Annotated in this window: 42 protein-coding genes (1 of these 42 only partly in view); 20 read left to right on the top strand and 22 right to left on the bottom strand. The window is 70.7% G+C overall.

Translation table 11 applies throughout. The annotated features are described in order from the left end of the window. Positions 1-70: 70 nt before the first annotated feature. The 3 genes from ACIA8K_RS35675 to ACIA8K_RS35665 all read right to left on the bottom strand — a co-directional run bounded on the left by ACIA8K_RS35675 (position 71) and on the right by ACIA8K_RS35665 (position 3,211). The gene (locus tag ACIA8K_RS35675) at positions 71-322 is read right to left on the bottom strand and encodes a hypothetical protein (protein WP_396067545.1); all 252 of its coding nucleotides are present in this window, start codon (positions 320-322) and stop codon (positions 71-73) included. A 10-nt stretch (positions 323-332) separates the two neighbouring features. Next, entirely contained in the window at positions 333-1,769 is a 1,437-nt protein-coding gene (locus tag ACIA8K_RS35670) for a non-reducing end alpha-L-arabinofuranosidase family hydrolase (RefSeq protein ID WP_396067544.1), read from the bottom strand. 320 nt (positions 1,770-2,089) lie between these two features. Next, on the bottom strand, positions 2,090-3,211 hold the full coding sequence (locus ACIA8K_RS35665) for a 5-methyltetrahydropteroyltriglutamate--homocysteine S-methyltransferase (protein ID WP_396067542.1): 1,122 nt from the start codon (positions 3,209-3,211) through the stop codon (positions 2,090-2,092). 388 nt (positions 3,212-3,599) lie between these two features. Here ACIA8K_RS35665 and ACIA8K_RS35660 point away from each other — a divergent pair, with 388 nt between their 5' ends. From ACIA8K_RS35660 to ACIA8K_RS35640, 5 genes are all read left to right on the top strand, one after another. Beyond that, positions 3,600-4,592 carry a LacI family DNA-binding transcriptional regulator gene (locus ACIA8K_RS35660; RefSeq protein WP_396067540.1) on the top strand — a complete coding sequence of 331 codons (993 nt, stop codon included), beginning with the start codon at positions 3,600-3,602 and terminating at the stop codon, positions 4,590-4,592. Positions 4,593-4,820: 228 nt separating this feature from the next. Then, positions 4,821-6,176, top strand: coding sequence for an ABC transporter substrate-binding protein (locus ACIA8K_RS35655; RefSeq protein WP_396067538.1), 1,356 nt, complete (start codon positions 4,821-4,823; stop codon positions 6,174-6,176). Then, positions 6,176-7,087 carry a carbohydrate ABC transporter permease gene (locus tag ACIA8K_RS35650; protein WP_396067536.1) on the top strand — a complete coding sequence of 304 codons (912 nt, stop codon included), beginning with the start codon at positions 6,176-6,178 and terminating at the stop codon, positions 7,085-7,087. Before ACIA8K_RS35655 ends, ACIA8K_RS35650 begins: the two co-directional genes overlap by 1 nt. Beyond that, on the top strand, positions 7,084-7,908 hold the full coding sequence (locus ACIA8K_RS35645) for a carbohydrate ABC transporter permease (protein WP_396067534.1): 825 nt from the start codon (positions 7,084-7,086) through the stop codon (positions 7,906-7,908). The genes ACIA8K_RS35650 and ACIA8K_RS35645 overlap by 4 nt, the downstream gene beginning before the upstream one ends. Before the next feature lie 125 nt (positions 7,909-8,033). Then, complete coding sequence (locus ACIA8K_RS35640) at positions 8,034-8,882, top strand: SGNH/GDSL hydrolase family protein (protein WP_396067532.1); 849 nt, start codon at positions 8,034-8,036, stop codon at positions 8,880-8,882. Positions 8,883-9,009: 127 nt separating this feature from the next. Here the strand turns inward: ACIA8K_RS35640 and ACIA8K_RS35635 are convergent, their stop codons facing one another. Continuing rightward, on the bottom strand, positions 9,010-11,130 hold the full coding sequence (locus ACIA8K_RS35635; RefSeq protein ID WP_396067530.1) for an MMPL family transporter: 2,121 nt from the start codon (positions 11,128-11,130) through the stop codon (positions 9,010-9,012). A 163-nt stretch (positions 11,131-11,293) separates the two neighbouring features. On the opposite strand from ACIA8K_RS35635, the gene ACIA8K_RS35630 reads away from it, so the two are divergent. From ACIA8K_RS35630 to ACIA8K_RS35615, 4 genes are read left to right on the top strand one after another with little or no spacing between them, the layout of a single operon-like run. Further along, positions 11,294-12,769 carry an alpha/beta hydrolase gene (locus tag ACIA8K_RS35630; protein ID WP_396067528.1) on the top strand — a complete coding sequence of 492 codons (1,476 nt, stop codon included), beginning with the start codon at positions 11,294-11,296 and terminating at the stop codon, positions 12,767-12,769. 7 nt (positions 12,770-12,776) lie between these two features. Then, entirely contained in the window at positions 12,777-13,943 is a 1,167-nt protein-coding gene (locus ACIA8K_RS35625; protein ID WP_396067526.1) for a sensor histidine kinase, read from the top strand. After that, positions 13,940-14,593: a response regulator gene (locus ACIA8K_RS35620; protein ID WP_396067524.1), complete on the top strand. Its 654-nt coding sequence runs from the start codon at positions 13,940-13,942 to the stop codon at positions 14,591-14,593. The genes ACIA8K_RS35625 and ACIA8K_RS35620 overlap by 4 nt, the downstream gene beginning before the upstream one ends. Beyond that, entirely contained in the window at positions 14,590-16,131 is a 1,542-nt protein-coding gene (locus ACIA8K_RS35615) for an MFS transporter (RefSeq protein WP_396067522.1), read from the top strand. Before ACIA8K_RS35620 ends, ACIA8K_RS35615 begins: the two co-directional genes overlap by 4 nt. Before the next feature lie 13 nt (positions 16,132-16,144). On the opposite strand, the gene ACIA8K_RS35610 is transcribed toward ACIA8K_RS35615, so the two are convergent. After that, a complete protein-coding gene (locus tag ACIA8K_RS35610; protein WP_396067520.1) occupies positions 16,145-16,792 on the bottom strand; it encodes an NAD(P)-dependent oxidoreductase in 648 nt (215 codons plus the stop codon). 95 nt (positions 16,793-16,887) lie between these two features. Between ACIA8K_RS35610 and ACIA8K_RS35605 the strand changes: the two genes are divergently transcribed. After that, positions 16,888-17,271: a winged helix-turn-helix transcriptional regulator gene (locus ACIA8K_RS35605; protein WP_396067518.1), complete on the top strand. Its 384-nt coding sequence runs from the start codon at positions 16,888-16,890 to the stop codon at positions 17,269-17,271. 314 nt (positions 17,272-17,585) lie between these two features. Here ACIA8K_RS35605 and ACIA8K_RS35600 read toward each other — a convergent pair whose 3' ends face one another. Beyond that, on the bottom strand, positions 17,586-18,407 hold the full coding sequence (locus ACIA8K_RS35600) for an ergot alkaloid biosynthesis protein (protein WP_396067516.1): 822 nt from the start codon (positions 18,405-18,407) through the stop codon (positions 17,586-17,588). After that, positions 18,404-18,802: a nuclear transport factor 2 family protein gene (locus ACIA8K_RS35595; protein WP_396067514.1), complete on the bottom strand. Its 399-nt coding sequence runs from the start codon at positions 18,800-18,802 to the stop codon at positions 18,404-18,406. Before ACIA8K_RS35595 ends, ACIA8K_RS35600 begins: the two co-directional genes overlap by 4 nt. Before the next feature lie 81 nt (positions 18,803-18,883). Here ACIA8K_RS35595 and ACIA8K_RS35590 point away from each other — a divergent pair, with 81 nt between their 5' ends. Further along, on the top strand, positions 18,884-19,420 hold the full coding sequence (locus ACIA8K_RS35590; RefSeq protein WP_396067512.1) for a TetR/AcrR family transcriptional regulator: 537 nt from the start codon (positions 18,884-18,886) through the stop codon (positions 19,418-19,420). A 59-nt stretch (positions 19,421-19,479) separates the two neighbouring features. Here ACIA8K_RS35590 and ACIA8K_RS35585 read toward each other — a convergent pair whose 3' ends face one another. Both ACIA8K_RS35585 and ACIA8K_RS35580 read right to left on the bottom strand, forming a co-directional pair. Next, positions 19,480-20,199, bottom strand: a complete 720-nt coding sequence (locus tag ACIA8K_RS35585; protein WP_396067510.1) for a hypothetical protein — start codon at positions 20,197-20,199, stop codon at positions 19,480-19,482. A 147-nt stretch (positions 20,200-20,346) separates the two neighbouring features. Beyond that, positions 20,347-20,811 (bottom strand): SRPBCC family protein, encoded by a 465-nt coding sequence (locus ACIA8K_RS35580; protein WP_396067508.1) that lies wholly within the window; start codon positions 20,809-20,811, stop codon positions 20,347-20,349. A gap of 105 nt (positions 20,812-20,916) precedes the next feature. Between ACIA8K_RS35580 and ACIA8K_RS35575 the strand changes: the two genes are divergently transcribed. After that, the gene (locus tag ACIA8K_RS35575; protein WP_396067506.1) at positions 20,917-21,507 is read left to right on the top strand and encodes a TetR/AcrR family transcriptional regulator C-terminal ligand-binding domain-containing protein; all 591 of its coding nucleotides are present in this window, start codon (positions 20,917-20,919) and stop codon (positions 21,505-21,507) included. Between the two features lie 106 nt (positions 21,508-21,613). Here the strand turns inward: ACIA8K_RS35575 and ACIA8K_RS35570 are convergent, their stop codons facing one another. The 6 genes from ACIA8K_RS35570 to ACIA8K_RS35545 form a co-directional block, all read right to left on the bottom strand. Further along, complete coding sequence (locus tag ACIA8K_RS35570; RefSeq protein WP_396067504.1) at positions 21,614-22,663, bottom strand: ABC transporter ATP-binding protein; 1,050 nt, start codon at positions 22,661-22,663, stop codon at positions 21,614-21,616. Then, entirely contained in the window at positions 22,660-23,628 is a 969-nt protein-coding gene (locus ACIA8K_RS35565) for an ABC transporter ATP-binding protein (protein WP_396067547.1), read from the bottom strand. The genes ACIA8K_RS35570 and ACIA8K_RS35565 overlap by 4 nt, the downstream gene beginning before the upstream one ends. Before the next feature lie 2 nt (positions 23,629-23,630). Further along, positions 23,631-24,572, bottom strand: coding sequence for an ABC transporter permease (locus ACIA8K_RS35560; RefSeq protein ID WP_396067502.1), 942 nt, complete (start codon positions 24,570-24,572; stop codon positions 23,631-23,633). Next, a complete protein-coding gene (locus ACIA8K_RS35555) occupies positions 24,569-25,573 on the bottom strand; it encodes an ABC transporter permease (protein WP_396067500.1) in 1,005 nt (334 codons plus the stop codon). Before ACIA8K_RS35555 ends, ACIA8K_RS35560 begins: the two co-directional genes overlap by 4 nt. Further along, entirely contained in the window at positions 25,574-27,235 is a 1,662-nt protein-coding gene (locus ACIA8K_RS35550) for an ABC transporter substrate-binding protein (RefSeq protein WP_396067498.1), read from the bottom strand. Between the two features lie 126 nt (positions 27,236-27,361). Further along, positions 27,362-28,114 carry an alpha/beta fold hydrolase gene (locus tag ACIA8K_RS35545; RefSeq protein ID WP_396067496.1) on the bottom strand — a complete coding sequence of 251 codons (753 nt, stop codon included), beginning with the start codon at positions 28,112-28,114 and terminating at the stop codon, positions 27,362-27,364. Between the two features lie 153 nt (positions 28,115-28,267). Here ACIA8K_RS35545 and ACIA8K_RS35540 point away from each other — a divergent pair, with 153 nt between their 5' ends. Continuing rightward, positions 28,268-30,199 (top strand): serine/threonine-protein kinase, encoded by a 1,932-nt coding sequence (locus ACIA8K_RS35540; protein WP_396067494.1) that lies wholly within the window; start codon positions 28,268-28,270, stop codon positions 30,197-30,199. A 271-nt stretch (positions 30,200-30,470) separates the two neighbouring features. Then, positions 30,471-31,274 carry a hypothetical protein gene (locus ACIA8K_RS35535; RefSeq protein ID WP_396067492.1) on the top strand — a complete coding sequence of 268 codons (804 nt, stop codon included), beginning with the start codon at positions 30,471-30,473 and terminating at the stop codon, positions 31,272-31,274. Between the two features lie 34 nt (positions 31,275-31,308). Here ACIA8K_RS35535 and ACIA8K_RS35530 read toward each other — a convergent pair whose 3' ends face one another. Together ACIA8K_RS35530 and ACIA8K_RS35525 are read right to left on the bottom strand one after the other, a co-directional pair. After that, positions 31,309-31,905 carry a YdeI family protein gene (locus tag ACIA8K_RS35530; protein WP_396067490.1) on the bottom strand — a complete coding sequence of 199 codons (597 nt, stop codon included), beginning with the start codon at positions 31,903-31,905 and terminating at the stop codon, positions 31,309-31,311. 9 nt (positions 31,906-31,914) lie between these two features. Beyond that, complete coding sequence (locus ACIA8K_RS35525) at positions 31,915-32,937, bottom strand: helix-turn-helix transcriptional regulator (RefSeq protein ID WP_396067488.1); 1,023 nt, start codon at positions 32,935-32,937, stop codon at positions 31,915-31,917. 229 nt (positions 32,938-33,166) lie between these two features. On the opposite strand from ACIA8K_RS35525, the gene ACIA8K_RS35520 reads away from it, so the two are divergent. Next, entirely contained in the window at positions 33,167-33,628 is a 462-nt protein-coding gene (locus ACIA8K_RS35520) for a VOC family protein (protein ID WP_396067486.1), read from the top strand. 76 nt (positions 33,629-33,704) lie between these two features. Beyond that, positions 33,705-34,739, top strand: a complete 1,035-nt coding sequence (locus ACIA8K_RS35515; protein ID WP_396067484.1) for an aldo/keto reductase — start codon at positions 33,705-33,707, stop codon at positions 34,737-34,739. A 115-nt stretch (positions 34,740-34,854) separates the two neighbouring features. Here the strand turns inward: ACIA8K_RS35515 and ACIA8K_RS35510 are convergent, their stop codons facing one another. Continuing rightward, positions 34,855-35,919: an aldo/keto reductase gene (locus ACIA8K_RS35510; protein WP_396067482.1), complete on the bottom strand. Its 1,065-nt coding sequence runs from the start codon at positions 35,917-35,919 to the stop codon at positions 34,855-34,857. A 117-nt stretch (positions 35,920-36,036) separates the two neighbouring features. On the opposite strand from ACIA8K_RS35510, the gene ACIA8K_RS35505 reads away from it, so the two are divergent. The 4 genes from ACIA8K_RS35505 to ACIA8K_RS35490 all read left to right on the top strand — a co-directional run bounded on the left by ACIA8K_RS35505 (position 36,037) and on the right by ACIA8K_RS35490 (position 40,683). Further along, positions 36,037-36,600, top strand: coding sequence for a TetR/AcrR family transcriptional regulator (locus ACIA8K_RS35505; RefSeq protein WP_396067480.1), 564 nt, complete (start codon positions 36,037-36,039; stop codon positions 36,598-36,600). A 53-nt stretch (positions 36,601-36,653) separates the two neighbouring features. Then, complete coding sequence (locus tag ACIA8K_RS35500; protein WP_396067477.1) at positions 36,654-38,117, top strand: YdiU family protein; 1,464 nt, start codon at positions 36,654-36,656, stop codon at positions 38,115-38,117. 274 nt (positions 38,118-38,391) lie between these two features. Continuing rightward, positions 38,392-39,666, top strand: coding sequence for an ArgE/DapE family deacylase (locus ACIA8K_RS35495; RefSeq protein WP_396067475.1), 1,275 nt, complete (start codon positions 38,392-38,394; stop codon positions 39,664-39,666). A gap of 405 nt (positions 39,667-40,071) precedes the next feature. Then, the gene (locus ACIA8K_RS35490; RefSeq protein ID WP_396067473.1) at positions 40,072-40,683 is read left to right on the top strand and encodes an SDR family NAD(P)-dependent oxidoreductase; all 612 of its coding nucleotides are present in this window, start codon (positions 40,072-40,074) and stop codon (positions 40,681-40,683) included. Positions 40,684-40,855: 172 nt separating this feature from the next. Here ACIA8K_RS35490 and ACIA8K_RS35485 read toward each other — a convergent pair whose 3' ends face one another. The 4 genes from ACIA8K_RS35485 to ACIA8K_RS35470 all read right to left on the bottom strand — a co-directional run. Continuing rightward, a complete protein-coding gene (locus ACIA8K_RS35485) occupies positions 40,856-42,283 on the bottom strand; it encodes a hypothetical protein (protein WP_396067471.1) in 1,428 nt (475 codons plus the stop codon). A gap of 71 nt (positions 42,284-42,354) precedes the next feature. After that, positions 42,355-45,789 carry a hypothetical protein gene (locus ACIA8K_RS35480; protein ID WP_396067468.1) on the bottom strand — a complete coding sequence of 1,145 codons (3,435 nt, stop codon included), beginning with the start codon at positions 45,787-45,789 and terminating at the stop codon, positions 42,355-42,357. Then, a complete protein-coding gene (locus tag ACIA8K_RS35475; protein ID WP_396067465.1) occupies positions 45,786-47,912 on the bottom strand; it encodes a hypothetical protein in 2,127 nt (708 codons plus the stop codon). The genes ACIA8K_RS35480 and ACIA8K_RS35475 overlap by 4 nt, the downstream gene beginning before the upstream one ends. Before the next feature lie 10 nt (positions 47,913-47,922). Then, positions 47,923-48,141 carry the final stretch of a DUF6603 domain-containing protein gene (locus ACIA8K_RS35470; RefSeq protein ID WP_396067462.1) on the bottom strand. Its footprint extends 4,038 nt past the window's final position, so only the last 219 of its 4,257 coding nucleotides appear in the window; the start codon falls outside the window, past its right edge; it ends in the stop codon at positions 47,923-47,925.

Below are 48,141 nucleotides of genomic sequence, written 5' to 3'. Positions count from 1 at the left end.
CACCGACCACACGACAATCACCGAGATCGCCGCCTAACATCATGACCAGCGGAAACGCGATGATCGCCTCTTACACCACGCCGCTGGACGTGACCTTGCCGCGAATCAGACCGTCACTGACGGACTCCTCGCAGGCGAAACACGATCGTTCCCGCTGCTGCACCACTGGCGGGTACTGCCCGGCCGCCCGCCAGTGGCGGTAGAGCACCGCGACCTCGATGCCGTCGTCGCCCAGTTCGGTGCCAGCGCCTGCTGCCGCCGGGCCGGCCGGTGGGCGAAAGGCGGGCCCGATGGAAACCGGGCCCGCCTTTCGTTGTCTCACCTGGTCGGGATCAACGGAGGAGGGTCAACAGACCCGGCCGGTACGGCAGGAGGCCGTAGTCGCCGCCCGAGTTCGTGGCGCGGCCCTGGTACAGCAGTTGCAGGTTGCACGGGTCGATCGTGTTCGTCTGATCCGCGCTGGTGCGTAGCAGCTCGCCGTGGCTGATGTCGTTGGTCCAGGTGGCACCGCTGTTGACCTTGCCCGCGAACGGGTTGTTGTAGGTGGCCGCGTTCGGCGTCCAGGTGCCGCCCAGGCTGGTCGCCGTGAACGAGCGGAAGTAGCGCTCCCAGGAGCTGGTCCTGGCCTCGACGATCATCAGGTACTGCTCACGGCCCTGCACCTTGTAGACCTGCGGCGCCTCGAACAGGTTCTCCGAGGTGTCGCTCATGATGGTCGTGTAGCTGGAGCCGAAGCTGCCCGGGAAGTTCCCGATCGGCATGATCTGGCGGTAAATCTTGCCGTTGTCGCCGGCGAAGAACAGGTACATGTTCTGGCTGTCACCGATGATCGTCTGGTCGATGACGCCGGTGCTGGAGCCGGTGATCGACGCGGTCGACAGCGTCTGCGCGGCCGACCAGCCGTTGGCGTTGGCCGGGTTGGTCGACGTGCGGTACGAGAATGCCGTCGGACCCCACTGGTGGGCGAGGACCCAGATGTTCTTCGGTGCGAAGTAGAACAGTGACGGCGCGACAGTGCCCTGGTTCATGGTGTTCTGGCTGGCCGAGCCGAGCTGGTTGAGGTTGTCGACGAGACTGAAGTTCATCGAGCCCCAGCCGCCGGTGGCGCTGCTGCTGTGCGTGGTGGCGTACACCAGCTGCTTGCCCTGGTAGGGGGCGATGGTGAAGTCCTTGAGCGACGCCCAGCCGGACTTCGGCTGCGCCAGCGGGCCGGTCGACGACCAGCGGTAGGTGGTGGGCAGCGCGCAGGAGGCCGGCGGACTCGACGGCGGCGGCGAGGTCGGAGGCTGCGAAGTCGGAGGCGGTGAGGTCGGGGGCTGCGAAGTCGGCGGCTGCGAAGTCGGGGTGACCGGCGGGGTGGGGGTGGTCGGCTGCCCGGTGCACGCCACGCCGTTGAGGGCGAAGTCGGACGGGATCGGGTTGCTGTCGTTCGACGAGCCGTTGAAGCCGAACGAGACCTCGCCGTTCGTGTCGATGGAGCCGTTGTAGCTGACGTTCTTGGCCGTCACGGAGGAACCGTTCTGGGTCAGCGAGGTGTTCCACGACTGGGTCACAGTCTGCCCGGCACTGTATGTCCAGGTCAGCGTCCAGCTGCTCAGCGCGTCGCCGAGGTTCCTGATGGATACGTTGGCGCCGAATCCACCCTGCCACTGCGAGGCGATGGTGTAGTTGACCGAACAGCCCGCCGCGGCGGCACTGGCCGGCATCGTCACCACGAGCGCAGCCGATCCGAGCAGCGCAGTACCGGCCGAGGCCAGAGCGGCATTCATTCGTCTTGATCTGTTCACGAGTTCTCTCCTCAGCGGAGGTGGGGCTCTCAGAGCCGAGTAGACCGCGTGTTAGCGCTCACATCGCGTTACTCGCATGTTACGTTAGATTTAGATGTATCGATAGATGGGCTCGCGAACACCCGACGTGACGCCGGCGCTGAGCTTCGCGCCCGGCCGTCGACAGATGAGTGCGATCCGGTCGCATGGTGCCGGCTGTGTCGCCGAGCCGAACGTGGGCCGGAGGCCTGCCGCCCATCGCCACTACGGCCCGGCGGAAAGTCCCGTCGACGCCGGCACTTCCCGGCCGGAGATCCGAGGGGTCAGCCCCAGATCTCCGCCGCGGTTTCGGCGATCAGCCGGAGTTTGGCGACCTCCTGGTCGTAGCTGAGCACGTTGCCCTCGACCGTTGAGGAGAAGCCGCACTGCGGGGAGAGGCACATCTGGTCGAGCGGGACGTACGTGGCGGCCTCGTCGATGCGGCGCTTGAGGGTGTCCTTGGATTCGAGGACGCCCTTCTTCGTGGTGACCAGGCCGAGGACGACCATCTTGCCGGGCGGGACGAAACGAAGCGGGGCGAAACTGCCCGAGCGCTCGTCGTCGAACTCCAGGAAGAAGCCGTCCACGGCCAGCTCGCTGAAGAGCGCTTCGGCGACGAAGTCGTAGCCGCCCTCGGCAGCCCAGGAGGAGCGGAAGTTGCCGCGGCACATGTGGGTGGTGACGGCCAGGCCGGCGGGACGGTCGGCGATCGCGGCGTTGATCTGGCGGATGTAGCGCAGGTGCTGGTGCTCGGCGTCGTCGCCGCGTTCGTTGAGCAGCTGCCGCTGAGCGGGGTCGTTCAGGTAGGCGAGGCTGGTGTCGTCGAGCTGCAGGTAACGGCAGCCCAGGCCGGCGACGCGGCGGACCTGTTCGGCGTAGGCGGCACTGAGGTCGGCCCAGAACCGCTCCTCGTCGGGGTAGACCTTCGGGTCGATGGCCGCGCGGCCGCCCCGGTAGTGGACCATGCTTGGCGACGGGATGGTCAGCTTGGCGGTGACGTCGTCATCCACCTCGTTCGCCAGGAAGGTGAAGTCGTCGCCGAAGATCGTCTCGGTGAGCCGGACCGGGGCGTCGATCGCCAGCGCCGCCGACTCGAAATCGAGCTCGCCCTGCTCGTTGCGGAAATGCACCTCGATCTTCTCATCGGTCTGACGAATGCCCCCTAGACGATAGATAAAGTCCATGTGCCACGAGGTCCGCCGGAACTCTCCGTCGGTGGCCGAGCGCAGACCCACGTCGCGCTGCATGCGGATCACGTCGCGGATGGCCTCGTCCTCGATCGCGCGCAGCTCCTCGGCGCTGATCTCGCCGGCGGCCTTCTGCCCGCGCGCTTCGCGCAGACGGGCTGGGCGGAGCAGGCTGCCGACGTGGTCGGCACGGAACGGCGGGGTGTCACGCAGCGTCATCGTTAATCCCTTCCACGGAATTTATCGTGCTCGATACGCTACCGCTCGCGGGCGGATCAGGCGATGAGCGCCCGCGCCGGCCCGGGTGGTGGGCTCACCGCCGCGGGCGCTGAGCGCAACGCAGCTCTTCGCGCACGCTCCTACGTGGACGGGCGCCGGGTGGGTCAATTGCCGACCCGGTGGGCGGTCCTCGATGTGTGGCCCCGCCTCCCTTCCGCAAAGCCCGTCGAAGCTGGGCAAGATCCACAGGAAATGACCGGCGGTACGCGACAGCGCGGCCCGTTCCGTGGCGGACTGCGGAATCCGGCCTGGAACACCGATACAGTGCTTCTCGTAAAGCGCTTCAAGGGAGTGCGGAGCGCCGGATGAGCATGAAGCGAGGCGGGTCGTGGCGGCCGATCATCGAGTCACCATCTATGAGGTCGCCGACCGCGCCCGGGTGAGCATCTCCACGGTGTCGAACGTGATGAACAAGCCGGACAGGGTCAGTCCGGCCACTCGCCAGCGGGTCCTTGCGGCCGCCGATGAGCTGGGGTTCGTGCCGAAGATACAGGCGGTCAGTCTGGCGCGGCGGGGCACCGGCCGGATCGGGGTGATGGCTCCGTTCTCCTCCTACGGGTCGTACCTGCGCCGGTTGTCGGGTGTGTTGACCGCGGCGAGCGAGCTTGAACTCGATGTGATGGTCTTCGACCACGAGTCGGCCGCGCTGGCGTCCTCGCCGGTCCTTGCCAGTATGCCGATCCACGGCCGGCTGGACGGGCTGATCGTGATGGGTCTGCCGATCGAGGATGCCATCGCCGAGCGGTTGCGGGAGCGGAGTCTGCCGACGGTGGCGGTCGATGCCGACAGTGAGTTGTTCAGCCGGGTGGTGATCGACGACCACGCGGGGGGACGGCTGGCCGCCTCACTGCTGCGGGACCGGGGCCATCGCCGGATCGGGTACCTGCTGGAGCGGCAGGTCTCGGAGTACGAGTCGCAGGCGATCAAGCGGCTGTCCGGGTTCCGGGAGGTCATCGAGGCGGCCGGTGGTGAGGTGGTCGTGGCGACAAGCGACAACTCGGTGCCCGATGCGCGGCGAACGGCGGGGCCGCTGCTCGATGCGGTGGATCGGCCGACGGCTGTCATGGCGCACCATGACGCGCTCGCCGTCGGGGTCCTGCTGGCGGTGCGTGACCGTGGCCTGCGTACGCCGGAGGACGTGGCGGTGATGGGGTTCGACGACGGGGACATGGCGACGGCCGCCGATCTGACGACCGTGCGCCAGCCCTTCGAGGAGTCCGGCAGTGCCGCGCTCGGTGTGCTGCTCGGGCACATGGACGGGTCGGATCTGCGCTCGACGACGGTGTTGGACGTGCGTCTGGTGGAGCGTTCCACCACCTGATCCCGGATTGTCGGGCCCGCTCGCCTGAGCTGCGGTGGAGCGTAATAAAAGTGCTTTAATGGAAACACTTGACTTGCTTCTGGCGATGAGGTTTCGTGCTTGTAACGCGACCTCCGGCGATGCCCACGCGAAGCGTCTTCAGGTCGCCCGCTCCACACGATCTCCGCCACTCCGCTGCCGGTGGTGCGTCTCGCTGCCGGACATTCTTCGCAATTCTGGAGGCCTCAGATGGCTCACGGACTCGACAGGCGGCCGCTTCGTGCCGCTCTCACCATCGCCGCGCTCACCGCGACCGCCGCGTGCAGCGCGCCCGGCAGCAACACCGGCACGACCGGCCCGGACGCCGGCGCGGCACCCGCCACCGCCGCGACCTGCGGCACCGGGCCGGTGACCCTGAAGGCCTATTTCGAGACCGGCTTCCCGCTGCCCAGGAGCCTCTCCGACGAGTTCACCAAGCAGTACCCGAACGTCACCTGGGACATCCGGGAGGACCAGTTCGCGGTGATCACCCAGAACGCGCCGCGGGTGCTGGCCGACGACCCGCCGGACCTGATGCGGCTGCCCCAGGTGTCCGAGCTGGTCAAGGACGGGCTGCTGAAGAACCTCGACGGGTACGCCCAGACGTCCGGCTGGGACACGTGGCCGGCCTCGCAGCTGCAGCAGATGCGGGTCGGTGCGAACGGGGAGCGCGGCGAGGGCCCGCTCTACGCCATGGGCCTCAACTTCAGCATGACCGGCCTGTTCTACAACAAGAAGCTGGCCGCGCAGATCGGCATGACGCAGCCGCCGGCCACGCTCGCGGAGCTCGACACCGTGCTGCAGAAGGCGAAGGACGCCGGGATCATGCCGATCAACCAGTTCAACGGCGGCGCCACCGGCGGACTCGCGTTCCCGCTGCAGAACCTGATGGCCGCGTACGGCGAGGCCGGCCCGATCAACGACTGGATCTTCCAGAAGTCCGGCGCCACCATCAACACGCCGGCAAACCTGCAGGCCACCCAGCACCTGGAGCGGTGGATCAAGGCCGGCTACTTCGCCGACGACATCAACTCCCAGGACTACGCGGCGATGATGAGCCGGTTCATCGGGGGCCAGAGCCTGTTCATCTTCAACGGGGACTGGGAGTCCGGCAATCTCGACAAGCAGATGGCGGGCAACGCCGGCTTCCTGCTGATGCCGCCGGCGCAGGCGGGTGGCAAGCGGGCCGCGATGTCGGCGCCGCTGACGTTCGGCATCGGCAGCAAGGCGAAGAACGCCGACTGTGCCGCGTTCTTCCTCAACTGGACCGCCACCAACGAGAAGGCGCGGGACATCTCGGTGACTGTCGGTGGTTCGCACCCGATGGGTCCCGCGGACGCCTACATGCCCGCCGTCCAGGAGGGCACAGTCACCGCGAGCACGCTCGCCGCCGGCGCGACGATCGGCACGGACAACGGGGCGATGGACTTCATCGCCAACGCAACGGGCGCCATCTACGCCAAGAGCTGGACACCGGAGCTGCAGAAGCTCGTCGCCGGTCAGCAGAACCCGGACGGGCTGCTCTCGACGGTGCAGAAGGACTACGAGAGCCAGGTCAAGAACTGATGTCCGCACCGACCACGGGGCGGCGTGTGCACCGCGCGCGCCGCCCCCGGACGGCCTGGCTCGGCTGGCTGTTCGCGTTACCGGCGCTCCTGATGTACGGCACGTTCGTCCTCCGCCCGCTGGCGCTGACCGTGCAGTACTCGCTGTACGACTGGAACGGCATCGGCGCGTCGACCTGGGTGGGGCTCGACAACTACCGGCGGCTGGTGACCGACTCGGAGCTGTTCGCCACGATCCTGCACGCCTTCGAACTCATTCTGTTCTTCAGCGGGATCCCGGTGCTGCTGGGCCTGTTCGTGGCAGCCGCCATCCGCAACATCGCGGCGAGCCGGCTGGCCGCGGTGGCCCGCACCGTGCTGTTCCTGCCCCAGGTGATCCCGCTTGTCGCGGCCGGCATCATGTGGAGCTGGCTGCTCTCCACAAACGGCCTGGTCAACGAGCTACTGACCGCCGTCGGGCTGGACAGCCTCACCCGCGCCTGGCTCGGTGACTTCGACACCGCGTTGCCCGCGGTCGGCGTGATCGGCGCGTGGGTCCTCGTCGGCCTGTGCACGCTGCTGCTGCTCGCCGGGATGAGCAAGATCGATCCGGCGCTCTACGAGGCCGCCCGGCTGGACGGCGCCGGCCCGGTCAGGGAGTTCGTCTCGATCACGCTTCCCAGCCTGCGCCAGGAGATCGGCGTGTGCGTCACGGTCACCGTGATCGCCGCGCTCGCCAGCTTCGACATCGTCTACATCTCCACCCAGGGCGGGCCCGGCAACTCCACGATGGTCCCCGGCCTGGAGATCTACTATCTCGCCTTCTCCGAGCGCGAGGTCGGGATGGCGTCCGCGCTGGCCGTCGCGCTTGTGCTCCTCGTCCTCGCCGTCGTCCTGCCCCTTCAGCGCCTCACCCGGGACGGAACCCGATGATCGTCAACCGTCGCGAAACAGTGATCGGGCGGATCCTGCTCGTCCTCCTGATGGCGATCACCGTCGTCCCGTTCATCAGTCTCTTCGTCACCGCGCTGCACCCGGCCGGCACCTACCCCTCCGGGCTCTCCTGGCCGGAGGAGCCGCAGTGGGGGAACTTCGCCGACGCGTTCGCGTCCGCGAACATGGGCCGGCTGCTGCTGTCCAGCGGCCTCATCGTGCTCGGCGTCGTACCGGCCTCGCTGCTGTTCGGCACCATGGCCGGTTTCGCCTTCGGGCATCTGCGGATGCCCGGCCACCGCCTCGGCTTCCTGCTCTTCCTGCTCGGCCTGACCCTTCCGTTCGAGGGGATCATCACGCCGCTGTACTACCAGATCCGCGACATGGGCCTGCTCAACACCCGCTGGGCGATCATCCTGCCGCTCATCGGGCTGTTCATGCCCTTCTCGGTGATCTGGATGCGCGCCCACTTCATCACCATGCCGGCCGATCTGTCCGAGGCCGCCCGGATGGACGGCGCCGGCACCTGGCAGCTGTTCCGGCGCATCCACGTACCGCTTGCCATGCCCGCGTTGTCATCGCTGGCCATCCTGCTGTTCCTCTGGACCTGGAACCAGTTCCTGCTGGCCATCGTGCTGGTCGACGACCCCGCCAAGCGGACCATGGCTGGCGCGCTCGGCGCCTTCCAGGGGCAGTGGGGCACCGACATCCCGCTGCTGTGTGCCGGGGCGCTGCTGATCCTCGTACCCACACTCGTCATCTTCGTCATCTTCCAGCGCCGGTTCGTCACGGCGCTGCTGCAGGGTTCGATCAAGGGCTGAGACATGACCACACCACCGCCCGGGTACGCCGCCCGGCGCAACACATCCCCCGCAGTGGCAGCGACGGCGCGCCCGGCCCGGCCTGCCCGCCGCCTCGCCGCCGGAATCACCGTGCGGTGGCAGGCATGACCGCAGATCTGAGCACCGACGAGGAACGCCGCCGGTTCCTGCGCTACACCCGAACCCGCTCGTGGCCGATGCTCGGGCGCTTCCCGGTCAGCGACGACCTGCACGACGCGCTGCTCGCCCAGATGCTGGCCGGCGCGCCGGAGACCGTCCGGTCCCTGCTCGACTCCCTGCGCGCGCAGACCCGGGCCACCGCCGCGCGGATGCTCACCGACGAGCGGTACCGGCACGCCGTCGCCACTCTGCCGTTCCGGGCCGGGGACCGGATCGTCGCCGTCGGAGACTCGATCACCGCCGACCGGCTCGGCTGGTTCGACCTGCTCGCCGCCTCGGTCGAGCTCGCGGGCGCGCCGCAGGCCGGCCTGGTCAACCTCAGCGTCAGCGGCAACACCACGGCCGACGCGCTGGAACGATTCGATCTGCTTGAAGCGGCACAGCCGACCCGGGTGCTGCTGATGCTCGGTACCAACGACGCGCGGGCGCACGGCCGTACCCGCCACCACCGGATGGTCACGCCACCGGAGACCGAGCGCAACGTGCGCGCGCTCATCGACCTGATCACCCACGACCTGCACGCCCCGGTCACTGTCATCACGCCCCCGGCGGTCGACCAGGACCGGATAGACGCCTTCTTCACCGGCGCACCGCTGCACTGGCGCGCCGACGCCGTGGCCGAGGTGGCTGCGGCCGTCCGGAAGGCGGCGCCGGACGCCATCGACCTGCACGAGAGCCTCGACGTCCGGGGCGGGCACGATCTACTCGAGGACGACGGCGTCCATCCGACCCCGGCCGGGCAGCGGATCATTCTCACCCACGTGGTCGACCAGCTGAGGTCGGCGCCGGAGTAGAGAACCCACGATCGCTATTGCACCCCGTCGATCAGGGCGCGCGCCCACACCGGCCACCGCAGGTCAGGAACATCAATGCCGCCGCCGGCACCGGCCGGTGTGGTGAGGCCGGTGCCAACGAGCGTTGTTACCCGTGCGCGGCCGCCAGGACCGGTGCCGGGGCCGGGGCGGTCGTCGGGCGGGACGGCCACCACGTCCACCGGCCGAGCAGGGTGAGCAGCGCGGGCAGCACGAACGCCCGGATGATCAGCGCGTCGATCAGGACCGCGGTGGAGAGGCCCACGCCGAGCTGCTTGAACTCGATGCCGTGACCGAGCACGAAGACGCTGAAGACCGAGACCATGATGACGGCCGCGCTTGTCACGGTGCCTGCTGAGCCGGTGATGCCGCGGGCCACGGCCTCCCGGGTGGGTACGCCGTCCGCGACCAGTTCGCGGATGCGGGTGAGCACGAAGACGTGGTAGTCCATGGACAGGCCGGAGAGCACGGCGAACGCGAAGAGCGGCACGAACGTCACGATGGCGCCGCCGCCGACGGTCTGGAAGACGAGCGTGATCACGCCGAACGCGGCGCCGACCGAGATCAGGTTGCTGACCGCTGTGACGAGTGCCAGCACGAGTGAGCGGAACGCGACCACGATGACCGCGGCGGTGGCCAGCACGATGAACGCCATCACCCAGGGCAGCGCGCGGGACAGGTTGTCGCCGTAATCGGCGGAGAGCGCGGTGTCGCCGCCGACCGCCCACTCGGCGTCCAGGCCACGAAGCGTGTCCGGGAGTCGTTTACGCAGGTCGGAGAGTTCCTGGCGGGCCTGGGTGGATTCGGAGTCGACGTCGGAGGAGACGATCAGTTCGTGCACGCGCCGGTCGTCGGAGGTGCGCAGTTCGCCGCCGATCGTGCGCAGCCGGTCCGCGACCTCGGGGGCGGACGCGGCGGGGGCGGACACGACGACGATGTGGCTGGACTGGTCGTCCGGGAAGGCGTCGATCATGCGGTGCAGCGCGGCCACGGCGGGGATGCCGCGTGGGAGGTCGTCGACGTCGGGGTTGCGCAGGGTCATGCCGAGCGCGGGGGTGGCGAGGGCGAGCATGGCCAGCACGGAGGCGGCAAGCGTCCAGCCGGGGCGGCGGAGCGCGGGGCGCAGCAGGGCGGGCCAGAGGCGGGGCGGCCGTCCCGATCCGGACGGGTCGAAGCCGGCAGAGTCGGCGCCTCCGGACGAGACCACAGGGCGTGACCTACCGAAGAGGACAGACCGCCGCTCCATCCGCCGTCCCAGGACCATGAGCAGTGCCGGGAGCACCGTCAGCGACCCGAGCATCGCCACCGCCACGACAAGCGCTGAACACGCCGCGAGCGAGGAGAACGTCACGTCACCCACCAGGAACAGCCCGAGCATCGCGATGATCACCGCGATACCGGAGATCAGCACCGAGTGCCCTGACGTCTCCACAGCGATCCGCACCGCCTCGGCGTGCCCGGCAGCTCGCGACTCCCGGTACCGCTTGACGTAGAACAGCGAGTAGTCGACCCCGACGGCCATCCCCATCAGCAGCACCATCGCCGACGTCGTCCCGGTGCTCGGGATCAGCTGCGACACCAGCGCGGACAGGCCGAACGCCGCCGCGACCGCGGACAGGCCGAGCAGCACCGGCACCCCGGCCGCGAGCAGCGCGCCGAACACCACGAGCAGGATGACGAGCGTCATCGGCAGGCTTACCAGCGCCGCCACGTCGAGGTCCGATGCGCTCTGCTCGGCCAGCCCGGCGCTCACCGACACACTGCCGGTCTGTTCCACGCGCAGCCCGGGGAAGTCCGCCGCGACCGCGTCCGTGGCCGCCCGCAACGGCTCCAGCCGCAGGTCGGCGGTGTCCGGATCACCGCTCATCACGACCGGAAGCAGGACGGCGTCCTGTCCGTCCGCCGTGGCCGCGACCCCGACCTGCGCCACCTCGGCCAGCCCGCCGAGCCGCCACGCCGCGTCGGCCGCGGCCGCCCGGGCCGCGTCCAGGTCGAGCGTGCCGTTCCGGGCGGTGATCAGGACGCTCTCGGTCGCGGCGCCGGCGAGCCCGGCGTCGCGAAGCATGACCGCGGCGCGTCCGGCCTCGCCGACCGCGGTCTCCGCGCCTGTCGCGACGCGGGTGGGCACTGTGGCGCCGATGGCGAGGCAGGCGGCGACGAAGGCGAGCCACAGCGCGACGGCGGTCCAGGGACGGCGCGTGCTCCACTGTGCGATCTGTTGTGTTCTCACGGGTTCCAGCCTCGCGGCCGTACCGTGGCGGGTCCTCACTCCGCAAGGCCTTTCCCCTCCCCCGGCGGAGGGAGATCCGTCTCCCGCAGCGGCGTGACGATTCGGGCGAACCGGGCTGCCTATCGTCTGTCATCCCCATTCGCCGAGTTCGAAGGAACACGCCATGAAGAGGTACGTCATCCTCGCCGCCGCACTTGCCCTCGCCGGATGCGCCGGGCCGCCCGCGGCCGAGAAGGCCGAGAACCGGCCGGTGAACGCGGTCTCCGCCGAGACGCTCGCCGCGCTGGCCGACTGCCCGGAGTTGACCCAGCTGCCGACCGCACGCTGTGGCCTGATCACCGTGCCGCGGGACCGGACGCGTCCCGGGGCCGGCACGCTCGACGTCGGGTTCGCGCTGGTCCCGCACACGGACACGTCGCAGCCGGGCCTGGGCACGATCGTGCCGAACCCGGGCGGGCCCGGCTCGTCGACGATCGACGCGACCGGCGACCGTTTCGCGGCCGCGCTGACGCCGCTGCTTGACCGGCACGACCTGCTGCTGATCGACGCGCGTGGGGTGGGCAGGTCGACCGCGCTGTCCTGCCCGGCGCTTGACGGGCCGGAGCGCGCGTTCGCACCGCTCGCCCGGCAGCGGGAGATGATCGGCGAGTGCGGCGCGCAGCTCGGTGACCGGGTGGCCGACTACGCGACGAACGCGGTCGCCGACGACATCGACGCGGTCCGCGCCACGCTCGGCCTGGACCGGCTCGACCTGCTCGGTGTCTCCTACGGCACCTACCTGATGCCGGCCTACGCGCACCGGTTCCCGCAGCACACCAGGACCGTGACGATGGCCGGCGCCTATGCGGTCAACGAGGACCCGACCGGCGCGGTCGGAGCCGCCGCGTTCCGCCGGGCCGTGGGGCTGGTCTGTGAGCGGTCCGGCGAGTGCGACGGCGCCACAGTGCTTGACGATCTGGCCGCGCTCGCGCAGCGGCTGCGGACCCGGCCGGAGACGCTCGAGGTCGACGGGCACCGGGTGGCGCTCGACGAGTGGCAGTTCACCTCGGTGGCGGGCCGGCTCTACTCAAGCGCCCCGGACACGGCGAAGCAGTTGTCGCTCGCGGCCGCGGCCGCGGCGGCCGGCGACGGCGATCTGGGCCCGGTCCGGGAGCTGGTCACGGCGAGCCTGCGTGCGGAGGCGGAGATCTACTCGTACGGTCCGTTCGTGCTGTCCGACGCGCAGAGCTGGGCCACCACCTGCCACGACTATCTGCGCGACTTCGACTATGCGGACCCGGTCGCGACGCGCACCGCGGATTACCAGGCGATGGTGGCCGCGCTGCCGGACGCGGACTTCGCGCCGTTCTCCGCGGAGTCCTGGGTGACCAGGTCGAACTATGACACCGGCGCGTGCCTGAACTGGCCGGCGGACCCCACGGCCGGGTCGCCGTTCGCCCCGGGCGCGGCGCTGCCTGACGTACCCGTGCTGGTGCTCAGTGGTGATCTTGATGCGAACACCCCGAGTGACTCCGGCCGGGCCGCTGCGGCACAATTCCCGCAGGCGACATTCGCCGAGATCGCCGGGGCCGGGCACACGCCCGCAAGCACGCCGGAAGGCGCCGACGCGATCGTCCGGTTCATCGCCGAGCACCGCTGAGGCCGCCATGCGTGACGACACACCCGCCCTGCGCCGCCAGTCGCTGCTGATCGCGCTCGGCTGCGTGATCGGCGACGGCGCGCCGTTCCTGCTGCACGCCGCGAACGCGCCCCAGCATCCGGGTGTCTGGGTGGCCGGCGCGCTGATAGTCGCGGCCGATCTGACGCTGGCGCTGCCGGCGCGCACGGCCGGGCCGGTCGCGGTGCTGCACGCGGCGGTCCGGGTCGGCGTGATGCTGCTGCTTGCCGCGGCGACCGGCGAGCGGGACAACGGCATCGGCAACGCGACCGGGCTGGTCGTGGCCGGTTACCGGGCCGGTGCGTGGCTGCGCGGCCCGCGCTCCTACGCCACGCTCGCGGTGCTCGTCGTAGGCCTGTTCGTCACGCAAGGGCTGCAGGGATTCGCCGCGACCGCGCCGAACATCCTGCTCACGTTCACCAACACGGTCATGCCCTGGCTTCTCGGCCGGCACACCACAGGGCTCGCCGGGCACATCGACGAGGTCCGGCGCCGTGCCGGGGAGCAGCGGCGGTCCGCCGAGGCCGCGATGGAGGCGGAACGGACCGCGATCGCCCGGGACCTGCACGACACGATCTCGCACCACGTGAGCGCGGTCGGCATGCACGCGTCCGCGGCCCGGCTGGCGATCGGCGCGGGCACGGCGACGCGCGAGAAGGGGTCGCTGGACGGGCGGATCGCCGGCTCGCTGGAGCAGGTCGAGACGTCAAGCCGGGCCGCGCTGTCCGACCTGCGGCGGGTGCTCGACCTGCTGCACGGCAACGAGTCCGACGGCGTGGCGCAGCCGGGCCTCGGCGCGCTCGACGAACTCGTGGAGCGCGCCGGCCTGGACGTGCGCCTGCGCCAGACCGGCCTGGCGCCGCAACGCCTGCCGGACTCGCTCAACCTCGCCGCGTACCGGATCATCCAGGAGATCGTGACAAATGCGCTGCGGCACGGCGACGGCGGCCTGGACCTTGAGGTGGTCCAGACCGCGTCCGAACTGCGCATCACGGGCGTCAATGCGATAAACCAACGATCAAGCGTGGGTACGGGACGAGGGCTGGACGGCATCCGCCACCGGGCCGGCATGTTCGGCGGTACCGTGCACACCGGCCCGGACCCCTCCGGCGCCTGGCGGATCGCGCTCACCCTCCCGCTCCAGGAGACCCGATGACCATCCGCGTACTGCTCGCCGACGACCACGAGTTCTACCGCTCCGGGTTCCGCAGCGCGCTGGAGACCCAGCCGGACCTGGAGTGCGTGGCAGACGTCGGCGACGGTGTGGAGGCCGTCCGCGAGATCGAGCGGCTGCGCCCGGACGTGGCAGTCCTCGACGTGCGCATGCCGCGGATGGACGGGCTGGCCGCGGCCGAGGCCGTCCTGTCCGGCGGTGGCGGGTGCAAGATCGTGCTGCTGACCACGTACGACGAGGACGGCTACGTCTACCGGGCGCTGCAGGCCGGCGCCAGCGGCTTCTGCCTCAAGAGCATGCCCACCGACGAGCTGCTCGGCGCGATCCGGGTCGCGGCCCGCGGCGACGCGCTGATCGACCCGTCAGTCACCCGCCGCCTGGTGTCCCGTTTCAGCGCCGGCCTGGCGCCGCCCACGTCGTCGGCGCCGCCCGCCGACCTCGCCCGGCTCACCGTGCGCGAGCGGGAGATCCTGCTCGAGATCGCGCGCGGCCGCTCCAACGCGGAGATCGCCGGCCGCCTGTACGTCGGCGAGCAGACCGTCAAGACGCACGTCTCCCACGTGCTGACCAAGCTCGGGCTGCGCGACCGGATCCAGGCCGTGATCTACGCGTACGAGCACGGGTTGCTGTGACGCCGCAGGTGCGGTGGTTGTGGGCGGCGTACGCGGTCAGCGCCTACGGGTCCGCGCTCGGGTTCGGCGCGTTCCCGCTGATCGCTCTGCTGGTGCTTGACGCCGGCCCGGCCCAGGTGTCCGCGCTTGCGGCGGTGGGCCCGGCCGTGGGCGCGCTGATCGCGGTGCCGCTCGGCCCGTGGGTGGAGTTCCGCCGCAAGCGCCCGGTGATGATCGCGATGGACCTGGTGCGTTTCGCCGCGATGATGACGGTCCCGGTGGCGTACGCGCTCGGCCTGCTCGGCTTCACCCAGCTACTGATCGTCTCGGTGGTGGTGGCGGCCGCGAAGATCGCCTTCAACGCTGCCAGCGGCGCGCATCTCAAGGCGCTTGTCGCGCCGGCCGGCCTACTTGCCGCGAACGCACGCTTCGAGTCGACCACGTGGAGCGCGATCGCGGTCGGCCCACCGCTTGGCGGCGCCGCGATCGGCCTGTTCGGGCCGGTCGTCACAGTGATCGCGGACGCGTGCAGCTATCTGCTCTCCGCGCTCGGCATCGCCGCCATCCGCGGCCACGAGCAACCCCCACAACGCACGCAGCGGGTACGGGCCGGCGAACTGCTCGACGGCTGGCGGCACATCCTCGGCCATCGCGGGCTCCGGTCGCTCTACCTCAACCAGCTGCTCGTCAACGGCCTGATCATGTGCACCGAGCCGTTGCTGGCCGTGCTCATGCTCCGCGACCTCGGCTTCGCGCCCTGGCAGTACGGGCTCGCGTTCGCGCTCCCCTGCCTCGGCGGGCTGATCGGCTCACGGCTCGCCCGCCGGGTGGTCACCCGCTACGGGCAGCACCGGGTTCTGCGCGTGGTCGGCACGCTGCGGGCGGTCTGGCTGATCGGCCTCGCGTTCGTGCAGCCGGGCGTGGCCGGGCTGGTCACGGTCATCGCCATCGAATTCGCGATCATCGTCAGCATGAGCCTGTACAACCCGGTCTTGGCCACGTACCGGCTGGAGAACACGCCGGACCACCGCGTCACGCGTACGCTGACCGCCTGGTCGATCAGCAGCGGCCTGTCGATCGCGGTGCTGAGCGGGCTCGCGGGCCTGCTCGCCGCCGCGGTCGGCGCCCGCCCGGCGATCATTGTCGCCGGCCTGCTGATCCTCGCGACCCCGCTGCTGCTGCCCCGCCGTGCCACGCCACGCGCGCCGGGCGGGGACCGGACTCAGGACGGGGACCGGACCCAGAACGGGGACCAGACTCAGGGCGGGGACCAGACTCAGGGCGGGGACCAGACTCAGGGCGGGGACCAGACTCAGGGCGTCGCCCGGCAGCGGGCCGCGTCACCCGCACCCGGCGGCGGCGACCCGTCCCGGACCGTAGACCAGGATCAGGCCACGGGCCGGGACGAAGCAGCAGGCCGCGACGAAGCGGCGGGCCCGGACAAAGCAGCAGGCCCGGACAAAGCAGCAGGCCCGGATCAGGCCGCTGCCGCAGGAGGGCCGGCGCACCGCGAACCTGCTGGCGGCGCTGCCGCGCCGGCGGGAGCCGGCACGGCGTAGCGGGCGGCGACGGTCAGTACGCCAGGTTCACGTGTGCCCGGTGACGGTCGCCCTTCTCGATCAGGTCGACGACGCCGAGCGCGTAGTCCGCGCCGGAGATCGCACCGCCGCCGTCCGGCTGGACGGCCACGTCGTCGCCGATCCGGTACTCGCCCCGGCGCTCTCCGGGCGAGTGTGAGCCGAACTGCCCGGCCGGGCTGACGAACACCCAGTCGAGCGTCTCCGGCGTGGCCGGGAGGTCGTCGACCACGAGTGCGGCCACCGTGATCATCTCCTGGTGGTACTCCGCGGGCGCGTGGCTGAGGTCCGTCACGAAGCGCGGGGCTCCGGCCGCCGGTCGCAGCGACGAGAAACCGCCGACGATGAACAGCGGCGCCTTCTGTGCCGCCGCGAGACTGCCGATCGTACGGTACACGTCGCGGTACGAGCCGGTCAGCGGGCCGCGCGGTGCGAGCGCGCCCACCACGACGTCCGCGCCGGCCACGACCTCGGACAGCGCGGTCTCGTCGGCGGCGTCGCCCTGGACGTAGGTCACGCCCTGCACCGGCGCGTCCGGGGCCGAGCGGCTGAACGCGGTGACCTGGTGCCCACGGGCGGCGGCCTCGGCGACGATTGCCGATCCGGCGTATCCGGTGCCGCCGATGACGGTGATGCGGGACATGGTGATGCCTTTCTCCGACGATGTGTCCGGGGCCCACGATCGGGCCTCCTCAGTTACCGTAAGAGAGCAGATCTCCATCGGGAAGAAGGCACTTCGTGGTAACCACTCAGGCGGTCCCGGCTCTCTGTGGCAATCCGTATGCCGCTGACTGCTCCACCCGCCGCATCCTGGACCGGATCGGCGACCGCTGGACCGTCCTGATCGTCGGCATCCTCGGCGACGGCGAGGCCCGCTTCTCCGAGTTGCGGCGCCGCATCGACGGCGTCTCCCCGAAGATGCTCACCCAGACGCTGCGCGGCCTGGAACGCGACGGCCTGGTGAGCCGCACCGTCCACCCCGAGGTCCCGGTCCGCGTCGTCTACGCCCTCACCGACGCCGGCCGCACGCTGCTGGGCCCGCTCCGTGCGCTCCGGGAGTGGTCAATCGCGCATCTCGGCGACGTCGCCGCCTCCCAGCGCGCCTACGACCAGGCGGAGTAGACGCCCCGGTCCTGTCCGTGGCACGCGGAACCGGCAGGGAGGCCGCCTGCGGCCGACCGGTGTCGCCGGGAGGCCTCGGGCGGTGATGTGCGATCAGCCGGGTATATCAGCATTTTTAGAGGTCTATGACCCGACGGGGGCCGGCGGCGCGGGACACCTGGCCGCGCGGGCCCGTGACCTGCGGTCCGCGAACGCCGGCCTGCAGGCGGCCGCACCATCATAAAGCTGGTGGCGGCTTTCTCGCGGGCGGTCAGGACGTGGTCGACGGCGCCGGTCGGGACCGTGGTCTCGCAGCTGACCGTGCGGCACGCGCGCTACCGGACCGGGAGGGACGTGCGCAGGAAGTCCCGGAAGGCGCGTGGCGGCCCGCCGGTGATCTCCTCGACGCATGCCGTGGTGCGGTCCTCCGCGCCGCCCGCGATCGCAAGGTCCAGCCCGGCGAGCAGGTCGGCGAAGGCGGCCGGCACCCCGTGCGCCTGGTGGCGGGCCGAGAGTGCGGCCGCGCTGACCCGCCGGTGCCGGACCGGGCCGCCGGTCACCTCGCTCAGCGCGGCGGCGACGTCGTCGAAGCTGAGCGGCGCCGGCCCGGTCAGCACCACGTCACGACCGGCCGGGACCGCCCCGGTCAGGAACCGGGCGGCGACCGCGGCGATGTCGTCCGGGTCGATGAACGGCACTCGGCCGTCCTCGGTGGCGCTGACGATCTCGCCGTCCGCGCGCGCCGAGTCGCCGTGCAGGTGGCCGGGGGTGAAGTTGCTTGCGAACCAGCTCGGCCGCAGCACCACCCAGTCCGGCACGTGATCGGCCAGCCGCGCGCCGACCGCTCCCGGGCCGGGCCCGCCGACCGGGATCGCGGACGAGCCGAGCAGGACGATCCGCCGCACTCCGGCCCGGCGCGCCTCCTCAAGGAATGGCGTCACCACCGGCTCCGGCTCGGCGACGCCGGGCGGCAGCACGAGGTAGACCGCGTCCACCCGCTGCAGCGCCGGCCTGTGGGTCGCCGGCTCGGACCAGTCGAAACGCACGTCCGCGCGCGCCGACCGGCCTGCCTTTCGAGTTGGCACTCCCGCGTCCGCCAGCCGCCGGGCGAGGCGGCTGCCGGTGGTGCCGGTCGCGGCCGTGATCAGCACGGTCATGCGGAGACCTGCTGGAACAGCATCGGGTTCCAGTAGTCGCGGTAGTGACGGATGAGCCCGCCGGTGATCGTCAGCACCGCGATGTACCGCGCGGTGTAGGGCGCGCCGCTCGCGACGACGAGCCCGCTGGCCGCCATCTCCGCGATGATCACGTCCGGGTCGGCCGTCTCGTGGACGACGACGTCGTGGATGCGCTGGATGTTCACCATGTCGGTGTAGCCGTCGAGATAGGACTCGACCGCGGCGCGCCCGTCGAGCCGCTCCGGCCGCCCGGGCGGCGCGAACGGGAACTCCATGACTGCGTCGTTCGCGTAGAGCGCGGTGAACGCGGCCATGTCGTGGGCGAGTAGGGCGTCGGTGGCACGGCGGAAGACGGCCGTGGGTGTGTCGGTCATGATGGTGCCCCTCTAAACTGCGGACTGCCGGTCCGCTTAACCGTAGCGGACTGCCGGTCCGTTTGTGAAGGGTGGGGCGCCGTGCGAGCAGACAAGGTGCGCAACCAGGAGGCCGTGCTCGCTGCCGCCGGCCGGCTGTTCGACCAGGCCGGCGACCCGGACGAGGTGTCGATGGACGCGATCGCGGCCGCCGCCGGCGTCGGAAAAGGCACGATCTTCCGCGGGTACGGCGACCGCCGCGGCCTGATCCGGGCACTCTATGACGCGCGGGTGGCCAGGGAGCTTGTGCTCGACGGCTCCGGCGGCACCCCGGCGGAGGCCGCCCTCGACCTGCTTGATCGCGTGTGGACGTTCAAGGAGCGCAATCGCGCCCTCGCCTCGGCGCTGGAGCGGGAGGGGCACGGCAGTCCCTACCAGAGCGCCGGGTACGACCGGCTGCACGCGGTGCTGACCGACCTGGCCGGGCGGGCACGCGGGCCGGAGAACGCCGCATTCCTCGCGCACGTGCTACTCGGGGCCGTCCGCAGCGATCTGGTGGAGCACCTGCGGCAGGACGATTCCGTGGACCCGCGGGCCGGGCTGCGCGATCTCGTCCGCCACGTGTTCGGCACGGCCTGATCGAGAACCGGCCAGCCCGCGCCCCCACCCGGACCGGCCGATAACGTTTTCGGAAGCCGTCAGTGCAGGAAACTGCCGTACGGCCCGTTCAGGATGCCGTTCTTCTGCGCGGCGCTGAAGTGCGTGTTCGGGTAGTTGTAGAACGACGCGGACATCGGCGTGCCGTCCGTCGAGGTCGAGTCCGGCAGCCCGAAGGCGTGGCCGAGTTCGTGCACCATCCCGCCGTACCACCGATTCATCGCGCCGTTGATTCCCGCGGCCCCGTCCGCGTCGTGTCCACTGAGGATCACCCACCCGCCGCCGCCCCCGCCACCCGAGCAGGCCGACTCCGCACTGATCTCCCCGACGTTGATCCACCTTCGGTCCGGCGCCTGCAGCCCGAGCTTGCGCATCAACTCCTGCTGCATGTTGAACACCACCCACCAGTAGCAGTCGTTGCCATTTGGCGTGTTCTCGTACCAGGCATGCGGGTGATCCCCGTTCACCACCTCGACCACCGGCTCATTGAGCGTGAACGTCTTCCCCAGCTCCCGCCGGTAGTAGCTCTGCGCCTCCCGCATCACCCCGGCGATCCCGTCGACATACCGCTTGTCATACGGCACATCCGTCGGCCGCAGCCAATAGACCCGGACCGTGCCGGACGGCGGCGCAGCCTGCGCCGACGCCTCTGCCACGGACCCGGCCTGCGCCGGGGCCGCCACCGCGAAGACCGCCAGGGCAGTGGCAAAGGCCAGCACCGCGGCGACAAACCGGGCAGGGCGCGATCGTTGGAGCGTCATCATCGCCTCCTAAGAGTTGATAGCTCTCAATGCCTTACCATCCTCCACGAAAAGGTTTTCGGCAACCCGGCTCCACCCGGCGGTGCGCACAGCCGCCAGCGCTTCGACATGGCGGCATGCGCATGGACCGGGAGGGTCAGAGTCCGATCACGGCCGCGCCACGAGCCCTTCGAGCCACTCCTGGTGAAAGGCGACGAGGTTGGTGCGCAGCCGGGCGGCGAGCAGCGTGGGCACGGGTCCGGCCTGGACCTCCTCGGTGACGATCCGGCACCCGCCGTCGGCTGTCGGGTAGAGGGCCCAGCGGTGATACCCCCGGGAGCCGCGGGCCGTCCCGCGCCACGCGAGTGCCTGCGACGGGACCAGTTCCGTGACAGTGGTGGTGACGCGCACGCCGAGGGTCTTCCAGCTGAACGTCGTTCCCAGCGCAAGGTCCTCTCCCGGCGCGATGCCCCGCACGTCGGATGCGTGCGGATACCACGCCGGCCACTCGGCGGCGCGCACGAGTGCCGGCCACAGGTCGCCGGCGGGGCGCGTGGAGACGATCTCGTTGTGCGTGAAGACCGGAGCCTGATCGGGGTGGAACGAGTCCGGCCAGTCGGGAAGTGCAGACATATCAGGTGTCCATTCGCACGGTCTTATCGCAAGTCGTCTTGCGATAATCGGAGACTAGCCCCGGCCGTGGACGCATCGCAAGCCGAGTTGCGTAAGATTGCCGGCATGGCGGACCAGCAGAGGCAGCCGCGCCGACGGGGCGAAACCGTCCGGAGGGCTGTGCTCGACGCGGCGGCGGCAGAGTTGACGGCCGCAGGTGTGGAGCACGTGACCATCGCGGGCGTCGCGGCCCGTGCGGGGGTTCACGAGACGTCGATCTACCGCAGGTGGGTGACGAAGGAGGCGCTGCTGCTGGAAACGGCTCAGGAGCAGACCGCGGGCGCAGTTCCTCAGCCCGATACGGGTTCACTCCGCGGTGACCTGGTGGCCCTGGTCCTGTCACTAGACGCGTTTCTCAGGTCCCCCATCGGCGGCGCGTTGCTCCGCGTCGCGCTCACGGCGTCGACGGCGGACGGCGCGACCGCGCGCGAGACGTTCTGGCTCGACCGTCTCAGCAACAGCGGCGGCATCATCGACAACGCGCGGTCCCGAGGTGAGATCCGTCCTGCGGTCGATCCCGACCTGCTCATGCAGGCAGTGGTCGGATCAGTTCACCTGGGCGCGATCTTCGGTGGGCGTCCCCTCGACCGTGCGGGCGCAGCGAGACTTGTCGACCTCCTGCTCACCGGGGCGGGAGAGCCGGCCACCGGTCTGTAGTACCGACTGCGTTCGCCACCGCAGGATCACCCCTGCGCCGGTCCACGGCACTGCCGGCGCCGACTCCGGAGTCGGCGATGAAGACGGAGTCGGCGCACGGCAGTGGTCACCCGGCGGAGGCGACGACCGGCTGGTCCGGGTTGTCGCGGCCGGGGGACTCGGCGTGGATGTCCTCGGCCCAGTGGCAGGCGACGCGGTGGTTTGCGGCCCCGATGGAGATGGTGCGCAGCAGGGGCCGCTCGTCCGTGCAGCGGGTCGGGCGGGCCCAGGGACACCGGGTGTGGAAGCGGCACCCGGACGGCGGGGCGGCGGCGGAGGGGAGGTCGCCCTTGAGGATGATCCGCTCGCGGCGGTCCTCGATGTCGGGGTCGGGAACCGGAACGGCGGAGACCAGGGCCCGGGTGTACGGGTGCAGCGGCGTCGCATACAGGTCGTCGCTGTCGGCCTCCTCGACCAGGGTGCCGAGGTACATGACGCCGACGGTCCTGGAGACGTGCCGGACCACGGCCAGGTCGTGGGCGATGATCAGGTAGGTCAGGCCGCGGGAGGCCTGCAGGTCGGCGAGCAGGTTGAGGATCTGGGCCTGGATGGAGACGTCCAGGGCGGAGACCGGCTCGTCCGCGACGATCAGGTCCGGCTGCACGATCAGCGCACGGGCGATGCCGATGCGCTGGCGCTGGCCGCCGGAGAACTCGTGCGGGTACCGCGACAGCGAGTTGCGTGGCAGGCCGACCGCGTCGAGGACGTCCGCGACCATGGCGCGGCGCGACGCCGTACCCGAGCCGATCTTGTGGGTGTTGAGGCCTTCGAGGAGGATCGTCTCGACGTTCTGCCGCGGGTCCAGGCTGGACATCGGGTCCTGGAAGACCATCTGCACGTGACGGCGCATGCCGCGCAGGTGCCGGCCGTTGAGGGCGGTCAGGTCGGTGCCGTCGTACCGCACCGTGCCGGTGGTGGGCGTGTTGAGGCGCATGATGGCGCGGCCGAGCGTGGACTTGCCGCAACCGGACTCGCCGACCAGGCCGTAGGAGCCGTGCCGGGGGATCTCGAAGGAGACGCCGTCGACCGCGCGCACGTGGCCGACGGTCCGGTTGATCAGCGCGCCCCGGACGATCGGGAAGTGCACGGACAGGTCTTCGACCTGCAACAGACTCATGACAGTGCTCCTGCTCGGACGCAGCGGTGGGTGTGCCCCTCGTCGACGATGTGCAGCGCGGGCGGCCCGGCCACGCACTCGTCCGCGCGCAGTTCGCAGCGGGGGGCGAACGCGCAGCCGTCCTGCCAGGGCAGCACGTCGCGGACCGAGCCGGGGATCGCGGCCAGGCGGTCGCCGCGCGGCGTGTCCAGCCGGGGAATCGAGCCGATCAGGCCGGTCGTGTACGGGTGCTGCGGCGTCGCGAACAACTGCCGGCGGCGGGCGGTCTCGACAAGCCGCCCGGAGTAGAACACGTTGACCCGGTCGCAGAGCCCGGCCACCACGCCGAGGTCGTGCGTGATCAGCAGCAGCGAGGTGCCGGAGTCCTTGACCAGCCCGGCGAGCAGGTCGAGGATCTGCGCCTGGATCGTCACGTCGAGCGCGGTGGTGGGCTCGTCCGCGATGATCAGCTTGGGCCGGCAGGCGACCGCGATCGCGATCAGCACGCGTTGCCGCATGCCGCCGGAGAGCTGGTGGGGGTAGTCGCGCAGGCGCCGGGCCGGGTCCGGGATGCCGACCCGTTCCAGCAGCTCGGCGGCCTCCTTCTTGGCGGCCGTTCCGCGCAGGCCGCGGTGCCGGGTGAGCACCTCGGTGACCTGCACGCCGATCGGCACGACCGGGTTGAGCGAGGAAAGCGGGTCCTGGAAGACCATGGCGACGTCCCGGCCGCGCACGTCGCGCAGTCGCCGCCGGTCGAGTCGCAGCAGGTCGGTGCCGTCGAACAGGGCCTGGCCGGTGATTGAGGCGCCGCGCAGCAGTCCCATGATCGCCATCGCGGTCACGGACTTGCCGCTGCCGGACTCGCCGACGAGGCCGACGACCTCGCCGGCGTCGACGGTGAACGACACGCCGTCTACCGCGCGGGTGGCGGGACGGCCCCTGGGCGCGAACGTGACGGCCAGGTCGGAGACGTCGAGCAACGGCATGGTCACCTTCGCAGCTTCGGGTCGAGGGCTTCGCGCATCGACTCGCCGAGCAGCGTGAACCCGAGCGCGATGACGATGATGCCGACGGAGGGGTAGACAGCCCATTCCGGGCGGACCGAGAGGTAGCGCTGCGCGTCCGCGAGCATGACGCCCCATTCGGGGATGGCCGCGTCCGCGTTGCCGAGGCCGAGGAAGGACAGCGCGGCCGCCTCGATGATCGCGGTGGCCAGGGTGAGCGTGGCCTGCACGATGACCGGGCCGACCGAGTTCGGCAGCAGGTGCGACCAGGCGATCTTCCACTGGGGTACGCCGAGCGCGATCGCGGCCGTGACGTATTCGCTCTCGGACTGGGCGAGCATCGCACCGCGCAGCAGCCGGGCGAAGATCGGCACGGACACCACGCCGATCGCGATCATGACGGTGGCCAGGCTCTGCCCGAGCAGCGCCGCGACGCTCACGGCAAGCAGCAGGCTGGGCACCGCGAGCAGCATGTCGACGAAGCGCATGATGATCGAGTCGATCCAGCGTCCGGCCCGGCCGCCGAGCCCGGCCGCCGCGCCCGCGATGCCGCCGACGAGCACGCCCACGGCCAGGCCGAGAAGCGTGGAGACGACGCCGACGATCAGGGTCTGCCGGGCGCCGACGATCAGCCGGCTGAACTCGTCGCGGCCGAGGTGGTCGACGCCGAGCCAGTTCTCCGCGCGTGGCCCGGGGAACGCGCCGCGTGCCTCGCTGATCTCGCCGCGCCAGGTCTGCGCGATCGGGTCGTGCGGGACGATAAGCGGGCCGACGATCGCGATGACCACGAAGGTCAGGACGATGATCGCACCGACGATCGCGGCCGGGCTGCGGCGCAGCCGCACGAGCGCGTCCTGCCAGAGGCTGAGGCCGGGTTGCTCCGCGAGACGGTCGATGCGGTCGGCCTTGCGGGTCAGGATGCTCACCGGACCCGAATCCGCGGGTCGATCAGGCCGTAGGACACGTCCACCACCAGATTCACGAGTACGTAGATGAGCGCGATGAACAGGATGAAGCCCATCAGCACCGGATAGTCCAGCTCGGAGATCGCCTGGGCCAGGAACGCCCCGATCCCGGCGAACGCGAAGACCGTCTCGGTGAGCACCGCGCCGGACAGCAGCGTGCCGGTGAGCAGGCCGATCGTGGTCGAGACCGGCAGCATCGCGTTGCGCAGCACGTGCCGGCGGCGCAGCACCCGGTCGGTGAGGCCTTTGGCCTCCGCGGTGCGCACGTGCTCGGTGCCGAGCACCTCGATCACGCTGGCCCGGGTGATCCGCACGATCGCGGCGAGCGGGATGCTGGCCAGCGTGAGTCCGGGCAGGACCAGGTGCCAGAGCGCGTCGAACGCCGCGTCCCACTCCTGGGTGAGCAGCCCGTCGAGGACGTAGAAGCCTGTCACGTGGGTGGCGTCGATTGTCGGGTCCTGCCGCCCGGTGGACGGGAACCAGCCCAGGTTCTCCGCGCCGACCGCCTTCAGCACGTAGCCGAGGAAGAAGATCGGGATGCAGACGCCGACAAGCGACCAGCCGACACTCAGCTGGTCGAGGATCGAGCCCCGGTGCCGCGCGGCCAGGTAGCCGAGCGGGATGCCGACGCCGATCGCGATGATCATGGCGGTGACGGTGAGCTCGACCGTGGCCGGGAACCGGTCGGCGAACTCGGTGAGGACCGGCCGCCGGGTGGAGATCGACGTGCCGAGGTCGAAGCGGGCCAGCCGCTCCAGGAACTTGCCGTACTGCACGATCAGCGGCTCGTCGAGGCCGAGGCTACGACGGATCAGCTCAAGCTGTTCCGGCGTGCCCCGGTCCCCGAGGAGCGCGGTCTCCGGACCGCCCGGCAGCTGACGCGGCCAGATGAACAACAGAATCGACAGGCCGAACAGCGTCGGTACGAGCTGCATCAGCCGCCGGGCGATGAAGCGACCCATTTAGCTCGTGTACTCCGCGGTGTAGAGGCGCAGCTCGCTGCTGAGCGGGCTGGTCTTGATGCCGGTCAGGTTCTTGCCGAGCACGAGCGCGGCAGGCGTGTGCGAGATCGGGATCGCCGGGAGGGTCTCCATGATCTTCGCGTTGAGCTGCTTGTACAGCTCGGTGCGCTTGGCCGCGTCCGGCTCCGCGTCGGCCGTCTTGAACAGGTCGAACAGCGCCTGGTCGGTGAAGCCGAAGTCCTTGCGCGGCCGGTCGAAGAACGTGCCGATGAAGTTGTACGCGTCGCCGTAGTCACCGGTCCAGCCGAGCATGTGCAGGTCGTGGTCGGACGTGGTACGGATCGCGGCCAGGTAGTCAGGCGTCCACTTCAGCGGCACCGGCTGGATGGTGATGCCGGCCGCCTCGAGGTCCGCCTTCTGGATCTCGAACAGGTCCTTGGTGCTCGGCATGTACGGCCGCTGGACCTCGGTCGGGTAGTAGTACTTGAGCGTCAGGCCCTCCGCGCCTGCCTCTTTCAGCAGCGCCTTCGCCTTGGTGACGTCGTACGGGTACTTCGTGACGTCCGGGTTCCAGCCCGCAAGCGTCGGCGGGATGAACTGGGTGGCGACCTCCGCGCCCGGCGGGAGCTTCGAGTCGACAAGCGCCTGCCGGTTCAGTGCGATCGCTATCGCCTGGCGGACCCGCAGGTCCTTCAGCTTCGGGTTCGCGGCCTGGTCGATGCCGAGGTAGAGGATGTTGAACGCCGGCTTCATGAGCACGTTGAAGCCCTCGTCCGCGAGCGGCTTCTGGTCCGCGGGCGCGACCGCGTCGTACCCCTGGATGTCGCCGGAGCGCAGCGCCTGCTTACGCGCGGCCTCGTCCGGGATGGCCGTGAAGATGACCGTCTTGATCTTGGCCTTCGCACCCCAGTAGCCGTCGTAGCGCTCAAGCGTCACCCGCTTCGCGGCCACGTCCCAGGAGACGAACTTGTACGGCCCGGTGCCGGTCGGGTGCGCCTTGACGTACTCCGGGTACTCCACAGACTTGGTGGTGCCGCCGATCGTGGCGCCGAACTTCTGCATCGCCGCCGGGCTGTGCATCGAGAACGACGGCAGGCCCAGCGCGGACGGGATCTTGCTCGACGTGCGGGTGAGCGTCAGCACGGCCGTGGCCGGGTCGGTCGCCGCGCACGACTTGTAGAGGCTCGGCGGCAGCGTGTCGCTCTCGTTCTTCGCGAACCCGCCGAACACGTCCTGCCAGTAGCCGGTCACGTCCGGGCTCTGCATGACACCTGCCGCGTTGAACCAACGGTCGAAGTTCGCACAGACCGCGGCGCCGTCAAGCGCCGTCCCGTCGTGGAACGTCACACCCTGCCGGATCTTGAACGTCCAGGTCAGGCCGTCCGGGCTGGACTGCCAGCTCTCCGCGAGACCGGCCTCCACCTCCGTACCGCCCGGCACCGGCTGCACGAGCGTCTCGAACATCTGCCGCGCCACCCGCAGCGTCTCGCCGTCCTTCGCGAACGACGGGTCGAGCATCTTCGGGTCCGCCGCGACGCCGAACACAAGCGTCTGATCGCCCTCGGCCGTCTCACCCCGCTTACTCTCCGCACAGCCCGCGGAGAGCAACACGGCCGCCGTTGCCACGGCCGCGGTCACCGCCTTCGCCCTGAACGCCTGCATGACGCCTCACCTCATGGTCACGGGAGAACTATTCGACGCGTCCACTGTGTCAAGCCATAGTGGATCATGTGGTCATGTCGATGAGATTTCCTACCACAGGGTGACGGCCACCAATGCCCCGGGGCATCAGGAATTCAAATATTCAGCGATCTCGTCCGGCCACCGGCGTACCTCCGCTTCACTCGTTGCGACCTGCAACTTTGCGTTCGGGAGCACCTCGGACAGCATGCGTGCGGAGCCGACCGGATGCACCGGATCCGTGTCCCAGGCGAGGATCAGGGCGGGCTGCCGGATCATCGCCAGAGCGTCACGGCCCGGCAGATCGGAGGCAGCCGCACCACGCAGCACGGAGGGCAGCAGCCCATCACCTACCGAAACCCTCTGCGGGTACGAGGCCAGGCCCGCGAAGATCGGCGGAGGCGCGGACGGCGCGCCGTCGAACGAGGCCGCAGCCGCCTCCGCCAGGTAGAGACGGGCGGCCCCGGCCCTTGTCACGCCGGTCGTCGGCGGGATGATCAGCACCAGCCGCCGGAACCGCTCCGGCGCGGTGACCGCCGCCCACAGCAGCGTCCCGCACCCCATCGACGCGCCCATGAAGTCCGTCGTGCCGGTCTCCTCCGCCACCGCGATCAGGTCCTCGGCCAGGCGCGGCCAGGTGTAGTCCTCCACCACCGCCCGCCCCGACGACTCACCGTGCGCCCGCGCGTCGTACCGGACCATCCGCCGCGTCCCGGTCACCGGCGCCCAGTCGTGCAGCCCCCGCGCCTCCTCCGCCGCCCTGCTCAACATCATCCCGTGCGCGTACCCGACCGCCGGCCCGTCACCCCGCACCCAGCAGGCAAGCTCCGCACCCGGCCGCCGCACCCAGAGATCCACCACGCGACCATGATGCCCTCGACGATGCCCTCCCGTACCGGCCGGGTGAATTCCGGGACACCAGCCGTGCGGGTGACGCCCTCCACCAGGGACAGTCTCCGACGACCGCTGACGAGCCGACTTGTCGGCGGATGTCGATACCGTAAGACTGTCGCAGTGCGGGAGTACCAGGAACTCGGTGGGCGATATCGGCTGGACAGCGAAGTGGGACGCGGCGGCATGGCGGTGGTCTGGCGCGCCCACGACGAGGTGCTCGGCCGGCTCGTCGCCGTCAAAGTCCTGGCCGGGCAGTACGTCACCGACCCGGAGGCACGCCTGCGCATCCGCGAGGAGGCGCGCGCCGCGGCCCGGCTGTCACACCCCAACATCGCCCAGGTCCACGACTTCGGCGAGGCCGCGGACGGCGACGACGTCCTGCCGTACGTGGTCATGGAGCTGATCAGCGGCGTCTCCCTGGCCCGGCGGCTGCGCAAGGGACCACTACCGCTGACGGAGGCGCTGCGCTGCTGCGCCGAGGTAGCGGCAGCACTGACCGCCGCCCACGCGAAAGGGCTCGTGCACCGCGACATCAAACCCGCAAACGTGATGATGACCCGGCAGGGCGCCAAGGTCGTCGACTTCGGCATCGCCGCGGCCGCGACACCGGGCAGCGGCGGCGGGCCGGTCGGCGTGCCGATGGGCACCCCGGCGTACATCGCCCCGGAACGCCTCACCGGCGACGGGGTACACCCGGCCACCGACGTGTACGCGCTTGGCGTGCTGCTCTACCAGCTGGTCTCCGGCCGCGCGCCGTGGACCGCGGAGAGCATCACCGAGATGCTTGACGCGCACATCTACACGGAGCCGGACCCGCTGCCGCCGCTGCCGGAGGTGCCCGCGGAGATCGTCGACCTCTGCCACCGCTGCCTGCGCAAAGACCCGGCGGAGCGGCCGAGCGCCCGGGACGCCGCGGTCGTGCTGGCGGGCGCGGCCGGGGTGCAGGTCGTCACGGCCGATCCGCAGACGGACCTGGACGGGGTCGTCGGGCTGCCGGACCGGGACTACGTCGGTGTGGCAGCCGACGTCGCCGGGCCGGGTGGTGCCGGCGCGTCAAGCCCGGCCGGCGATCACGGCGGGCCGGCGGTGGTACCGGCAGTTGTGGTTCCGGCGGCGGTCCCGGCCGGGGCATCTCCGGCAGCGGTGGGCACGCCGAGGTCGCCGTACCGCCCGGACGGAAACGCGCCGACCGGCAGTCTCTCGTCCGCCGGCAACGCCATGCCGCCGGGTAGCGCCATATCGCCCGGCAGCGCTATGCCATCAGGTAGCGCCATGCCATCAGGTAGCGCCACACCACCCGGTAGCGGCATTTCGGACGGCAGCGGCATTCCGGCTGGTAGCGGCCCGACGACCAGCAGCGGCACGCCAGCCGGCAGCGCCGCGCCAGCCGGCAGCGCCGCGCCAGCCGGCAGCGCCGCGCCAGCCGTCGGAAGCGGGACGAATCCCAAGGACGAGACGCGCGACGTCCGGCGCCGGAACCGTGCACTCGTGGGTGCGCTGGCGGTGGCGGCAGTGGGTGGACTGGCGGTGATGGGGGTCCTCACGAACGACGACGTGCAGGACTCCTCATCCCCTACGCCTCCGGCCGTGTCCGGTACGAGCACCGTCCCGGTCGCGACCGGGCTCCCACCCGACTCCGCCACGGGCGCTCCGGGACAAGCGGTCCCGGGACCCGCCCGCGACGGATCGGCGAGCAGATCCGCGGAGGCGACAACGTCACCCGGCGGGCTGGCGAAGACGTCAGGCGTCATCCCCGCGCAAACCCCGGACGCGCCGGTGACCAGCGCCCCGGCCGACTCCACGCCGTCACCGCCTCCCCCGGCGCCCGCCGCACAACCGCGCACCTTCACCTCGACGGGCGGCACCGTGGAGGCCGGCTGCACGGCGGCCGGCGTGGCGGAACTGGTGTCCTACGCGGCGATCAAGCCCTACAAGGTGGACAGCGTGGACGACGCGGCGGCCGAGGTCGTGTTCCGGCACGGCAACCGCTACCTGACCATGACCGTCACCTGCGACGGCAGCACCCCGTCCTCGGTCACCACAGGCGGTTGACCTCCGGCCATCTCATCCACAGTCACCCCGGCCGATCAGGGTAGGCCGGTTGTCTGCGACGGCGACGGCCTGGGCGCGAACGAGTGCTCACGATGTGTTCCTTGGGGCGGGCGCACAAGAGCCGGACGTCGCCGATGTCAGCGCACACCTCGTACCCAAGAGGTCGATCTTGAATGGTTTCGGATCGGGCGGGTGCGAATTGTCTGGTGGAGCCGGTATCAAGGAACCCCTACCGCTCTACTTATAGCCAATCATCGATATACTGCGTGCCGTGAAAGCGCTCGCAGCCCTCGCCGCCCTCGTCCTGATATCCCCCGCAGCCGACGCGACCGGGACCGGCATGCACGGCACCGGATCCTGTACGCCTGACCGAGAGACGCTGTTCTGCGAGGATTTCACGCGTCTGCCGGGTGGCAGCGCGGGCAGCATGGCGTGGGGCATCGACAGCCGGAACGGCACGCTCACCGTCGAGCGCGGGCGGCACGGAGACAAACTTCTTCATGTGCGGACGCGGGACAACGGCCGTGCGTTCCTGACCGTCAACGATCTTGCGGTGCCCGGCGACCGGCTCTACGGCCGGATGCGCGTCCGGGTGGCCGCGTTCCCCACCGCGCCGGACTGGGCGCACTTCACCCTCGTCGAGGCGACCGGGACCGGGAGCGCCGAGGTGGTGCGGCCGCTCGGCGGGCAGTGGGTGCCACCGGCCGGCCGGGCACTGTGGGGAATCGGCGCGGACGGCGGACCCACAGGCGACTGGACCGACTGGCAGGAGTCCGCGCCCGCCCAGGCCGGCCGCTGGCAGTGTGTCGAATGGCTGCTCGACCGGGACGGCAACCGCGTGCTGGTCTGGCTCGGTGACCCGGACTCTCCCACGCTGTCGGCCTCCGAGCAGGACCACGGCGGCGCCGACGTACCGTTCCAGTTGCCGGCCGTCACCACCGTCAAGATCGGCTGGCAGCTCTACCAGGGCGGCACCATGCCGGCCGGCTTCGACGTGTGGATCGACGACATCGCGCTCGCCCCGGACCGGCTCGGCTGCCCGCCCGCACATGCTCCTTCGCCACCGGGGCGATGATGCCCAGGGTGGCGCGGCGCCCGGGGCACGACGTTCAGGAAGGCTTGGCCTTCTGAGGGTAGAACGTCTCGTGACGGGCGAGCATGGCGACGAACTCGCCGATCTTGCGCTCGCGGGTCTCCGCCCGCTTGACGGAGTGCAGACGGTGGAAGAAGGCGTAACGATTGGTCTTGGTGAGGACGTCGAACATGGCCTGAGCCGCGGGGACGGCCGCGATCGCGGCGAGGAGGTCGGCCGGCAACTCGGCCTCCGACGACGGTGCGTAGGCGGCAGCCCATCGGCCGTCCGCCTTCGCGGCTTCGACAGCGGCGCGGCCCGCGGGCATCATCCGGCCCTCTTCCTCCAGCCGGGCCACGTGGGCGACGTTGCGTTGTGACCAGGAGCTGCGGGACCTGCGTGGGGTGAACCGGATCCACGAGGACTCCGCATCGCGCTTGCGGGCCTGGCCGTCGATCCAGCCGAAGCACAGTCCTTCGTCGACCGCCTGCTGCCAGGTAAGCGTGGTGACGGTGCCGCCCTTCTTGCCGAGGGCCAGCCACACCCCGATCGAGGTGCTGTGGTTGTCCGACAGCCAGGCTCGCAATCCTTCGGCATCCTCGACGATCAGCTCGTCCAGCTCAGGCGTCCCCATCACGGCAGGCTAGTCGACCCGCCCCGCGCAGCGGTCAGCAGCGGCGGTGCGGCCCGCTGTGGTGCGGCCTGCTGTGGTGCGGGTGAATCGGCGGGCGAGGTGGGCGAAGGCCTCGGTCAGCTCGTCGGGGCCGACGACGTCGATGTCGGCGTCGTAGCGGGCGATGGCGGCGGCGAGGCTGGTCCAGGACCAGGACCCGAGGGTGAGCCGGCATCGGTCGGGGGTGATCGGCTCGATGAAGCCGTCCCGGGTGTAGAGGGCGACGGTGGTGGCCGGCAGGTCGAGGATCACCGTGCCCTGGCAGGGCCAGTTGCCGGAAGCGTCCCCGGAACCACGGAAAACGCCGGTGACGTACGCGGCGACGTCTGCGCCGGGCAGCGCGCGGGGGGTGAAGCGTGGCCCGTTGGGGGTGCGCGGGCTGATCCGGTCGACCCGGAAGGTACGCCAGTCGTCGCGGTCCAGGTCCCACGCGATGAGGTACCACTTTCCGTCCCAGGTGATCACGTGGTGCGGTTCGGTACGGCGCGGCGGTTTCGTGGTGTCGGAGCCGTAGTCGAAGCGCAGGATCTCGCGGTCGCGTACGGCGGCGCTGACGGACAGGAGCACGGTGCCGTCGACGGGTTCGGCCGACCGGGTGGTGGGCCGCTGCACGGCGATGACGTCGAGGGCGCCGATGCGGTGCCGTAGCCGGGAGGGCATCACCTGGCGGATGGTGTTCAGCGCCCGCTCGGCGTCCTCGGCGAGACCGCTGTCCTGGGTCGTCGCGGCGATCTGCAGAGCGACTGTGAGAGCGACGGCCTGATCGTCGTCGAACAGCAGCGGGGGCAGTTCGGTACCGGCGCTGAGCCGGTAACCGCCCTCCGGGCCTTTGACCGCGGCGATGGGGTAGCCGAGTTCGCGAAGCCTGTCGACGTCGCGGCGCACGGTGCGCAGGCTGATGTCCAGGCGGTCCGCCAGCACGGTGCCCGGCCAGTCCCGGCGGGTCTGCAACAACGACAGCAGGGCCAGCAGTCGCGCGGAGGTTTTCGGCATGAAAATGATTCTGCCAGCAGTAGGTGACACACCCTGTCACCTACTGCTGCGAGTCTGGTTCTCGAGCCGGTCATCACGGCCCCTGCCGGAGCCTCCCGGCTACACCCTCGTCGGCAGCCTGATCGTCAGCGTCCTCCTGATGGCCATCTGAGGCGAAACAGCCCGAATTCCACGATTCAGTTCCCGTCAGTCGGGCCGATCACGCCCGGAAAACACCAAGGAGCACGCCATGGCCCTCACTACAAGCACGCACCTGAACTTCCGCGGCGACGCCCGCGCGGCACTGGAGTTCTACAAGTCCGTTTTCGGCGGCCACCTCACCGTCGTCGCCTACGCTGACTTCGGCATGCCCAAGGACCTGCCCGACGCCGACAAGGTCGTCTTCGGCCAGGTCACGGCCGACAACGGCTTCACGATCATGGCCTACGACGTACCGAGTCAGGCGCCCGCCGCCGCACCGGCCGCCACCACCACCCGCGAGCACGGCCTGACCCTGACCGGCGAGCGGTTCTTCGTCTCCGTCCGCGGCGAGACCGCCGACGAGGTCAGCGCCCTGTGGGACAAGCTCTCCGACGGCGCCGAGATCATCGAGAAGTTCGGACCCTCGCAGTGGGCGCCGGGCTTCGGGATGCTCACCGACCGGTTCGGCGTCACCTGGATCCTCGACGTCGCCGTGGCCTACGCCGGCTGACCGATCCCACCTCCGCGGTCCGGGGTCGCCGAGCCAGGCCACCCCGGACCGCCACCGTCCCGCGAAGGAAAAGCACATGCGCATGCGCCCCCTCGGTCGCACCGGCATCCAGGTCAGCCCCTACTGCCTGGGCACCATGATGTTCGGCCCGTTCGGCAATCCCGACCCCGACGACTGCGCCGCGATCATCCACCGGGCCCTGGATGCCGGCATCAACGTCATCGACACCGCAGACGTGTACGGCGGCGACGGCGAGACCGAACGCATCGTCGGCAAAGCCCTGAAAGGCCGCCGCGACGATGTCGTACTTGCCACCAAGTTCAACGGCGCAATGGGCACTGACCTGAACCGGCGCGGCAGTTCCCGGCGCTGGATCGTCACCGCGCTCGAGGACTCGCTGCGGCGTCTCGGCGTCGATCACATCGACCTCTACCAGGTCCACCACCCCGAACCCGGCACCGACATCGAGGAGACCCTCGCCGCCCTCACCGACCTGATGCGCGCGGGCAAGATCCGCGCGATCGGCCACTCCAACATGCCGGCCGCCGAGATCGTGGAAGCCCAGTGGACCGCCGACCGACGAGGGCTGGCACGGTTCCGCACCGAGCAGCCGACGTACTCCATCCTCAACCGCGGTATCGAACGCGACGTCCTTCCGGTCTGCGAACGCTACGGGATGGGCGTGCTGACCTGGAGTCCTCTCGCGTCGGGCCTGCTCACCGGCCGCTTCCGCCCGGGTGGTGAACAACCCTCCACCGGGCGTATGCACTGGGTGCCCCGGCACATGACGGACCCCCGCAACCACGCGGCCGTCGAACGACTGGCACCGATCGCCGACGACGCCGGACTGTCACTCACCAATCTGGCCCTGGCGTTCGTCGTCAGCCACCCCGCGGTCACCTCGGCGATCATCGGCCCCCGCACCATGGCGCACCTCGACAACCTGCTCGCCGGCGCCGGAGCCACTCTCGACGACGACACCCTCGACCGGATCGATGAGGTCGTCGCGCCGGGAACCAACCCCGGCACTCTCGACATCGCCTACACACCGCCCGCTCTTGAACACACCGACCGGCGCCGCCGCCGCACAAGCGACCGCGCCGCCGCCTGACCCACCCGCGCCCGGCCACCACACCCGCTGTGGAGGCGAGGGTGAAGTTCCCCCTCGCCCCCAGCGAGAGACCTCACGTGCTTCGGCTGTACGGCCCGCCGTGCACCACGTCCGATCAGCGGCGGGCTTGGATTGTCAGGTCGCCGCGGGTCTGCACGCGGATGTGGTCACTTGCGAGCATCGCATGGGGGAAGCCGAGGTCGATCGCGCTCACCTCGTTCAGGCGGCCAAGATGCGACGGGCCGAGGTCGACTTCCAGGGCTCCCAGGTTCTCCCGCAGTTGCTCGGTGGTCCGGGCCCCGATGACCGGCGCTGTCACCCCCGGGTTCTGCAGGGTCCAGGCGAGCGCGACCTGAGCCGGGGTACAGCCCAACTCCCCGGCGACCTCCGCGACCACGTCCGCGATGGCCAGGTTGCGCTCGGTCACGCTCCCGAGGGCCACGTTGAAGGCCTTCCGGACGCTGCCACTGTCGTGGTTCGGCGGGGTGGTCAGGTCCGCACGGCTGTATTTGCCGGTGAGCACTCCTCCCGCCAACGGCGACCACAGCACGGTGCCCAACCCCAGCTCCTGCGCCATCGGAATGAGGTCCCGCTCACCGGTCCGCTCCACCAGGTTGTACTCCAGCTGTAGCGCCACAAGCGGCGACCAGCCCCTCAGGTCGGCGATCGTCTGCATGCGGGAGACCTGCCAGGCCGGGGTGTTGGAAACGGCCACGTACAGGATCTTGCCCTGCCGGACCAGGTCGTCCAGTCCACGCAGGATCTCCTCCACGGGTGTGGTGGGATCCCACACGTGGAGGTAGAGAAGGTCGATGTAGTCGGTGTTCAACTGTCGCAGGCTGGTCTCGACCGCCCCGAACAGGCTCTTGCGGCCGGCACCTCCGGAGTTGGGGTCGTTCGGCCGGCGCAGGGTCGTGTACTTCGTGGCCAGCACGAGACCGTCGCGCCGGCCCTTGGCGAACTCGCCGATCATGCGCTCCGACGTGCCGTTGGTATAGGTGACCGCCGTGTCGATGACGTTCCCACCGCGCTCGACGTAGAGATCGAACAGCTTCCGGGCCTCGTCCTGCTCGGCCCCCCAGCCCCACTCGTTGCCGAAGGTGGCCGCGCCCAGCGCGAGCGGTGAGATCCGCAGGCCGGAGCGCCCCAGCTGCCGGTAGGTGTCGAGGGTGAGTGACATGTGCTGCTCCTGATCTCCAATTAACGGGGAGTTCCCCGCTTAGGCCACCGTACACTAAACGGGGATGTCCCCGATTGGCTCCTCACCGTCGAGCCGGACCAGCGATTGCGAGCGCCCATGACTCCCCGGTCAACCACTCTGCGGGCCGATGCCCAGCGCAACCGCGCACACCTGATCGCCACCGCCGCCGAGGCCTTCGCCTCCGGGCAGGTGACCTCTCTGGACGCGATCGCCAAACGCGCAGGGGTGGGCAACGCCACCCTCTACCGCCACTTCCCCACCCGGGAAGACCTGGTGGAAGAGGTCTACCGGGACCAGATCCGCCCGCTGCGCCAGGACGCACAGGCCTTCCTGGCCACCGAGCGGCCCGCCGAGGCTCTGCACGCCTGGATGCGCCGCTTCGCCGAGTGGGCGGGCGAACGTCGCGGCATCTGCGACGCCCTGGTTGCCATGAGCGCTTCCGGACGTTTCGGCACCGGCCCGGTCTGCGACGAGGTCCAGCAGATCCTGGGAATGGTGCTCGCGGCGGGCGCCGAGGCAGGGGAACTGCGCGCCGACATCGACCCGGTCGACGTCGGCGGCATCCTCGCCGGCGTGCTCTCCGTGGCAGGCGGACCGGACCAGCACGCCCGGCTCGAACGCATGCTCACCATCATCGTCGACGGGCTCAGAGCGCGCTGAACAGTCCGTCTGCCATCTCCATCGGGGCCGGGACCTGCGGGTAGCCTCGGTGGGTGAGTGTCACCCCGCTGTCCACCGCCGCCCTGGACCGTCGCTTCGCCCGTGATCTACCGGAGATGGCGGTCTCCTGGCAGGCCGAGCCGGTTCCGGACGCCCGGCTGCTCGTACTCGATGAGGATCTTGCCGGCGAACTCGGCCTGGACGTCGCCGAACTGCGCAGCCCGCAGGGCGTGGGCATGCTTGTCGGCACCACCGTCCCGGTGGGGGCGACACCTGTGGCACAGGCATACTCCGGTCACCAGTTCGGCGGGTTCAGCCCGCGCCTCGGTGACGGCCGTGCGCTCCTGCTCGGCGAGCTGGTCGACGCCCACGGCCGCGTACGTGACCTGCACCTGAAGGGCTCCGGGCGCACACCGTTCGCCCGCGGTGGCGACGGCCTGGCCACGGTCGGCCCGATGCTGCGCGAGTACATCGTCAGCAACGCCATGCACGCCCTCGGCATCCCCACCACCCGCTCCCTCGCCGTTGTGGCGACCGGGCGCACGGTGCACCGAGAGACCGGATTGCCGGGAGCGGTGCTCGCCCGGGTCGCCAGCAGCCATCTGCGCGTCGGGAGCTTCGAGTACGCACGTACCACCGGCGATGTTGATCTTCTTCGGCGCCTCGCCGACCACGCGATCAGCCGGCACCACCCGGCCGCCGCGGAGGCCGAGAACCCCTGTCTCGCCCTGTTCGAAGCGGTGGTCGACGCCCAGGCGTCCCTGGTGGCCCAGTGGATGCTCGCCGGGTTCGTGCACGGGGTCATGAACACCGACAACATGACGATCTCCGGCGAGACCATCGATTACGGGCCGTGCGCGTTCATCAACGCCTTCGATCCGGACACCGTCTACAGCTCGATCGACCACAGCGGCCGCTACGCCTACGGCAACCAGCCGGCGGTGGCCGAGTGGAACCTCGCCCGGCTCGCCGAAGCCGTCCTCCCGCTGCTGCACGCCGACGGGAAACACGCTGTCGCGCTCGCGATGTCGGCGCTGGAAAAATTCCGCCCGCGGTACGACGCCGCCTGGTCAGCCGGCATGCGGGCCAAGCTCGGCCTGCCCGGCGATGCCGACGAGGCGGTCGTCTCGCCGCTGACAGCGCAGTTGCTCGGCCTGCTCCAGGCGCACCACGTCGACTACACGTCATTCTTCCGCGCGCTCGCCGCTGCCGGGCGCGGCGACACCGCACCGATCCGGCACCTCTTCACCGACCCGGCGCGGATCGACGAGTGGACGGCGCACTGGCGGGCCCTGGGTCCGGACGCCGACGCGATGGACCGGGTCAACCCGCTGTACATCCCCCGCAATCACCTGGTCGAAGAGACCCTGACAGCCGCTGTCGACGGCGATCTGAGCCCACTCTCACGACTGCTCGATGCCGTCACCGCACCGTACGACGAGCGTCCCGGCCTCGAGCGGTACGCCGCTGCGGCAGCGCCCGACTTCGGCACTTACCGGACCTTCTGCGGCACCTGACAAGGCCGGTGTGGACGGAGATCGTTGCACCCCGGCTACTCGCCCGCGTAGCCCTGACGGTAGACAATGACGTACTTCAGTATTTAGTGCTGCGGGAGATCTTATGAAGCGTCGTCATGCTCTGCCAGCCGCCGCGGCGACCGCCGTGCTTGTGCTGGGCGGCTTGGCAGCTCTCCGCGGCCGGTCTTGACTGGAACGGCGATTGCCCGGGGCCGCCCGCAGCCTTACCTTATGGCTCTGGCGGGCGGGCCGCCACGATCGGGGCGGTGCGGCGATGACTGCGAACATCAGCGACGTGGAGGCCTCCGCGCTTGCCGCGGTCGACGAGGCGGAGATCGGCCGGACGCTGCTGAACCTGCTCGCCGTGCCCAGCGTGACGGGCAGCGACGCCGAGTCCGACCTGCAGCACCGGCTGGCCCGGCACCTCGAGCGGCTTGATCTCGACGTCGACCTGTGGGCGATGGACCTGGCCGCGCTGCGTGCCGACCCCGGCTTCCCCGGCGGCGAGGCGCCGCGTACCGAGGCGTGGGGGCTGGTCGGCGGCACCCGGCCGGGCACCGACGGGCCGAGCCTGATCCTCCAGGGGCACGTCGACGTCGTACCGCCGGGTGACCCGGCGCGGTGGGCGGGCGACCCGTTCCGGCCGCGGCTCGACGGCGACGTGGTGCACGCCCGGGGCGCCTGCGACATGAAGGCCGGCGTGGTCGCGATCCTGGCCGCGCTGGCCGCGATCCGCGCTGCGGGGGTCCGGCTGCACGGGCGGGTCGCCGCCCACTTCGTGGTGAGCGAGGAGGACGGCGGGCTCGGCGCGTTCGGCACGCTGGCCCGCGGCCACCGGGGCGATGCCTGCATCATCGCCGAGCCGACCGGCGGCACGCTGATGATCGCGAACGCCGGGGCGCTGACCTTCCGGATCGAGGTGCCCGGGAAGGCCACCCACGGCAGCACCCGGTACGCCGGGGTCAGCGCCATCGACGCCTACCTGCCGATCCATCAGGCGCTGGCCCGGCTGGAGGCGCGCCGCAACACCGGGGCCGGGCCGATGTGGGACGAGTACCCCGTGCCCTATCCGCTGTCGGTCGGCACCGTCCGGGCCGGTGACTGGGCCAGCAGCGTGCCGGACCTGCTGGTGGCCGAGGGGCGGCTCGGGGTACGGCTCGGCGAGGACCCGGAGGAGGCCCGCGCCGACCTGGCCGCGTGCGTCGCCGAGGCCTGTGCGGCTGACCCCTGGCTGCGCGACCACCCGGCCACTGTGACCTGGCCCGGTGGGCAGTTCGCAAGTGGCCGGCTGGCGGCCGGGCATCCGCTGGCCGCGCTTGTCGGGGGCGCGCACGCGGACGTCACAGGTGAGCCGCGGCCGCCGGAGCGGGGCGCGCCGTACGGCAGCGACCTGCGGCTCTATGCCGGGGCGGGGATTCCGACGCTGCAGTACGGGCCCGGTGACGTGCGACTGGCCCACGGGCCGCGGGAGCAGGTGCGGTTGAGTGAGGTGGTGACGGTGACCCGGGCGCTGGTGCTGGCCACCCTGCGCACGGCCGGCACCCGGTAGGCGCTTCTTCTCGGGCCAGGCCGTTGCGGTCGGGTAACCGGCCGCGCCCCGAGTGGACGGGGAGACCGCGTGCTCCGTCGTCAGGCGTCGCCGGTCAGGAGGCGGGGCAGCCCGAGTCAGGGCGCCACCGCCGTCTCGAACCGGGTGAGTTCGGCGATCCGGCCGCCGGAGAGACCGGCGATCAGGACACCGACCAGGTGGAGCCGGCCGGTCACCGGATCGCGGGCATATTCTCCCCAGCCGGGCTGGCGGTTGGCCCGAACCGGAATCAGGCGAACGCGTCCCGGTCGCCGGACCGGGCCCGCCCAAGCAATTCGTCGATCACACCTGTTAAGACACCGGCGGACGCCGAAACTGGTCGCTCCCGGCCGACCATTTTCGAGAAGTCTCGTCGTCTACCCCACCATGACGACATCGGAGAACCGCACGGCCCTTGTGGTCGGCGCCAGCCGGGGCCTCGGCCGGGGCATCGCCGCCGCGCTTGCGGACACCGGCCATGACGTGGTGCCACTGAGCCGGACGAGCAGCGGCAAGCCGGCCGAGGAGGTGGCCGACGCCACCGACGCGGACACGGCCCGGCGCCTGCTCACGAAGCACCAGCCGGGCGCACTCGTGCTGGTCGCCGGGGCCAGCCCACAGATGATGACGCTGCCCGAACACACCTGGGAGACCTTCTCGGTCAACTGGCACGCCGACGTCCGGATCACCTTCGAGTGGCTCCGCGCGGCCCTGCTGCTCCCGCTCCGCCCCGGCAGCCGGGTGGTGGTGATCAGCAGCGGCGCCGCGATCAACGGCTCCCCGCTCAGCGGTGGCTACGCCGGCGCCAAGGCCACCCAGCGCCTCATCACCGGATACGCCCAGCAGGAGGCGGACCGTCTCGGCCTCGGCCTCAGCTTCACCGCCGTACTCCCGCGCCTCACCCCGCTGACCGCCCTCGGCCGCACCGCCGTCCAGGCCTACGCCGACCGCTCCGGACTGTCCGAACAGGACTACCGCGCCCGGCTCGGCGACCGCTGACGCCCGAGGGCGCCGGAACCGCGGTCACCGCCCTGCTGGCCATGCCCACCCCGGCGATTTCCCCGGCCTATCTCCTCACCGCGGCCGGCCTGCAACCAATTCCCTGACCTCTATTTCGCGGTACGGGTCGTGAATAGCCATGCCCGGACAGCACACAGTGAATGTCCGTCGCCTACAACTCCAGCAGCAACGCGGTCAGCGCCGCCCGGGTGTCGTCCGGCAGAGCAGTCCCGAAGCCGTTCTCCAGCGTACGCACGAACGTCTGCGCGGTCTGTTCCCTGCCGGGCCGGGAGGAACTCTGCTGCGGATTCGCCTCCAACTGCCCGGCGCCGAACGGGAAGAAGTACAACTGGCCGACGGTGTTCACCTCGTTGTCGCCGTTGTTGGAGAACGTGTACGTGAACGAACTTCCGGCCTTGATCGGCAGCGTCATCGTTGACGGGTTGTTGTAGTTACGGCCGTGCGAGTTGACGGTGCCGCCCTGCGACCACACCGATACCGTCGGGCTGAAGTCGATCCGCGCGTAGGCGAAGCACCGCAGGTCGGGCTGTGACGCGCCGTTGATGACGAAGACGAGGAAGCCATCGGTCGTGGCGACCGCCGTGCCGGAGAAGTTGTAGCCGGACGCGTAGGGACCGGTCGGATAGGTGCCCATGATGTTCATGGTGGCGGTGAGCGCGTAGAACTCCTTCGCCACGAGCGCATAACTCGACAGCAGCGCGTCGGCGTTGGCCAGGCCCTTCACCTGCACACCGGCAAAAGTGTCGGTCACCGCCGTCACCGCGACGTTGCCGTGCTGCGCGCTCAGGTCGCCAAGCACTGTCGCCGTGCCGGCGTGGAGGTTCTCCGTCGCGGTGACGGTCGTGGCGCCGACGCTGTCACCGCTGCCGCCGCCGAACCGGACGTCGGCCAGGCGGGTGTAACCACCGACGGTCAGGCCGTTCTCCCCGACGGTGAGACGGTCCAGGGTGGGGTCGGACACGGTGAGGCTGATCGAGTCGTACAACGTCGCGTCGGCCTGTTGCGCGGCGAGCACGAACGTGGTGTCGCGGGTCAGCCCGCCGTCGATCGTCCACGTCGTGCCGGAGCCTTCGTAGACCGGAGTCGGGTCGCCGGCTTGGTACAGCCGGAAGTACGTGCCGGTGCTCTCCCACGCGAGCCGTACCTTCACATCGGCGTTGAAGTCACTGATCGGTGTCGAATGGTTCTCCGGCTTTGTCGCGTAGAAGTTGGTGAGGGTGAACTGTGGTGCGCTCTTGGCGGCGGTGACGTCGCCGGCCCGTGGTGTCATGTCCTCATCCGTGTCGCCCGAGTTGTCGCGGATGCCGATGGTGGCGGTGCCGGCCGTGTCATTGACGGTGCCGCTGAGCACGAACTTCAGCGGATATCCCATCCGGTAGTACGCGCTGTTGGTGCAGGTGAACGCGAAGCTGCCCGGCGTCTGGACGCGTGCGGTCTCGGGGAGCCACACGCCGTCGCCGCCGAACGCGGAGGCGTGGACCGGCCCGTCGAACAGATCGGTGGCGGCGGTGCCGATCGGAACCAGGAAGGTGATCCGGTCGCAGTAGACGGTGCCGTCGGTGGTCACCACGACCGTCACGGATCCGTCGGCGCCGGTAGCGACCGGTGCCGGCGGTTCGTAAGTCAGGAGAAGGGGAAGCGGTGCCACGGTTACCTTTCGTCGGCGGAGAGCTGGAGCAGACCCTCGTGCAGGGTCACTGTCGGCTGAGGCAGCCGCGCTTCGGGTTCGGCGGGTTCGAGGTCGTTGCCGGTCCAGGCAGTGCCGTCGGGCGTGCGTTCCCACCACGACCAGGCGCCGCCCTGCACGGCCGGTGCCCGGTACTCGACGGCCGTGGGGTATTGCGCTGTCGGTTGCGGCGACGGGCCGGCCCGGGTCAGCAACGGGCCGACCCTGAAGCTGATCTCCATCCGGGCCAGCGCCGGGTCGACCCACGCGGCCGGGAGGTCGCACCGTTTCACTGGGAGGATGCCGGTGTAGGCGTGTACGGCCGCGCGCGGATCGGCGACGATCGTCACGAAAGCCTCCGAACGAAAGCTCAGGGGTACGGGGTCGTTGCCACGCACGAAGACCGAGCCGGGCGAGGTCACCGCGTGGAAGACGCCGTAGTCGGATCCCGCGAAGTACCCGATCACCCCGTCTTCGCGCGTGGCCCGGTCGCCGAGCCGCACGGGAAAGTCGTGCCCGAGCAGTGCCGGATCTCCGGAACTGGTCCAGCCGGGGTCCCGGTGCGCGGCGCCGTCGAGTTCGAACCGCAGGCGGGTGCGGAGCAACGCGAGGGGACGCCCGATGAGCACCGACATCGTCTGATCCGCGCGATCGCCGAGCGGCTCGGTGGTCCACAGTGTTTCATCGATGGCCGCCAGGAACTCCGTCAGGCCCGCTTCGGTGGCGAGGCCGCTTCCCGTGATCAGGGCGTGCAGGTGTGGCGCGTCCCGCCGGACCCGGTCGAGGTCGACGTCGCTGTGCGGCGGCGGCTGCCAGCCAGGTGTCCGGGTTCCGCCGGCGCCGGCCAGTATCCGGTACTCCCCCAGCGCGGTGCCGTCGGGTGCGAACAGCAGCAGGCTCCGGTCGAGGTGGCTCGGCAGCAGCCAGCCACCGACCGGGGTGTCGTCGACGAAGCTCACATCGAGCCGGGCGGCCTGGGTCAGGCGTGGCGGCAGCCGCAGCACCGATGCGACGCCCAGGCCGAAGTCGCGTTCGGGGCGCAGCGCCTCGTCGATGTGGACCTCGACGTTGCGGTAGTCGAACAGGCCGCTGGACTCCCCGGGCGCGACGACGGTCAGCACCCGGCCGAACCTGTCGTAGACGGTGAGCTGAGTCAGGTACGCCAGCCCTTGCCGCAGGTCGTGGAAGCGCGGCGGCGGACCCGTCGGCAGCAGCGGCACCGTGGTCACCCGGTTGGTGGCGGCCGCCGGCAGCCGGTACTCCGGCGGGGTGCCGGGGTCGTCGTACCCGGTCAGCACGCTCAGCGGCAGACCGCCGGCGGTGTCGGCCGGGCCGGGCCGACGGTGCGCCCGGACGTCGCGCAGGGCGAGGGAGTCGGAGAACCCGGTCAGTTCCTGCGCCAGGTATCGCCTGCCGACGCCCGCGAGCCAGCCGTCGAGGGCGGCGAGGTGCTCGGCGGTGCCGTATTGGCGTACGAACTCGGTCAGCCGGGCACCGAACAGCGTCCCCGGATGGGGGCTCAAGAGCGAGATGCCGCTGAGGTCGCGCGGTTCGGTCTGCGGCGGCGTGCCGGTGAGGCGATGCTCGCTGCCGTCGAACGTCCAGGCGCCGTCGTCGAACGGCACGTGGTGGTAGCGCGCCGACCATTCGACGAACAGCGGCTGCCACGGCTGGTGCCACGGTTGCGGTGCCGGCAGCGCACCGGCATCGATGCCTGTTGCGGCGGCGATCACGCCGGCGTTCAGGGGATCCAGGAGGAACGCCTCGATCACCAATGGCGAGACGCCGTCCGGCAGGGCGTCGAGCGGGCCGAGCGTGTCGGTGAGCGCGGCGACGGCCCGCGCGTCGATCACCTGCCCGTCGACAACCACCTCGGTGACAACCGCGTCGGTGCTGCGCACCGTGAGCGGGCCGTCGGACACAGCTGACGGAGGCGGCTCGACGCCCGAGACGAGCACCACCGGGTCGGTGGGGTGCCAGTAGCGCGGTGCGGCGTCGGCCCGCAGGGTCTTCGTCGCCGTGTCGAGTCCCTTGCGGATGGCGAACGCGAGGATCCCGTCGGTGAGCGCCCGCTGCAGGTCGGTGTTGTCCGTCGGCTGTGGCACCTGGGAACGCAGGGCCTGCACCCGGGCGAACGCGACGGCCAGCCGCGCCGCGCCGGCGTCGAGGTCCTCGCCGAGTGCCTCCAGGGTGGCATCGGCGTCCTCCACGCCCGCCGGCACCGAATCCCGGTGCTCCGAAAGGTATCCGTGTTTGAACCACAGGTCGTGAACGTCGCGCTGCAACCCGTACAGGTCGGCGAGGGCAGCGTCGAGGGCGGCCTGATCGGCGTTGAGCGTCGCGAGCCACGCCGGTTCCGCGTCGGTCGCCGACGTGTCGCCGGAGACGATTCGCCAGCGGTACCCGCCAAGCGCGGATCCGAAGGCCTCCTGCCGGATGCGTTCGGCGAGCAGCGCATCGCCGTTGATCTCGTTGAGGCGCGGCAGCAGGTCGTACTGCAACGCTCGCAGCAATTCGGCGACCCGGGTGTCGCCGGTGCGTCCGGCGATCAGGGCGGTGAACGCGTCGATGGCGGTGTCGCCGATGCCGACGTCGAGGTCTCCGCTGTCGCGTACCGCCTCGAGCGGGTCGGTCCGCTCTCCCGGTGGTTCGCCGTCGGCTTCCCACGTCACCCCGGACACTCCACCGTGGTACAGGCTGCATGTCGCGGGGGCGCTGGTGCCGGTCCACTCAAGGTCTTCGTACCCAGGCCTGTTCGCGAGGATGTCAGCGGCGGGGTCGGCGTACCAGCCGACGACCGTGTAGCTGATCGGGCCGTCGGGGACGTCGGCGAGGTCGTCGTGAAACGCGAACACGCCGAGGTGGTGCGGGACGTACGCGGCGAACACCGGGTTGGCCGGCGCGACGGCGCGCAGGAACTGGTCGGTCGGTGCGCGTTCGGTCCAGGTGGCGACGGATTCGGCGACACCGAGGCGGGCCGTGCCGGTACTTGTGCGCGCGCCGTCGCTGCGGCGCGGGTCGGCCGACCGCCGCCACCGGTCGAGAAGGTCAGCGTCGACCGGATACAGGCTGCCCTGTTCCGGGCCGCGGGTGGTCACCGGGCAGTCACTTTCCAGCACCCAGCCGGCGACCTTCGCGTCACGGCAGGTGCGCACGATCAGCCAGCGGTTGGGCGCCAGCGGGAAGTCGCCGCCGGGCGGGCAGTGGCGCAACGCGTCGGGCAGGGTCCAGTGCAGGTAGATCCCGGGCGGCCGGTCACCGTCCGATCCGTCGAGGGGTCGCGGTTCGGGGCTGGAGAACGAGTCGAAGGCAGCGTAGTTGAACTGCCACCAGCGGAACCGGTCGCGGGCGCGGACGCCCCGGTTCACCGCGAGCGCCTCGACGCGCACGGGCACCGCGAGTGCGGCGCTGTCGGTCATCGGGATTCCTCCGGCTGCGTACGGAACCGGACCGCGTCCGGTGCCTTGACCATCTGGAGTGCGAAGTCGGCCGGACCGAACGGTGTCCCGTCGAGAAGTGGGCCGACTGCGGCGCGGACGCAGGAGACGGCACTGTGAGGGTCCGCCGGGTCGACGGCGAGGGTGCCGCCGGGCCGCAGGCAGAACGGCAGGATCGACAGCGTCCGGCCGAGTTCGGCGCCGAGGGGCGTCGGCGTACCGGAGCGGGGTTGGCGCAGCATGACCGAGTCGCCGTCGACGCCGAACCGCAGTCCTTCGCGCGGTTCGGCGAACTCGATCTCGTCGGGCGTCCCCTCGAACACACCGAGCAGAACATTGTGGGCGAGATGGTCCAGTCGCAGGGTCGGCACGATGTCCGATCCCGCGATCATGCCCCGCACGGTCAGGGTCGGCCAGCCCGAGACGAGGTCGGACCGCAGCAGGAACCCTGACATGGCGGTCGTCGGCACCCCGGCGCGGACGAGGTCGCCGACGGCCGTGTCGCGACTGGACTGCACACCGAGGCTGAGCGCGCCGTCGACGAGCGCGCGAAGCCAGGTGCCGTCGAGGTGGAAGAACCGCACCGACTCCGGTGGCAGCATCCGGTCGTCGGGCACGAGCGCCGAGAACGGGACGGGATGCAGCAGCCGCAGCCGTTCGATCCAGGCGAGCACGGGGTCGAGTTCGGCGCGTACAGCTCCGGTGGCGACACTGCGCACGTCGGCGACGAGGGCCCGCAGATCCGCCGTCCTGTCCACAGCGGGCGTACGGCGGACCAGCGCGGACACCGATCGGCCGAGCGGCTTTCCGATCCGGTCGAACAGTTCGGTGCTCAACAGGTGCAGCAGTTCGCGTTGTACCGTGCCGTCGGCAGCCTCGGCCGGTGTCATGGCGGCGAAGGTGTCGCCTGCGAGCCGTCGTTCGATCGCGTCGGTGGCCCGGCGCAGCGCCCGCCGCAGGGTGAACAGGTCCTGGCAGAACACGCGGTCGGCCAGGGCCGCGCCGCGGCCCGCCTCCCATGCGGCGGCGAGCGACGCGTCGAACATGCCGACCTCGGGGTCGTAGATCAGCGCGCTGTCGGCGCTGTCGAACGCCGCCACGTCGACCCGGCCCGCGGGCCGCAGGGGAACGAGCGGCCCTCGGTACCAACCGACTGTGGTCTCCCCGGTCCGCAGCCGGTACTCCAACGGCACGTACCCGTCGGCGATGCGGGCCGCGACCGGAGTGCCGGTGTCACCGGGCGGCAGTCGCAGCCACTGGTCCGTCGCGGCGGGTTCGGCCAGGGCCGCGGCGAGCGCCCGGAATTCGGCTGTCGGGTCGGGCACCGTGGTGAACGTCCAACTCGCCAATGAGACGAGCGCGACTGAGGTGCAGGCCCCGAAATCGGGTTCGTCGACCAGGTAGCGCGACATGCCCTCCAGCGACACCAGGTGCACGATCCAGGCCTGGCTCGGCTCGCCCGCCGGTACGGCCGGGAACCGGTTGCCGATGACGACGCCGAACGTTCCAGGTTCGTCGGTGGCGGTGCCACCGCTGACCTGGCGCGTGTGTGCCAGGTACGGCAGGTCAGCGAGCCTCGGTGTGCGGGCTACGAACGCGTCGGTCGACAGTTGGATGTAGCCGCACGGGGCGGAACCGACGACGTCGGCCGTCACCGGCGGCGCCGGCTTGAGCACACCCGCCTCGGCCGCGGAGAGACCCTGCACAGTGGATACATGGGTACGGGTGGGTGATTCCGTCGCGCCGATAAGGTCGGCGGTCGTCAGCACCAGTAGGGCCACCCAGGGCGTCCGGTAGCCGGTGCCGGTCGCGCCGGCCGCGGAGATGTTGCGCTCCCATGGCAGCAGGGCGTCGTTGAGGACGAGGTGCGGCAGGACGTCGTCGAAGCGGCCGGTGCTTCCGGCGGGCGGATGCAGGTGGGTCACCGCAGCTGGGTCAAGCACGAACTGCGGTGCGCTCACGAGCAGGTCGCGGGTGGCGGTGAAGCGGTGCGACTCGTCGGCGGACAGGGTGACGGTGTGGGTCACCTCGATCCGCCAGTCGCCGGGGTCGAGTGCGGGTACGAGGTTGTCGGCGAGGTGCAGCTCGCCGTGCGGGATGCTCACGCGGGTCGTCTCAGTTCTGCCGCAGGGGCGGGTCGCTGTAGTGGTGGCCGGCTCCGGCGGCGAGCCGGGCCAGGTTCCCGGCGGGGAGCGCCGACAGGTAGCCGGCGCCGAGGAGCGCGCCGAGCACGGTGTCGCGTTTCGTGGTGACGGTGGGGTCGTCGATCCGGGCCACCGGGTCGACCGTCGACGGGCGGTATGTGGCGGTGTCGGCGCGGGCGTCGGCGAGCGG

The organism is Catenuloplanes sp. NPDC051500, from assembly GCF_044454585.1.
Classification (GTDB): Bacteria; Actinomycetota; Actinomycetes; order Mycobacteriales; family Micromonosporaceae; genus Catenuloplanes.
Note: the sequence above shows the minus strand (reverse complement) of the source record. Positions and strands in the feature narration are given on the sequence as shown.

Excerpts from the sequence above, each read along its gene's own strand:
- ACIA8K_RS35670 (WP_396067544.1), bottom strand. The coding sequence starts at position 1,769 with ATGAATGCCGCTCTGGCCTCGGCCGGTACTGCGCTGCTCGGATCGGCT.
- ACIA8K_RS35665 (WP_396067542.1), bottom strand. The coding sequence starts at position 3,211 with ATGACGCTGCGTGACACCCCGCCGTTCCGTGCCGACCACGTCGGCAGC.
- ACIA8K_RS35655 (WP_396067538.1), top strand. The coding sequence starts at position 4,821 with ATGGCTCACGGACTCGACAGGCGGCCGCTTCGTGCCGCTCTCACCATC.
- ACIA8K_RS35650 (WP_396067536.1), top strand. The coding sequence starts at position 6,176 with ATGTCCGCACCGACCACGGGGCGGCGTGTGCACCGCGCGCGCCGCCCC.
- ACIA8K_RS35645 (WP_396067534.1), top strand. The coding sequence starts at position 7,084 with ATGATCGTCAACCGTCGCGAAACAGTGATCGGGCGGATCCTGCTCGTC.
- ACIA8K_RS35640 (WP_396067532.1), top strand. The coding sequence starts at position 8,034 with ATGACCGCAGATCTGAGCACCGACGAGGAACGCCGCCGGTTCCTGCGC.
- ACIA8K_RS35630 (WP_396067528.1), top strand. The coding sequence starts at position 11,294 with ATGAAGAGGTACGTCATCCTCGCCGCCGCACTTGCCCTCGCCGGATGC.
- ACIA8K_RS35625 (WP_396067526.1), top strand. The coding sequence starts at position 12,777 with ATGCGTGACGACACACCCGCCCTGCGCCGCCAGTCGCTGCTGATCGCG.
- ACIA8K_RS35620 (WP_396067524.1), top strand. The coding sequence starts at position 13,940 with ATGACCATCCGCGTACTGCTCGCCGACGACCACGAGTTCTACCGCTCC.
- ACIA8K_RS35610 (WP_396067520.1), bottom strand. The coding sequence starts at position 16,792 with ATGTCCCGCATCACCGTCATCGGCGGCACCGGATACGCCGGATCGGCA.
- ACIA8K_RS35600 (WP_396067516.1), bottom strand. The coding sequence starts at position 18,407 with ATGACCGTGCTGATCACGGCCGCGACCGGCACCACCGGCAGCCGCCTC.
- ACIA8K_RS35595 (WP_396067514.1), bottom strand. The coding sequence starts at position 18,802 with ATGACCGACACACCCACGGCCGTCTTCCGCCGTGCCACCGACGCCCTA.
- ACIA8K_RS35585 (WP_396067510.1), bottom strand. The coding sequence starts at position 20,199 with ATGACGCTCCAACGATCGCGCCCTGCCCGGTTTGTCGCCGCGGTGCTG.
- ACIA8K_RS35580 (WP_396067508.1), bottom strand. The coding sequence starts at position 20,811 with ATGTCTGCACTTCCCGACTGGCCGGACTCGTTCCACCCCGATCAGGCT.
- ACIA8K_RS35575 (WP_396067506.1), top strand. The coding sequence starts at position 20,917 with ATGGCGGACCAGCAGAGGCAGCCGCGCCGACGGGGCGAAACCGTCCGG.
- ACIA8K_RS35570 (WP_396067504.1), bottom strand. The coding sequence starts at position 22,663 with ATGAGTCTGTTGCAGGTCGAAGACCTGTCCGTGCACTTCCCGATCGTC.
- ACIA8K_RS35565 (WP_396067547.1), bottom strand. The coding sequence starts at position 23,628 with ATGCCGTTGCTCGACGTCTCCGACCTGGCCGTCACGTTCGCGCCCAGG.
- ACIA8K_RS35555 (WP_396067500.1), bottom strand. The coding sequence starts at position 25,573 with ATGGGTCGCTTCATCGCCCGGCGGCTGATGCAGCTCGTACCGACGCTG.
- ACIA8K_RS35550 (WP_396067498.1), bottom strand. The coding sequence starts at position 27,235 with ATGCAGGCGTTCAGGGCGAAGGCGGTGACCGCGGCCGTGGCAACGGCG.
- ACIA8K_RS35530 (WP_396067490.1), bottom strand. The coding sequence starts at position 31,905 with ATGGGGACGCCTGAGCTGGACGAGCTGATCGTCGAGGATGCCGAAGGA.
- ACIA8K_RS35525 (WP_396067488.1), bottom strand. The coding sequence starts at position 32,937 with ATGCCGAAAACCTCCGCGCGACTGCTGGCCCTGCTGTCGTTGTTGCAG.
- ACIA8K_RS35520 (WP_396067486.1), top strand. The coding sequence starts at position 33,167 with ATGGCCCTCACTACAAGCACGCACCTGAACTTCCGCGGCGACGCCCGC.
- ACIA8K_RS35515 (WP_396067484.1), top strand. The coding sequence starts at position 33,705 with ATGCGCATGCGCCCCCTCGGTCGCACCGGCATCCAGGTCAGCCCCTAC.
- ACIA8K_RS35510 (WP_396067482.1), bottom strand. The coding sequence starts at position 35,919 with ATGTCACTCACCCTCGACACCTACCGGCAGCTGGGGCGCTCCGGCCTG.
- ACIA8K_RS35505 (WP_396067480.1), top strand. The coding sequence starts at position 36,037 with ATGACTCCCCGGTCAACCACTCTGCGGGCCGATGCCCAGCGCAACCGC.
- ACIA8K_RS35495 (WP_396067475.1), top strand. The coding sequence starts at position 38,392 with ATGACTGCGAACATCAGCGACGTGGAGGCCTCCGCGCTTGCCGCGGTC.
- ACIA8K_RS35490 (WP_396067473.1), top strand. The coding sequence starts at position 40,072 with ATGACGACATCGGAGAACCGCACGGCCCTTGTGGTCGGCGCCAGCCGG.
- ACIA8K_RS35480 (WP_396067468.1), bottom strand. The coding sequence starts at position 45,789 with ATGACCGACAGCGCCGCACTCGCGGTGCCCGTGCGCGTCGAGGCGCTC.